The following is a 57,671-nucleotide window of genomic DNA, read 5'->3' as shown; positions in this document are numbered from 1 at the left end:
GGCCGTGTCGGGAGCGTGAGTTATCAGGGCCGGCAGGCCCCTGCGCGATTACTGATCTTCCGGCGTATAGCCGTCGATTTGCACGTCCTTGCCTTCAAAAAGAAACTTTTTCATCTCTTCTTCCAGCAGCTTGCGGTCTTCCACATTCATCATGCTGAGTTTTTTCTCGTTGATCAGCATCGTCTGCTTGGTTTGCCACTGGCCCCAGGCATCCTTGGATATTTCGTTATAAATGCGTTTTCCCAGCTCGCCCGGATACAGCTGAAAATCCTGGCCTTCGGCCTCACGTTGTAAAAATGTACAAAAAATCGTTCTGCTCATGCTTATTCCTCATTATTTGGCGCGCAGACATCGACGAAGACGGACTGCGACTGAGCCAGCTGTTGCAGCAGGCGTTCTACCGGGGCTGCAAGCCCCACAGATGGCGGCTGCGCTAAGTTATACCAGAGACCGGCGCCTTCATCCATGCAGGCGATCTGGCTGGAAACATCCAGCAACAGAGGGACGATGTCCAGATGAAAGTGGCTGAAGGTATGTCGGAACGCGATGCCCTGCTGTAGCCCGCTCAGCGGCATTCCCCGCTGCCGTAGCCAGTTATGCGCTTCCTCTTGGGTGGCAAATTGGGGAAAACAGAATAATCCGCCCCACAGTCCGACGGCTGGGCGCTGTTCCAGCCATACGCGCTGCTGTTGCCGGACCATGACAAACCAGGCGCTTTTCTCCGGTATCGTCTGCTTGGGCTTCTTGCCCGGATAATCCGCCCAGTTGTGGTTAGCGTAGGCGATACACTGCTTGTTGAGCGGACAAAGTTCACATTTGGGACGGCTGCGTGTGCAGATCATCGCACCCAAATCCATCATTGCCTGATTAAATGCGCCCACACCCTGCGCCGGCGTGACGGTTTCGCTGATATGCCACAATTGCTTCTCCACCTCTTTTTTCCCCGGCCAGCCCGCGACGGCGTAGCAGCGTGCGAGCACGCGCTTCACGTTGCCATCCAAAATCGGGTAGTGCTGTCCCTGGGCCAGAGAAAGAATAGCGCCGGCAGTGGAACGACCAATGCCCGGCAGCGCCACAATATCGTCGAACGTCGTGGGGAATTCGCCGCCGTGTTGCTCGGCAATCATCTGTGCCGCTTTGTGCAGGTTCCGTGCGCGAGCGTAGTAACCCAGCCCGGTCCACAGGTGCAGAACCTCATCCAACGGCGCGGCGGCCAGCGCGTTCACGTTGGGGAAGCGGGCGATAAATCGCTGAAAGTACGGAATGACGGTGGCGACCTGGGTTTGTTGCAGCATGACCTCGGAGAGCCAGACCTGATAGGCCGTTTTATTGAGTTGCCAAGGCAGCGTTTTACGTCCGAAACGGTCATACCATTCCAGCACCTGTTGCGCGAACTGTTGCGCTTGTATCATAAGAAGGGGTCGCTATCCGGCCGGTGAAAATTGAAAGCGATTCCAGCACAGTGTGAATGTGCTGTAAACCCGAAGTTTCCTGAACGCGTTCTTCATTCTATGTCGCCCCCGACGCGGCTTAAGTGGCGGTGCAATTTCAGGCAAGTAAAGCAAGGGCGATGATGCACCTTTCGTGGTGCATAAAGGCGCCGCGCCTGAGTATTTTAGTCACAAGTGAATCCGTATGCGGATGATAAACCGTGGCCATAGTTATCGACCACGGGCTTGATACATCAGCGCACGTTGCAGGCGAACGTAGGACGGAAAGCACTGATCAGATAAACTTTATTGGTCAGCATTTCAAACCTGACGACTTCATTTTTACTATAAGGCGTGGCATTATCGGGGGCGGTATCTGCCGAACTTTTGAACATGCAAATGTTTTTCATAATAAGGTAATTCCCATTCCAGTCGTAATCGAATGTGAGTGTACGTTCTAATACATCAGCAGATTTGTTAACATCGATATAGATACCGTGTAGAGCCATTGACCCCTTGTCTTTTTCCCCCAAATAAAAATTAATGATATAGCCTTTAACAATGGAGTCCTGCCCATTATTAATCGTTGCGCTTATTTCTCCTCGACACATCAACGGCTTTTTGTAAACACGATAATAATGATAGATAGATAACAAAGCCATCAATAGGGCCAATAAGGTTATTGTGATGATAATAAAGGGTTTATTGGTTGTTGATAAAGACATGCGTTGAGCACCTTTTCCCTTCTTTCTTACAGGAAATAACAATACTTTCTTCTCTGGTCGCGATTTTTGGGATGATTATTTTTCTGGAAAAATAGTACAGGTCAACATTGTTTTGACAAAGATAATGATACTTTTCCTGAAATCCATCATTGATGGCGTCATCGTCAATATAATAAAACTCGCAATTTGTGATATTGGTGTCTCTAAAAATTTCTCGGTAAGGGAAATCAATTGATAGGATGAAATTATAAAAAAGAATCAATACGACTAACGTCCCTATTGCTACAAAATAAAGAGAATTTTTGTATTTGATACCCTGCGTTTGAGGGGGAGGAGGAGGGAATTCCATAACGGAGTTTTGAACGGAGCTTTGCTGTGAGTCGTCACATATCACTTCAATATCCAGTGTATTAAACATGATACCGACCTTGGGTACCGTCATCAGGAACTCGGCCAGCTCATATTCACGCAGAGATTTCCTCAATAACGAAATATAGTTGTTCAAGTTGTTCATCGACGGTGCCAGAGCATTTTTCTCCAGAACTTCTGTCAGTAGGTACTCTTTACTTAATGTCATTCCCGGATGAATAATCAGCGTTTGTAGAAGCTTTGCCACGGGGAGGCTTAAAGACACTGCCTCGTCTGAGCGATTAATCCATGCTAAAGAGTTGTCTTTTTCTGTATAGACAACCGACTTATTAATCAAATAAACCATTTATAGATGCTCTATAGAGACATGAATTGTAAAAATGTTGATATGGAAGGTATTAAGTAAAATTAAGTCAAAAATTTAGATGTTTATTGTCAAGGCATATTTTCTTCTCGACGATATTTACAGTCACTGTTGTAGATAACTGTTCTTCCTTGAGAGGGTATTTATAGCACATAAAAAATATAAAAATAAATAACTAACTGCCCATGCGAGTGTGGAATTAATATATGTAAATGTAAATCTATGTTGATTTCCACTGGTTAATTTTCATTTAAGCTGGAAGGTATTTAGCGGCTAGCGGTTAATGAAAGTATTCGCGCCATAAAAAAAGCGCAAACAGTCTTCGCCTTTAGAATAAAAATCTATTTAATACTAAAAAACAAGAATAAAATCTAAATAAATATATACGATTCAATATAATTGTCCTGTTTTTGGGGTTGTGGTTAGATGACTGCACGTTCAACGCATGACGGTTTCACTGGGTCTTTACATGATGGATTGGCGTGGAATAAGGCGGAAAGATGGTAAATGCGCTGTCGCTAAGCTGGCCTATGAAGATCCTGACACCAATGCATTGGCCGGTCGGGGCGCTCTTTGTGGCGGTTGCCAGCAAGCGCGCTTTCATCTATTGAATCAACACGGGTATGAAAATGAAATTATCTAATATCGCTTTGGCTACGATGATGGCTGTTTTTTCTTTTTCTGTATTTGATGCGCAGGCGACAGATACCCACAATGGTACGGTCACCTTTAACGGGAAAATTATCGATACACCTTGCTCCGTGTCTCAGGATGATTTGGCTCAGACTATTGAGTTTGGCGAAATTAGCAAAACTGTACTGGAAGGTGGTGGAACTTCGGTTATCAAACCTTTCGATATCACTTTGAAAGACTGTTCTATCGAAACATCAACGAGTGCCAAAGTTGTCTTTTCAGGGGGAACGGCTGCCGGTACAAACAACAAATTGCTGGCGCTGCATGGTACTGCAGGCGGCGCAGGTATTGCTGTATTGTACTCTGGTGAAAAAGTTTCGTTCGACGGCGCCACTGCTGCCGTGAGTAATTATAAACTGGTGAATGGCGACAACACCTTATCCTTCACTTCTTACGTACAGAAATTGCCGACTGATACGGATGTAACTACCGGTAATTTTGAAAGTACGGCCAACTTCGTTATTTCCTACGAGTAAGCATATTTTATGGGAAAGGAGGCCCTTCAAGTTTTTGAAAATAGCGTTAGCCAGGTGATTTTAAACTGATAATGTCTTGTTTGATTTTAGCTAATTTTTTTGCTGTTTAAGCGGTAAATGACAGAAAGTAGCCAAATTAGTCTTGCTATTTGTAATAACTCAAGAAGCCGCCCCTGTTTCTATAAAGGAAGTGTTTTTAAAATCTGTTTTTATGGGTGGCTCTAGTTTGGTGGAAGATTTGATATACATTCATGGGTTTCTTTTCTCTAAAATTGCTTGCTTATCTTTAGATTTGTTTCCCATTGATAACTGTATAGAAGTTTAGACGTGGTCGTATTTTTGTGTAGGTGGTTATATACAATGACATCGTTTGTTTTTTTGTGTTTCTTTGTGTTTGTTTTGTATCAACTTATCACGTGATTGGGAAATGGAACCTAAAGCGAGTTGTTGCGCTGATAGTTTAATAATTTCTTATTTCTTCCTTTTTCTTTTATGTGTGATGTTAAAAACACACTGGTACATATTGATGGCTAATATGCTGGGAAAGGGAGTCAGAAATAGGCTGAATGGTAATTTTCTATACAGTCTTTTCATAATTTGCTTTTTTTCTAATAGTGTTAAGTCGACGGAATTTAATGCCAGCGTCTTGGATGTCGATGAACGCAATCAGATTGATCTAAGCCGTTTTTCCGATTCGGATTACGTCGTCCCGGACGACTATATGCTGATGATTAAGGTCAATAATAAAATGATTGATCAGCGGAAAGTGAGTTATTTGGCTACCCGCCCTGACGGGCGTAAATCACGCTTATGCCTGGATGCTGAAATCGTAGCAAAACTGGCGTTAAAGACAGAGGCCGAGGAACACATTCACTGGTGGAATGACGGGCGGTGCGCCGATGTGACAGCCATTGCAGGGGTCAAAGTCTCTAATCAGATTGGGATGGGCGAATTGAACATCACCATCCCACAGGCGTGGATGAAGTACAGCAATAAAAATTGGACGCCGCCGGAGCAATGGGATCAGGGAATCGATGGCGTGATGCTCGACTACAGCCTAACGGGCAGTGCGCGTCGAGGTAGCGGTGATGGTGGCTCAGCCCGTTATTTAAGTAGCTATGGTACAGCTGGATTCAATTTCGGGGCGTGGCGCTTTCGCGCAGATTACCTCTATTACATGAACGCCGCTCAAGGCATTCATAGTCAACACTTCTCCTGGGACCAGTTCTATGCCTATCGCCCATTGCCGTTTATGTCTGCCGATCTCAGGTTGGGCGAGATGTACCTCAACACCAACCTGTTCGACAGCTTCCGATTTATCGGCGCCAGTCTGGTCAGTAATGAAAATATGCTGCCTCCTTCGCTACGCGGCTATGCGCCTGAGATTCGTGGCGTGGCCAGGTCTAATGCGACGGTTACCGTTTTGCAGAACGGGCGCGTTATTCACGAAATCACGGTACCTGCGGGGCCTTTCTCTCTGCAGGATCTCAATAGTGGCGTGACCGGAACGTTGGATGTGCGCGTTACAGAAGAAGACGGTTCCGTCACAACATTCAAGACCGAAGCGGCCAGTCTTCCTTACCTGACTCGTCCGGGGCAAGTTCAGTACAAGATTTCTGCTGGACGCCCGTCGGAAAACCAACGTCGCCAAGAAAAACTGACGTTTTCCGCTGGTGAGTTTTCCTGGGGAATGAGTAATGCCTGGTCGTTGTATGGCGGCACAACGTTGTCTGATGGCTATCAGTCCGGTTCTGTGGGACTGGGGCGCAACCTATTCCAGCTGGGCGCGATTTCGGCTGATATCACCCAGTCACGCGCCAGCCTGCCGAACAAGCCGCTGCAAGATGGGCATTCTCTTTCTGTGAACTGGGCGAAGCGCTTCGAGGCCATAGATGGACAGGTGAACTTCACTGGTTCTCGTCTGTTTGAACAGACCTTCATGGGGATACCTCAATATCTCTACACATTAAATGACAGTGAAAACCAGTACCACAGCGAAAAAGAACGTTACGTCGTTACATTATCGAAAAGTTTCAACGTTGAAAGGCAATGGTTGAATGACCTGTCTACCTACCTGAGCTACACGCAACAGACATTCTGGAATGAGAAGCCGCAGCACCGTTACGGCATTTCCCTGAGCACGTATTTGGATCTGGGGCCGTTCAAGGGCGTCTCCCTTGGGGTGTCCGCTTGGCGCTCCCTCTACAATGCGAATACGGACGATAGCATTTATCTCAATCTCACCTTCCCTTTACGTGACCGCGAACGCGTTGGTTACGGCCTGAGCAGCTATGGCGGTACGGTGGCCCAGACGATGACTTACAGCAACCAACAAGATTTGAACCGAAGCTGGAATTTGAGCACGCGCTACGACGCCACCAGCAAGGGCTACATCAGTGGGACTTACAACTACACCGCTTCGGCGACCAACGCCAGTATGGGGCTGGCCTGGCAGCAAGGGGGGTACACCTACCTCAACGGCTCCCTCATGGGGGGCATTACTGCGACGCGTCATGGCGTCGCAGCCCATCAGAAAGGCATCAATGGTGGGACGAGAGTGATGGTGGATGCCAACGAGGTGGCGGGTGTGCCGTTCTCCAACGGCAGCGTGGTCACCAACGCGTATGGATTGGCAGTGATTACCGGAGCTAGCAGTTACTTAGATGTCCAGACCCTGGTGGATGTACAGCATCTGCCAGAAGACGCTGAAGCCTTGACCACTATTGTCCAAGGTACGCTGACCGAGGGCGCTATTGGCTACCGCAAATTTGAGATCGTGAGCGGCAGTAAAGTGCTTGGCATGCTCAGGCTACCAGACGGTCGTGTTCCCCCCTTCGGAGCGACAGTCTTTAACGCCAGCGGACGTGAGGTCGCGATGGTGACAGAAGAAGGCCAAGTTTACCTCACCGGCGTCTCCGCCAATGAAGAATTGACGGCTCGATGGGACGGCGAAGCGCAGTGTCGAATGACTTTACCTCACACATTGACCGGCCTGGAGTCCCTGCTATTGCCTTGCCTGCCGTCCCCCACAACGAACATTACGAATACAACAAACGGAGAAGAGTGAATGAAACAACATTGCCATCTCAAGCTGGCAGCCGCGCTGCTGGCGTGCACCGTGATGTTTCCTCCTGTCTTACAGGCGGCGATCAACCTTGACCGGACAAGGGTGGTTTTCGACGGAGCGGAACCATCCAGCACAGTCACACTGACTAATGAGAACGGGACCCATCCTTTCCTGGCGCAAAGCTGGCTGACAGATAGCGAACACCGAAAGATCTCGGCCCCTTTGATGGTGTTGCCACCGCTTCAGCGGATCGAAGCTGGGGGTCGTACTCTAATTCGTGTGACGAAAACGTCGGGGATCGATCAACTGCCGCAGGATAGGGAGTCACTGTTCTATCTAAATGTGCGGGAGATCCCGCCAAAACCGGATAAGGCCAACGTGCTGCAGATTGCCGTGCAGTCGGAAATTAAAGTGTTTTATCGGCCGCAAAACATTAAGCCGGTGAAAAACGAGGTTTGGCAGCGAAGACTTAACATCCGCAAGTCTGGTCAGCAGCTTGTGGTGGAGAACCCTACACCTTACTACATTACCGTAAGCAATATTCAGCGCCACTCTGGGGAGAAGGTGGCGCCCTCTCTTCTGAAGAACCGAGCTTTTATGATTGCGCCGAAGTCAACCCTCAGCGTCGACATCAAAGACCCGTCGGTGCGAGAGTTCTCGCTGTTCTACGTCAATGATTTCGGCGGCCATCCGGAGCTGCGCTTTTCCTGTCAGCAGGCGACCTGTTCTTTAGTCGAAACGCGCACGCACTGAAGCCGAAAGCGAAGATGACCAACGCCTCGATGGCGGGAGCACTGACACTGCCCGAATGAACTTAGCGGCGCAATGTCGGTGCTCACGCGGGGGATGCCGCGCGACGTCTCATTTCTCGCTAAACATGTAGAAGTGGATACGTCGGCGAATGTATCGAATAGGGGAGAGTATGTTCGGATTAGTGACTTCCGTCGCGCGATGCTGCCTGCCATGGTTCTGCTGCGGCATGCTGTTGATGCTGGCTATGCACGCCTCCGCGCTGGAATGTAGGAAAGATACGATCAATGGGCCCGTGTCCGACAGTGAAGATATCGGCTCGCTAAAGATCCCTTCCACGTTGCCAGTGGGAAGTCGCCTGTGGACGTCAAAAATCTACCGCCGCAACCTGGCCTGTTGGGCTTATAAAAGTGTGAGGCCGAACGGCGAATACGCCTACTTTTACCCCAATCCAGGCGGAGAGGTGGTGGGGGCAGGGATCGGCATTGGCATTATCTACAACGGTCAGGATCTTGGCGTGATCTCTCGTGGGGGAGGCAGCGGCTCGCGGGTGTCGACCGGGCGATTTATCGCGCCGGGGCCGTCCGGTAGCAACCCGCCGAGAAATCCCACCATGATGCCGACCACGGTGCAGTTGTATCTGGAAAAAATCGGCGATATCACCAATAGCAGCTTGGGGGCGGACTCTCTTAGCGTATTACAGGTAGATGGCGAACTGGGCATCAACAATAAACCGTACAGTAACTATGTTTTCCGTCTGTCCGGGCTGAGAAACATTGAGGTTATCAAGTGCTCTGCCAACGTGACCGTATCGCCCAACGGGTATATCGATTTCGGTACGGTGCAGGCATGGAGCAGCGCTTCCGCGGGCGTCGTGGCTCAGCAAAACTTCCAAATCAGCGCCTCGACCGACGGCGGCGAAGACTGCGGAAAAGGGTTCGATCTCACCGTGAACTTTGATACGGCTTCCAGGAACAATACGTTGGCAACGGCTGACGGTATGGATATGGGAAATGGCTCCATGCTGAAAATTGAAGACAACGAAACGGGCAATAATATCGTCTACAATCAGTTTATTAGCTTCATCAACGGATTGAAACCGGCCAGCGGCACGGTGGAAAAGCAATACACCGCCAAGCTGTATGCGTTCGATGAGGCGGTGCCCGGCGAGGTTGAGAAATTTATCGTCTTGCGTTTCAACTATGACTAGGGCTGGAACGAGGGCGATACAACGCCGAGCCATCATTCGTCGGACCGTTAGTGGAGTGCTATGGGCGCACGTGATGTCGTTAGCTGCCAGCGCTTCTGCCGTAGGTAGCGCGAAATCGCAGGACTACGTTTATGACGTAGGGTTCCATGTGCGGGTGGTGGACTCGCCGTGCGTGTTGCGGTCGGACTCTGAAAATATTGATGTGGACATGGGGGAGGCGTCGGCGCGCGCCTTGCAGACCAATCAAGCGAGTGAGTGGCGAGATTTCTCGATCATGCTGACGCAGTGCAGCACGGAAACGCTGCAGGATGTCGTGGTGAGTTTTTCCGGAAAGGAGAATACCGCGCTGGCGGGACGATTGGCGATTGATCCCGCGTCAGCAGCGAAGGGGGTTGCCATCGGCATCTATCGTGCCGACCAGTTGATGCCGCTCAATGGCAACACGGGAAAGATCCGCTTACTCGAAGGCGACAACCGGCTGGATTTTCGCGCTCGGTTAGAAAAGGTTGACAACGAACCGTTGGCCGCGGGCAGCTATAGCGCGACCGCGCATTTCACGCTGAGCTATCAATAAGCGCAGCCGTTATTTATCTGCATTCGTTCGGACTGCATCTGCATCCGACGATTCGCCTGCACATACTTGGGAAAAGGTTATGAGCCAGATGAACTTATTTTTGGTGACGTCATGTTATTTGTATTACCCCGCAGTAGAGCACGCGTTGAACGAATATGGACGACCACAGGAATATTTACTGGATTATCTGCTGGTAAAACCGGATGAAGACGTCATTACTGACATACCGGACTGGTCGAGCGTCGAACGTTTGATTTTCATTTTGCAGGATATCGGCGATCTGGTTCGTTTTTTGCGTTTTGCCTCCGATATTAGTAATAGCTTGTATATGAATAAGGAACGGCTGCTCATTATCGGGAAAGGCAATCTTCTGAAACTGTTGTCGATGTGCTACCACAATATCGACTCGGTGCTTTTCACGCTGGACGGCTGTTCAATGCATGAGCTTGGGGTTTTTCTCAATGAGCGGGTTTATTCGGGGGGCAGTGAAGCGCGAGAGCGAATCAAGTCTCGACTGGCGCGGGGAGAAATGTGGGGTTTTATCAGTTTGCTTTCCGGTCGTTGCGCCAGATATGAGGCAGAAGAAACGAATAAAAGTGTCAAAACCCTGTATGCCCAGCGGCATAAGTCACTGGTTAAACTCAATTGCCGCAAACATCGCGATATATACTCGTTACTTTAAACGAGATGGCCCGCCGATAGCCCGCCTCCTCGCGTCCCGACAGGGGAGAAACGACCGTCGGCAGATAGGAAAGAATTTTTCATAGGTATCCATTATACTGCGCGCTTGTTTCATAACCCCTGACAACGTGTAAGCACTATGAGTAATAACGTCATCTCCCCGGAATTTGATGAAAATGGTCGTCCTTTACGGCGTATTCGCAGTTTTGTTCGTCGCCAGGGGCGATTGACCAAAGGGCAACAACAGGCGCTGGATAGCCTGTGGCCGGTAATGGGCGTGGAGTATCAGGACAACGCACTGGACTTTGTCTCGCTGTTCGGACGCGATGCGCCGGTCGTGCTGGAAATCGGATTCGGCATGGGCGCCTCGCTGGTCACGATGGCTGAACAGCACCCGGAACAGAACTTCCTCGGCATCGAAGTGCATCTGCCTGGCGTGGGGGCTTGTCTGGCGTCCGCTCAGGAAGCCGGCATCGATAACCTGCGCGTCATGTGTCACGATGCGGTGGATGTGCTGGATAATATGATCCCCGCCGGATCGCTGGCGATGGTGCAGCTGTTTTTCCCGGATCCGTGGCACAAGGCGCGCCACAACAAGCGACGCATCGTTCAGCCGCCGTTTGCCGAGCTGGTGCGCAGCAAACTGACTATCGGCGGTGTATTCCATATGGCGACCGACTGGGAACCTTATGCTGAGCACATGCTCGAAGTGATGGGGGCGCTCGACGGTTATCGCAACCTGTCCGACAGCCAGGACTATGTACCGCGTCCGGCGTCACGCCCGTTAACGAAATTTGAAGCCCGTGGCCAGCGTTTAGGCCACGGTGTTTGGGATCTCATGTTTGAGAGGAAAGAGTAATGGCGATTAATCGCAGCCGACGTTTACGTAAAAAGTTACACATTGAAGAATTCAAGGAACTGGGTTTCTCAGTCAGCTTCCGTTTCGCGGAAGGCACGTCTGTTGAAACTATCGACGGGCTGCTGGATCGCTTTGTTGACGATGTTATCGAACCCCGCGGTCTGGCTTTTGAAGGCAGCGGCTACCTGCAATGGCAGGGGCTGGTTTGCCAGCAGAAACTGGGCAACTGCACGGACGAACACCGTCAGCTGGTCAAAGAGTGGCTGGAATCACAGCAGCTAAGCGACGTGACCGTCAGTGAGCTGTTCGATATCTGGTGGGATCTGCCGCCCAACCTAGGCTAAAGCGGAAACGCGTGGCGGTAGGTCGACGGATTTCATCATCGGTCTTGCGCCTTTACGGCTATTATTGAGGCGCCTGTTGGGCGCCCTTTTTTTCAGGAGTCACTATGTTGTTGCGTAATCTCGTCTTCGGTGCACTGATTCTATTCACCTGGCAGGCGCGGGCGGAGTATCAGTGCCCGGTTCAGCCGCAGGATGACATTTTCATCACGCCGCAAAGCGTGAAGGTTGTGGGCGCCAGCGGTAACCTAACGTTCTCGCCGGAAGGGGATGTGGTCAAAGATAGCCAGACGCTGACCCTGACGTCGGAACAGCGGCGTCAGGCCCGAGAATATCAGGCTGAACTGCGCGAGCAGCTGCCGTGGATAGACGCGGGCGCGCAACAGCATCTGGAAAAGGCCCGTCAGTCGCTGGATAAAGTCATCGTTCAGCAACTGGGGAGCGACAGCAATGTCCGTGGCCGTCTGACCACGCTGAATACCCAGCTTAAACAGCAGATGGACCGCATCATTGAGCACCGTCCCGACGGATTGGTTTTCCACCATCAGGCGATCAAACAGGTGGAGCAGGATGGTCGCCAGATTGTGCAGCAGACGCTGGGCGGCGTACTGCAAGACAGCCTGAACGAGATGGGCGTCAAACAGATGGCCAACGGCGGCGGCAATCCGTTGCAGGCCGTAATGGGTAATCTGGGCGGACTGCAACAGGCGATCCAAACGGAGTGGAACAATCAGGAAATGGATTTTCAACGCTTCGGACGCGATGTCTGCCAGCGTGTGACCGGTCTGGAAGAACAGCGTAAAACATTGCTTAAGACGCTGCCTTAACGGGTTAAAGACGACGGGGCTGCTGGCCCCGTTTCTATTTTTGCTTATCGTTATGGGACTTGCCGCCCTCCGGCTTTTCATCTCCCCACTTCATTAACTCCTCCCTTTTTTCCTTTGTATGGCTGTTTCGCTGCCTTATCTCATATTGTAAGGATTTCGTCAGTAAAGTGTCTTTTTCTCGTTATTGAATGGCTTGTTCTTCCCTATAATGGCCGCGGCAGCGACGGGATGGCAGGGAGACTGCGGCGTGTGAAAGGCAATTTCGTTGGTGGCGGACCATCGCCTCATCGCCTTCGCGTAACGCGACAGATTCCTCTGGCTGATATCGGGTGATGTACGCCTTCCTTCGCTGAGAGGGGGCCGTTCATGACCAGCATATCGCATCACGTCATTTCTATTTTTACGGCAACCGCCCGGCGGCGCGCCCCACTCAAGGTGAGAACGCCTGGGGCGGTCATGTAAACCGCCGCGTCCGGAGTCAATCCGCGCGTCACCATGAGTCAACATTTGACAGGGAATTGTTTATGAAGGGAATTCGCAACCCGCACCGTGCGGGCGACAAAGACAAACACAGTTGCAGACTGACGCCGCTGGCCTGTTTGGTCACGTTGTCATTACTGTTGCCCGCATTTTCCGCCGGGGCGGCGAGCGCCGATGCCTTTCGCACTCGGGAGTATCAGTACAATGGCCCCGCGCTGGACGCGATGTTTGCGGCTGAGGCTTACTCGCTGGGATACAGCGGCGCCGGAGCCACGGTGGGTATTATCGACAGCCAATCTGACTTGAGCGGACCCGAATTTCTGGGGCGCGTGGCTGAGGGCACCCAGTGGATATCCACGCCGGACGAATACGACAGACATGGATATGCGGTAGCCGGCGTCGTGGGTGCGGCAAAAAATAATGTCGGCATACACGGCTTGGCCTATAACGCCAATATTTTGTCTCTCGGCGTCGACTTAACGACCTCGAGCGTGGCAAACGCGCTGGCGACCATGGCGCAGTACCCCGAAGCGAAGATCGTTAACAACAGCTGGGGCTTTAATATTTATCCCGATCAGCTGTTTTCCTACGATGCGGACGTTCAAAGCGAGCTATTCGACACCTGGATACCGGGGTTCAAGGAGCTGACGACGCGCAATGCGGAGCAGGGGCAATTGCTGGTTTTCTCCGCCGGTAATGAGGGGCATTTGACGCCGACGCTGCTGTCAGCATTGCCTACCGTATTGGATATGACCGGCTTCGAGAACAAGATTGCCAACAACTGGATCAGCGTGATGTCTTTCGACTCGAGGCAGCCGACGACCAGCGCTGCGTTTATCGCTTCGTTCAGCAACCTTGCGCAAGGGGCCACTGAATACAGTTTGCTGGCGCCGGGCGTCGATATTTATACGACTTACGATCGGACCTATTATTCTTCGCTCAGCGGCACGTCATTCTCCGCCCCCTATGTGGCGGCCGTGGGCGCGCTGGTCAGCGAGGCTTTTCCCTACCTGACAGGCAAACAGTTGGCTGATGTATTGCTGTCTACCGCAACGCCTCTGAGCGGCGCGCGGCTGCCGCGGGCCGTGGTGCTGGCGCGTAACAACGTCGACAGCGCGCTCAACATGACGGGCGTAGAGCTTAAAGTGTATGCGGCGACGGGCGGCATTACGTTTAGCGACGAGGAAATGGCCGCACTGGTGAACTCCCTCAAGCTCAATAATCCGTTTTACAGCATGAGTGACGACGACGTGCAGGCCGCGATTCTGGCGGCCGCCGCCGATAGCACGATGACCCTGATGTCGCAGGAGGATTATCAGGCGCTGTTCGGTCAGGGGATCGTCAATGCCTATAAGGCGGTGCAGGGGCCGGCGAAACTCGACGGTAAACGGCTGACGGACAGCGATCTGAGTTCGGACGCCTATGGCGGACGGTATGCGCTGTATAGCGTTGATACTCAGGGGTTCGACAGCACCTGGAGCAATGATATCGCTCAGGTACGCAATGCTGATACGGGCAGCGCGTTGTACGATCTGGACGTCGGTTTACGCAAGCAAGGGGACGGCACGCTTTACCTGACGGGGGCTGACGTCTATCGCGGTCCGACCGTTGTTGAAGGCGGAAGACTGGTCGTGGCGAAAAACGCCGGAGGCAGCGGGAGTCTGGCGGGAGACGTCTGGGTTATGTCCAGCGCGGTGCTGGGAGGACACGGCAAAATCGGCGGCTCTGTCACTATCGACGCGGGCGGCATGTTGGCCCCCGGTACTTCCGTCGGTACGTTAACCGTCGGCAACGTTCGTTTCGCGCCGGGATCGATCTACGACTTCGAGATTGATGCGCAAGGGCACTCAGACAGGCTTATCGTCGAGCAAAATGCCAGTCTCGCGGGCACGGTGCGGGTGATTAATCTACGTCGCAGTTCCCTTGGCACGCGCTATACGCTGCTTGATGCCAGCGGCTCGGTATCCGGTCGATTTGACGAACTGGTGCTCGGCGGCGACGGGAGCGCATCTGCCGATGCCCCGTTTCTTACCGACGTCTTGGGGTATGGCGACCATGCCGCGTGGCTTGAAACGGTGCGCAACGCCCGACGTTTTAGCGATGTGGCGGCAACAAGCAATCAGCATTCGGTGGCCGACGCGCTCGACAGTCTCAACGGCGGCGCGGCGTACAGCGCCATCGCCAACGTGAAGTCGGCCGATGCGGCACGCGATGCTTTCGATAACCTCAGCGGCGAATTCCATGCGGCTGCGCGCTCGGCCATCGTTCAACGTAGTCAAAACGTACGTGATGCGCTCAACGGCGCGATGCGTTCCCGTCACGGCGAGCCGCTTTGGCTGACGACCTGGTCTAACGATGGGCGATTATCGGGTGAGGCTGGCGAGGCGGCGGTGGACCATCAGGGCTACGGCTTCCTCCTGGGCGGCGGCGCTCAGATGGGCGAGTCAAGCGCGTTGGGCATCGCGGTCGGCAGCGAAAAGAGCCGGATCAGCATGGGTGAAAGAGCGTCTCGCGCGAATGTGACCGCCTATCATGCGGCGCTCTATCTGGATGGCGAGCTGGCGGGAATGGATTGGCGCACCGGTATAAACTACAGCTATCTGGATCTGTCGAGTCAGCGCACGCTTCACATACCCGATCTGGAAGGCAAGGCTCGCGCGAACTATCACGCCCATCAGGCGCAAGGCTTTATCGAGAGCAGTCGGCGTTTTTCCATCACGCAGGATTCGGGGTTGGAACCCTATGCCAACGCGGCTTACGTGTGGCTACAGACGCCGGGCGGACGGGAGTTCGGCAGCGAAGCGGCACTGGGATGGAATACGCAAAATAGCGCTTCGGCTTTTTCGACGCTGGGACTGCGCGGCGATATGCGTTTCACCGCCGTTACACCCTTCTCGTTATACGGGGATATCGGCTACCAGCGTCGTCTGAGCGAACGAAATCGTTCGGCGCGGTTGCACTTCACCCACGGGGGAGATGACTTCAACGTTGATGGCGCGGCGACGCCGAAAAATGCCGTATTGATGCACGCCGGACTGGCGGCGGACCTCAGTGATCACGCCCGCCTGTCCTTGGGATATCAGGGAATGCACGGAAGCAAAGTCCGCGACGATGGCGTAGGTATGCGGTTCAGTGTGACGTTTTGAGCCAGTATCGGATATTAACAGGGCCGATACTGGCCCTGTTGTGACGCAAGCGCGTTACGGGGCAGGAAAGGTGAAGCGCTGGTGGATGGCTTCCAGCTCGTTCAACACGTCTTCACCCAGCGTGACCGTCAGGCTCTCCAGATTTGTGCGCAGCTGTTCAACGGAGGTCGCGCCCAGCAAGGTGCTGGCGACGAAGGGTTGTTGTCGGACAAACGCCAACGCCATCTGCGCCGGGTCTAGCCCGTGGCGCTGCGCCAGCGCGACATATTCTGCTATGGCCTGCTCGGTGTGCGGCCCATTGTATCGAGTAAAACGGCTGAACAGCGTGTTACGCGCGCCTGCCGGTTTGGCGCCGTTCAGGTATTTACCTGTCAGCGTACCGAACGCCAGCGCGGAGTAGGCCAGCAGCTCCACCCCCTCGTGCTGACTGATTTCGGCCAGACCGACTTCAAAACTGCGGTTGAGCAGGCTGTAAGGGTTCTGGATCGAGACGATACGCGGCAAGTCATGTTTTTCCGCCAGTTGCAGATAGCGCATTACGCCCCACGGCGTTTCGTTGGAGACGCCGATGTAACGAATTTTCCCGGCCCGAACCTGCTCGTTGAGCGCTTCCAGCGTTTCGAGCAGCGTCACAGCCGGTTTGTCGTCGTTATAGCTGTAGTTCAGCTTGCCGAAGAAATTGCTCTGGCGCTGCGGCCAGTGTAACTGGTAAAGGTCGATGTAGTCGGTGTTCAGACGCGTCAGGCTGTCGTTGAGGGCTTCACGGATATTCTTGCGATCCAGCGCCTGCTGAGGACGGATGTTATGATCGCTGCCGCGTACCGGGCCGCTGACTTTCGAGGCAATGATCAGTTTTTCGCGACCGCCGCGCTGCTTAAGCCACGAGCCGATGTAGCTTTCGGTCAGCCCCTGCGTTTCTGGCCGCGGAGGAACCGGATAAAGTTCGGCAGTATCAATTAGGTTTACCCCGGCTGCAATGGCGTGATCCAGTTGGGCGTGAGCGTCGGCTTCACTGTTTTGTTCACCAAAGGTCATGGTGCCCAGTCCCAGCTCGCTGACTTCTAGAGCAGTATGAGGGATACGATGGTATTGCATTGTGCCAGCTTCCTTTTTATTTGAAGAGGAGCAGGTGCGTTTGAAAACACCTTCAATTGACTATAAACCAAGCCTCGTCAAGGTGGAAAGCCTCTTGGCGCAACATCGTCATTTAGCCTTAGCGTTCGACGACCTGCGAAATATCATTGTTGTCGATCGCATGCTTGTGCCCGTCCTCATCCGTGAAAATCATCAGGCCCGTGCTTTCATCAACCTGAGGTTTGCCTTTGGTCAGTAGCACCTGACCTTCTTTGGTGGCGACGACATAATGGCTGGAACAGCCGGCAATTAGGGTGATGACGCTGAACGCCAAAAGCGTTTTCATGATTGATTGCATAGGGAGTTACCTACTGTTAACGGCAATAGTTCGAAAAATTAAGGCAAGTTTAGCAAAGGAAGTAACAGGTTTTATTGGGATTTATGGAAAGAAGAGCCAGACAAAATGTAAAAAAATTAGTCGGCGAAGAGTCTTCATTGATAAGGAGGGATCGCCAATGGTGCCGGCTTCTTTCTCGTGCACCGCAGCGCAGGTTATAGCGGCACCGGTTGCTTTGAAAAAGATGCCTCCACGATGAGTTGGAGGCATCTTTTATCAGAGGACTTTCGCATGGAAAACCCCTGACGAAGCGAGTATCACTGCTGCTAAGCGGCTTTCTTTCCACGCAGCAGGTTGAGGGTTTCCACCGTCATAGAGAAGAACATGGCGAAGTAGATGTAGCCTTTAGGCACATGCACATCCACGCTTTCAAGAATCAGGGTGAAGCCGACCAGAATCAGGAAGGACAACGCCAGCATTTTGACCGACGGATGGCGCTCGACGAACTCGCCGATGGGACGCGCGGACAGCATCATCACGCCGACGGCGATCACAACGGCGGCCATCATGATAAACAGGTGATCGGACAAACCGACGGCGGTGATGACCGAGTCAAGACTGAAAATGATGTCCAGCAGCATGATTTGCACGATGGCGCCAAAGAACGAATGCACCTTTGAGTCATGATCTGCCGAGCTGCCTTCAATGGATTCATGGATCTCATTGCTGGATTTCCAGATAAGGAACAGACCACCGAAGAACAGGATGAGATCGCGGACGGAAATGGCTTGATCCATAATGTAAAACAACGGGTTGGTCAGTTTTATCACCCAGGCGATAGAGGCGAGCAGCCCCAGACGCATCAACATCGCGCCTAGCAAACCGATCCGGCGCGCTTTATTTTGATGGTGTTTGGGGAGCTTGGCGACGATCAGAGACAGGAAGATGATGTTGTCTATGCCGAGAACGATTTCAAGAATGGTGAGCGTGCCAAGCGCCAGCCAGGCATTAGGATCCGCAATCCAGTCAAACATTTTATCAATTCACCTTAAATAAAACACAAGCGATAATTATAGTCTGCCCTCTGTCGTTGCAGGCTAGTAAAGAGTGGCCATTAAAGCAGAAAGTGGCGAGCAAGCAGAGGTCCGGTAAAGGTTTTTTTAAGATAAAAACCTCGCGGCAGCGTCATGATCGGCTGTCCGTGTTCGCCCACCGCTTCCGTGAGAGCACGGCTGTTCGCGGCTTTGGGGCGTAGCTGCAGCACTTCGCCGTGCCGTGCCGTGATGCTTTCCACCTTGCCCAGTACGATCAAATCCATCAGTTCTTCCCAATCCTGACGCAGCTGTTCCTCTTCCTCCGGGCTGGGGCTCCACAGCAGCGGTGCGCCGATGCGACGTTCGCCCAGCGGAATTTGCCTTCCTCCTTCCACCGGCATCCACAATACCCGGGTCAGTTTATGGCGAACATGGCAGTGCTCCCAGGTGACCCCGCTGTTGCCTGTTAATGGCGCGACGCAGACAAAAGTGGTCTCCAGCGGGCGTCCCCGTGCATCGATAGGGATCGTTTTCAGCTCCACGCCAAGCTCGGGAAAATCTTGTTCCGGTTTGCTGCCAGCGCTGGCGCCCAGAAAACGCTCAAGCAAAATGCCGGTCCACCCTTTGTCCCGCTTTAAGTTTGCCGGCAACGGCAGTTCAGCAATCGCCGCGAGTTCAGCCAGATTATATCCGGCGAGTGACTGGGCGCGCTGCAGTAAATCCAGCTCATCGAGAGGTGGATCGCGGTGGAGAGCAGGGGGCTTCATAAGTTTTCCAGACTGTTCAAAAAAGAAACAACCCCGTTAGGGGAAAGTTTATAGTGGTTCCATTTATAAAATGAAAATAATAATAGCATGATTACGCAGCGGTTTTTTCTATGTGGTCTCGAGGTAAAAAAGGGGCAAGGAGACTTGTTCACGATAAGCCACCGGGAATGAACAGGATTTTACACCCTGTTATCCACAGATTTTTGGGATAAACAGGATCATTCTGGAGCACTGTTTCCATTTACAGCCTTGACGAGGGCTTTATTTGCTGGTTTTGCTGGTTTTTTGGCATAAAACGGGAGGGGGATTGTGGATAAGCTCTAAGTAGTGTGATATTTCGCCACTTTGGAAAAGACTGAAATCTGTGCAGTGTTAGGGGTGGGGAATAAACGGTAGAAAAGTAATTTAACTCTATAAATTACAAGAACTATTTTGAGTGTTTTGGATGGGGTGGTGGAACGTTGAAAACCGGTTTGCGCACTTTCTTCAGGATGTTCTTCACAAAGATGTCCACAGAAAAAGTGAATAAACCGGTGATTTTAGCGGGGTGATGTTTATAACTTTGATTCAATCTGTGGGTTATCGGTCTCTTATTATTAAAGAAGACGATGATAAGCAGGAGTTTACCGTCTGCCGGGAGTGTGAAACAATCAGGTTATCTTAGCATTTCAGTTTATCGAGGTAGTCCGGTGATCGATGATGATGGCTACCGCCCGAATGTGGGTATTGTAATTTGTAATCGGCAGGGGCAGGTGCTGTGGGCCCGCCGCTACGGCCAGCACTCCTGGCAGTTTCCACAGGGGGGGATCAACCCTGGTGAAACGGCGGAACAGGCGATGTACCGTGAGCTGTATGAGGAAGTCGGACTGCGTAAAAGGGATGTGCGTATTCTGGCTTCGACTCGAAGCTGGTTACGCTATAAATTGCCAAAACGTTTGGTGCGTTGGGACACAAAACCCGTCTGTATCGGCCAGAAGCAAAAATGGTTTCTGTTGCAGTTAATGTGCAATGAATCTGAGATCAACATGCAAAGCAGCGGTACGCCGGAATTCGACGGCTGGCGCTGGGTTAGCTTTTGGTATCCGGTGCGACAGGTCGTCTCCTTTAAACGCGACGTCTACCGACGGGTCATGAAGGAGTTTATCTCCTCAGTGATTCAATTACAGGAGCATTCGGCCCGGTCGCCATCCAGTCCCCGACGTAAGAGAGGATAATTCAGCTCACCATGCTTACGCGCCTGCGAGAAGTCATTGAAAAAGTCGCCGCGACGGCGCAGTTACCGGATGCGCTGGATATTTTGGTCAGCGAAATTTGCCTGGCGATGGACACTGAAGTTTGTTCTATTTACCTGGCTGACCACGATCGTCATTGCTACTACCTGATGGCGACTCGGGGGTTGAAAAAACCTCGCGGTCGTCCTGTCACCCTCGCCTTCAGCCAAGGAATTGTCGGATTGGTCGGCGAACGCGCCGAACTCATCAATCTGGCCGATGCCCAAAGCCACCCCAGCTTCCAATTCATTCCTGCCGTTCGGGAACAGCAATTCCGTTCTTTCCTCGGCGTACCAATTATTCATCGGCGTCAGCTGCTGGGCGTTTTGGTCGTGCAGCAAAGGGAACTGAGACAGTTCGATAAAAACGACGAATCTTTCATGGTGACGCTGGCGACGCAGATGGCGAGCATTCTGTCCCAGTCTCAAATCAAAGCGTTGTTTGGGCAATACCGGCAAACGCGGATCAACGCGCTGGCCGCCGCACCGGGCGTGGCGATCGCCTCCGGCTGGCAGGACCGTAGTCAGCCCTCGCTGGAGCAAGTTTTCCCTGCGTCCAGTCTGGATAGCGATCGTGAGCGTTCGCGCCTGCTCTTGGCGATGGAAAACGCTGCCGCGGAGTTCCGTCGTTACAGCAAACGCTTCAGCGCCAGCGCGCAGAAAGAAAGTGCCGCGATTTTCGATCTCTACTCCCATTTGCTTAATGACGCCCGGCTAAAGCGAGAGCTGAGCCAGGAAGTGGATACCGGAAGTTCGGCAGAGTGGGCGGTCAAGGTGGTCATCGAGCGATTTTCCGCGCAATTCGCCTCGCTGCAAGATACTTATCTGCGTGAACGTGCCAGCGACCTACGCGCGCTGGGGCAGCGGCTTCTGTTTCATCTGGACGATAGCATTCAGGGTACGGCACAGTGGCCGGAGCGCTTTATTCTGGTGGCGGATGAACTGACGGCGACGCTGCTGGCCGAACTGCCGCAAGACAGGCTCGCCGGGATCGTCGTTCACGAAGGCGCCGCCAACTCGCATGCCGCAATCTTGGTCAGGGCTATGGGGATCCCTACCCTGATGGACGCGGATATTCAGCCGGCTTTGTTACATCAGCGGCTGCTGATCCTTGACGGCTACCGCGGTGAATTACTGGTCGATCCCGAGCCGGTGCTGGTACAGGAATATCAGCGCGTACTGGATGAGGAGTTGGAGCTCAACCGGCTGACGGAAGATGACGGCAATCGCCCGGCCATGCTGAAAAGCGGCGAGCGGGTGCGGGTTATGCTTAATGCCGGCCTCAGCGCCGAGCATGAAAAACGCTTCATCAATCAGGTGGACGGCGTCGGCCTGTACCGCACGGAAATTCCCTTCATGGTACAAAGCGGATTTCCCTCAGAGGATGAGCAGGTGGCGCAGTATGAAAGCATGCTGCGCCTTTATCCTGAAAATCCGGTCATGCTGCGAACGCTGGATATCGGCGCCGACAAGCCCTTGCCCTATATGCCAATTAGCGAGGAGAACCCGTCTTTGGGATGGCGAGGCATTCGCGTGACGCTCGACCAGCCGGAAATTTTCCTGATTCAGGTGCGCGCTATGCTGCGCGCCAATGCGGAGCTGGGCAATCTGCATATTTTGCTGCCGATGATCAACAGTCTGGATGAGATCGATGAAGCGCGTCGGCTGATCGAGCGCGCGGCGAGGGAAGTCGCGGAGATGTCGAATTGCACGCAGCCCCGACCGCGTATCGGGATTATGATAGAAGTCCCCTCGATGCTGTTCCTGCTGCCTCATCTCAGTTCGCGCATTGATTTCGTTTCGGTGGGAACGAACGACCTCACGCAATATCTGCTGGCGGTGGATCGCAACAATCCCCACGTTGGCTCTCTGTACGACAGCCTTCATCCCTCGATGTTGCAGGCCTTGAATCTGATCGTCACGCAGTGCCGCCAGCAGCGTTTGCCGGTGTCGGTCTGCGGGGAGATGGCAGGGGAGCCGATGGGCGCATTGTTGCTGATTGGCATGGGTTATCGTTCGCTGAGTATGAACGGACGCAGCGTGGCGCGTATCAAGTATCTGCTGCGTCACATTGAGCAGGACGAGGCGGGGCGGCTAGCGGAAAAAGTGCTGACGGCGCAGACCGCCACCGAGGCGCGACAGTGGGCGTCGCTGTTTATTGAAGAGCGAGGCCTGGGCGGCCTGATCCGCGGCGGCCGATGACGTTGCGTCACCGCAAATCATGAAGCGATGTTTTACAGATCTTTTGCTGCAACACCGCCATGAGCCCCGATACGTTATGCTATTATGCGCAACCGCGAAATGCGGCAGGCGTTCCTCCGGTTTTCCTGCCTTTGGCCGAGCCCGTAATCAGGGACAAAACAACGAGAATGTGGTGATTGATGACGACGAACTATCTGGAATTTCCTCAATTTGATCCGGTAATTTTTTCCATCGGTCCTGTATCGCTGCACTGGTATGGTCTGATGTACCTGGTTGGTTTTGTCTTCGCCATGTGGCTGGCGGTTCGTCGAGCGAACAAACCGGGCAGCGGCTGGAAGAAAGACGAAGTTGAAAACCTGCTTTATCAGGGGTTTCTCGGCGTGTTTATCGGCGGTCGCGTGGGATACGTGCTGTTCTATGCTTTTTCCAGCTTCCTGGAAAATCCGCTGTACCTATTCAAGGTCTGGGATGGCGGCATGTCGTTCCACGGCGGTCTGATCGGCGTGATTGTCGTCATGCTGTGCTTCGCCTACCGCACCCAACGTCATTTTTTCCAGGTCTCCGACTTCATTGCGCCGCTGATCCCGTTCGGCCTTGGCGCGGGGCGTCTGGGCAACTTTATCAACGGTGAACTCTGGGGGCGCGTGACGACCGACACGCCGTGGGCGATGCTGTTTCCCGGTTCGCGCGGCGAAGACGTCGTGCTGGCGGCGACGCATCCGGAGTGGCAGGCTATTCTGAATCAGTATGGCGTGTTGCCGCGTCACCCATCGCAGCTGTATGAACTGCTGCTGGAAGGGATTGTCCTGTTTATCATTCTCAATCTCTTTATCCGCAAACCGCGCCCTATGGGCAGTGTGTCCGGCCTGTTCCTGATCGGCTACGGCATGTTTCGTATCATCGTCGAGTTTTTCCGTCAGCCGGACGCGCAGTTAGGGCTTTTCAGCGGCATCATGAGCATGGGACAAATCCTGTCGATTCCGATGGTGCTGGCAGGCCTTCTGATGATGATTTGGGCTTATCGCCGTCAGCCAGCCCGGCAGTGATGGCAACGATTCAATTTTTAAATGAGGTAGTATGAAACAGTATCTGGAACTGATGAAAAAAGTGCTTGATGAGGGGACGCCAAAAGACGACCGCACGGGCACGGGTACGCTGTCGATTTTCGGTCATCAGATGCGTTTCAATTTACAGCAGGGATTCCCGCTGGTCACGACTAAACGCTGTCATTTGCGCTCTATTATTCACGAGCTGCTGTGGTTCCTGAACGGCGATACCAACGTCGGTTATCTACATGAAAATAAAGTCTCCATTTGGGACGAATGGGCCGATGACAATGGCGACCTGGGGCCGGTGTACGGCAAGCAGTGGCGCGCGTGGGGCGCGGCGGATGGCCGTCAGATCGATCAGTTGGAAAGAGTGATGACCCAATTGAAGCAGGATCCGGACTCCCGCCGTATCATCGTTTCCGCCTGGAACGTGGGCGAGCTCGATCAGATGGCGCTGGCGCCTTGCCATGCGTTCTTCCAGTTTTATGTTGCTGACGGTAAGCTCTCTTGTCAGCTTTATCAGCGCTCGTGCGATGTCTTTTTGGGGCTACCGTTCAACATCGCCAGTTATGCGCTGCTGGTACATATGGTGGCGCAACAGTGCGATCTGGAAGTTGGCGATTTCGTTTGGACGGGGGGGGATACGCACCTGTATAGCAACCATCTGGAACAGGCGAATTTACAACTGACCCGCGAGCCGCGTCCGTTGCCGAAATTGATCATCAAACGTCGTCCCGCCTCCCTGTTTGACTATCGTTTCGAAGATTTTGAAATCGAAGGTTACGATCCGCATCCGCCAATTAAAGCGCCTGTCGCGATCTAGTCGTTCGTTTGGGGCGTGAGCGCCTCTTTCCCTGCCGCCGGCGGCATCGCTCGTTATCGCCGGCGTTGATATCAGCGTCCTTGGTTACTCATAAAATATCCTGTGGGCGCTTCGCCGACAGGTTTTTTTATGTCCGCGACGGTTTTTGCGAACCGCTTCGCATTTAAAAAGTAATAAACTGTTTTCGCTTCAAAAAATCTACGCGGCGCTGCGCAAAGCCGATACCATTTTGCTGTCGGAAATAGGTATTGTCGCTACACTGAGCGACATGAAAAAGTGCAATGGATGGCAACAGGGGTTCACCCTGCTGGAGTTAGTGATGGTAATTGCGGTGATATCACTCCTGGTCGGCGCAGGGCTACACAGCTGGTTGGGATATCGACAGGCGATGTTGCTGGAGCAGAATGCCCGGCAGTTGCTGAGCGTAGTGGGGCGGATACAAACGCAGGCCAATTGGCGTAACGAAACGCTGATAGCACGGATACAGCGTGTCGGTGAGCGTTGGTGCGTAGGGCCGGGAACATCAAGCAGCGACTGTCCGGCGGGCAGCGCGCTTTTTTTTATCCCGACATCCCGCGACGTTGAGCTGGTTGACGCTACGGCGCAGCAGTTTGCCTTCTTTGGTCTGCGTCACACGGCTCAATCGGGCCATTTGACCTTGGGTAATGCGGCGGGTCGTATCCGATTGGTGCTCTCCGTGCGCGGAAGATTAAGGTTGTGCAGTGAAGGACGGTCGCTGTTGGGTACCCCTTTATGCTGACGCCGGATAAAAAATGTCGCTTCTGCGGTTTTTCTTTGCCGGAAGTCATGCTGGCGCTCGGTATTGTCAGCATCATCATTCTCGCAGTCGTACAGCTATTTGCTGTACTGAACAAGCAGAGCCAGCAGGGACTTAACGCGTTCCGTCTTGAGCAGACGCTCAGTCAGGCTTTATCTGTTATCGAGAAGGATATCCTTCGCGCGGGGTTTTGCGCCGGGAACTGCCGGAGCGAGGCGATTACGTTGAGCTCCGACAGCGTGAATCCGGCCCAGAGTTGCCTGACGATATCGTACGACGTGAACCGTAGCGGTCACTGGGATCCCGGTGAACGGTCTGAGGGCGAATTTTTCAGCTACCGCCTGCGCAACGGCGCTTTGGAGGTCCAGACCGGCTACGCCCGGTGCCGGGGAAAGCGCTGGGATAAATTCTTCGACCCAAATGAGGTGACCATTACCGGCTTTCATGTCTCTTCACAACAAGGCAGTCGAGGGACCTTATATCTGCTGGGGCTTTCGGGCTACTGGACCGACAGACCGCACATTAAACAGCAGGTGCAGCGATGGGTCGGGAGACGCAATCATGATGCCGTCTAAACGTCACCAGTCAGGCAATGCCCTGATGATCGTTATGGTGCTGATCTCCCTTGGCGTGTTACTGCTGGTCGGTATGCAAAAACAGCTGGAAACATGGATAGAACAGGGCAAGGACGAGCAGCATTATTGGAAAGCCTACAACCAGGGGCTGTCGTCTCTTGAATGGGGCATCAGCCAACGTTGGCGGGATAACGGGGATGTATGGCAGTGCCGTACGCTCTCGATGGACCATCTGCGGGTGTGTCTGCATTTATCTCCCTCAGGCAATCAGGGCATACTGCGCGGTGAGGGGCAGTTGGAGGTGGATACTCCGCCGCTCAGGTTGTATCAACGCGTCGCGGCGCAGACGATCGACGGAGCCGTGCTGCTGCAGGCGATGTCGCAAGGATGGCTCGACTTCTGCCCGGAACCGGAGGCGCGTTATTGTGTCGTTCATTAAGAAGTTATCGTTCGACGGAAATCAAAGCGGGTTCAGCCTGCTCGAAACGCTGATTGCCGCAGTGCTATTCTCAGTTTCTCTGACCGGATTATTGCAATATCATTTAATACTTCAACGGTCATTACAGTACCAATGGCAGCAGCGTCAGGCCTGGCGGTGGGTCAATGAGCAGCTAGAGGCGCAGGACGCAGGCGTGCCCGTTCAAACCGTCACCGCGTCATTGCCTGAAGGCTGGACCAGTTCATTGAACGTGCAGCCTTATGGCCCGCAATGCCAGCGGGTCACGGCCGCCGTGGTGACGCCGCGGCACTATTCCGCCTCGCTCACCCGTTGGCTTTGTTATCCGCTGACGGAAACTGAAGAGCCAATCTCGAATACATCATAATCGGCATCGAACGGTCAGGAGTCACCATGTTCACGGTTTACCACTCCAATCAGCTGGATATATTGAAGGAGCTGACGGCGGCGCTGATGCAGCAGCAACCACTTACCGACCCTTTCCAGCCGGAAATGGTGTTAGTGCAAAGCCCGGGTATGGCGCAGTGGCTCCAAATCGAACTGGCCGAAAAATTTCACATCGCCGCTAATATCCAATTTCCTCTGCCGGGCGTCTTTTTGTGGGACATGTGTCGGCGTCTGATCCCCGAAATCCCCAAGGAGAGTGCCTTTAGCAAGGAAGCCATGAGCTGGAAGCTGATGCATTTGCTGCCCCAGCAGTTGGATGACCCTGCTTTTGCTCTGCTGGCCCACTATTTGGAAGAGGATGGCGACGATCGCAAGTTGCACCAACTGGCCGGGCGCACGGCTGATCTGTTCGATCAATATCTGATTTACCGCCCTGACTGGATTATGCGTTGGCAGCAGGGGCTAGATGTGGATGAGGCCGGAGATGCCCAGCAATGGCAGGCGCCGCTCTGGCGGCGGCTGGTGGAGTACACGCAATCTCTGGGACAGCTTGAATGGCACCACACTATCCTCTATCAGCGATTTATCCAGGTACTGGAACAGGCGGAAAACCGTCCTGCCGGACTGCCGGATCGCGTATTTATCTGCGGTATTTCCGCATTGCCGCCGGTCTATTTGCAGGCGTTGAATGCGCTGGGCAAACATATCGACGTACACCTGTTGTTTACCAATCCTTGTCGCTATTATTGGGGCGATATTCAGGACGAGACGTCTCTGGCTCGTCTGAAAGGACGCCAGTGGCGCTTGTATCAGAATCGGCGGATAACGTCTGAAAGCCGGCCGTTATTCCGCGATCCGGCGCGTGCCGAATCCCTGTTTAAAGATGATGGCGAGCAGAATGTAGGTAACCCGCTGCTGGCCTCATGGGGCAAGCTTGGGCGTGACAATTTGCATCTGCTGGAGCAGTTGGATGAGACGAACGGCGTCTCTGCGTATGTGGATATTGACGCGCAACATCTGCTTAGCGCGCTACAGCGGGATATTCTGGAGCTGGAAGATAGCCGTCTCGTCGCGACCGGTGAGAAGAGCGAAATTACACAGCCGCCAAACAGTAGCGTAGAAACGAAACGCCGCAAACGGCCGCTGATGCCGGGTGATCGCTCGGTATCCGTTCATGCCTGTCACAGTCCGCAGCGTGAAGTGGAAGTGTTGCATGACCAACTGCTGGCGATGATGGCGGACGACCCTGAGCTGATGCCGCGCGACATCATCGTGATGGTGGCGGACATCGATAGCTATTCGCCGTTTATTCAGGCGGTATTCGGCAACGCGCCGGAAGATCGCTATCTGCCGTTTTCCATTTCAGATCAGCGCGCGCGTCATGCGCATCCCGCCTTGCAGGCGGTGCTGACACTGCTGGAGCTGCCGACCAGCCGATTTATGGCGGAACAGGTTTTGGCGCTGTTGGAAGTTCCGGCGCTGGCGAACCGATTCGGCATTCACGAAGAGGGGCTGAGACGCCTACGGCTTTGGGTGACGGAGTCCGGCATTCGCTGGGGGCTGGATGACGACAACGTTCGGGAGCTGATGCTGCCGCCGACCGGCCAGCACACCTGGCGCTTCGGCATCACGCGTATGCTGCTGGGGTATGCGATGGACAGCCATGCGGGAGACTGGCGGGGTGTGCTTCCCTATGACGAGTCCAGCGGGCTGATCGCCGAACTTGCCGGGCAATTGGCGGACTTGCTGATGCAGCTGAGTCAATGGCGGCAGCGTTTGCAGCAGCCGCGTACGCTGGAAGAGTGGCAACCGCTGTGCCGCCAATTAGTCGATGATTTCTTTTTGCCGGACGGCGACGCTGAAGCGGCGTTGACGCTGATCGAGGAGCACTGGCAGCAGATCATCAATACCGGCATGCAGGCGCGCTATCCGCAGCCCGTGCCCGTCGCGCTGTTACGCAGCGAGCTGGCGGGCAGGCTCGACCGGGAGCGGCTCAGCCAGCGTTTCCTGGCTGGCGCAGTGAATTTCTGTACGCTAATGCCTATGCGCTCAATCCCTTTCAAGGCGGTCTGCCTGCTGGGGATGAACGACGGCGTTTATCCGCGTACGTTGCCGCCGCTGGGGTTCGACCTGATGTCGCGGCACCGCCGCCGCGGCGATCGCAGCCGGCGGGAAGATGACCGTTATCTGTTTCTGGAGGCGTTGCTGTCGGCGCAAAACCGGCTCTATATCAGCTATATCGGGCACTCCATCCAGGACAATAGCCGGCGCTTTCCCTCCGTACTGGTCAGCGAACTGCTCGACTACATCACCCAAAGTTACTGCGTGCCGGGCGATGAATATCTGGACGGTGATGTCAGCGCAGAGCGTCTTTTGGCAACGCTCTGCTGTGAGCATCCGCGGATGCCGTTCGATGCGGATAACTTTATCGCTGAGGGCAGGCCGCAGAGTTTTGCCGCTGAGTGGCTGGCGGCGGCAGGGCGTGAAGGCAAAAGCCAACCGCCGTTCGACCTGCCGTTGCCGGAGCAGCACTACAGCGAAGTGACACTGGATGAACTGAAACGTTTCTATCGTCATCCTGTCCGCGCGTTTTTCCAACTGCGTCTCGGCGTGAATTTTGTGCTCGACGATCAGGAGCTACGTGAAGAGGAGCCGTTTTGGGTCGATCACCTCGATCGTTATCAAATGAATACTTTGCTACTGAACGAACTGATCAACGATGGCGACGCGGATCAGCTGTATCGGCGTATGCGTGCGGCCGGGACGCTGCCTTATGGCGCCTTCGGCGAGCTGTATTGGCAGACGCAGATGGATGAAATGCGCAATCTGGCGGCTCGCGTGCGCGAAGAACGGCAGTTGGCGCTGTTGGACAGTCAGGAGCTGGATATCACGCTGGACGGCGTGCGCGTCACCGGCTGGCTGACGCAAATTCAGCACGACGGCCTACTGCGCTGGCGTCCCGGTAAAATTTCGCTGGTGGACGGCATGATGCTGTGGCTGGAGCATCTGGCCTACTGTCTGAATGGCGGACAAGGCGAAAGTCGGATCTATGGACGCGACGACAGCGGCTGGCGTTTTCCCTCACTGAGCGAGGCGCAGGCGCGGGAATGTCTGGCATTGATGATTCGCGGCTATCAGCAGGGAATGAATCAACCGTTGCTGCTGCTTCATCGCTCCGGCGGCGCCTGGCTGAACGTCATTTACGATCGTAAAAGCGACAGCCTGCAGACCGATGAAGCCGCCCTTAATAAGGCGCAGCAAAAGCTTCTGGAGGCGTGGCAGGGAACCTTCAACCTGTCAGGCGAAGGGGAGGATTATTACCTGCAGCGCATCGTGCGGGAGATGGACAGTGAAAGGATTGATCAGGTGACGGCTGCGGCGAAGACATGGTTACTCCCCGCCGTTCGGTTTAATCAGTTTTGAACAGTAGCGGGGGGGATGACGCGAAGGAATGGAGGGCGTCGAAAAGAACGCCGCGCGGTGGCTTCGTCACACGACGGCAAGGCATCACGGCGGGACAGCGTCAACGGCAGGTCATACCCATGCCGGATGTCTACCTATATCGGCATCGGGCGCTCTTAGCAGTAACATCGTGTCGACCAGGATTCGACGAAATGAGGCGCGCGTTAACCGAAGTGGCGCGGCTGCGTCATGCCGTCACCGCACGTAGCCCATCGTTGTTGTCTATGGCATTAATGCTTATACCGAATGATTTCAACCTGAAGCTCGATATCTCAATCTTGCGGCGGATTAACCGCGTCAACAGGCTGATGGATAAGACGGCGGCGGCTGGAGAGGCGCGTCATTTAACCATCAGCGCCTTAAAACACATCTTGTCACCTCTGCAGGCGGAACAATCATGACGACAGTGACTGCGCATAGTCTTAATGTATTCACGCTGCCGCTGTCCGGCGAGCGGCTGATTGAAGCGTCGGCGGGAACGGGCAAAACCTATACGCTTTCCGCGCTTTATCTACGTTTGCTGCTGGGGCTGGGCGGTGAACATGCTTATCCTCGTCCTTTACTCGTCGAAGAGATTCTGGTGGTCACCTTCACGGAGGCGGCGACGGAAGAGCTGCGTGAGCGTATCCGTAGAAATATTCATGAGCTTTATCTCGCCTGTGTGGGGGGGAAGGACGTCGATGCGCTCATGCTGCAACTGCTGGCCGAGATCCCGCAGGAGTGGCATAGCGAGGCGGCCGAGGTGCTGCTGCGCGCGGAGCGGCAGATGGATGAAGCGGCCATCTACACCATTCATGGTTTCTGCCAGCGTATGCTGACGACCCACGCCTTCGAATCCGGCATTCTGTTCGAACAGCGGCTGCTGGAAGATGAACAGCCGTTGCGCCGTCAGGCCTGCGCCGACTTCTGGCGTCGCCACTGCTATCCGCTGCCCCTGGACGTGGTCAGGGCAGTGAGCGAACAGTGGGCAGGGCCGGAGGCCTTGTTGCAGACGTTGGTCCCCTATCTGCATGGAGAAATGCCGACGCTGCGTCAGCCGCCGCAGCAGGAAGAAACTTTGCTGGAGCGGCATCAACGGATCGTTGCCATCATTGACGCCTTCAAACAGACGTGGCGCGAGGCGTCCGACTTGGAGGCGCTGATTCGCGGATCCGGTGTAGATAAACGACGCTACAGCAGTCGTAACCTGCCCAACTGGCTGCGCAAGGTGGGCGAGTGGGCCGAGCAGCCGACGCAAGGTTATCAGCTACCGAAAGAGTTGGAACGTTTTAGTCAGCAGGAGCTGATTGAGCGGACGACGAAAGGCGAGCCGCCGATTCACCCCGTATTCAGCGCGGTAGAACGGCTGTTGCAGGAATCCCTGACGCTAAAAGATCTGGTCATCTGGCTGGCGCTTAAAGAGATCAAGCGCACGGTGCGGGAGGAGAAGCAGCGGCGGGCGGAGCTGGGCTTCGACGATTTGCTGGGGCGTTTGGATGAAGCGCTGCAGCAGCAGGAAGGCGGCCAATTAGCAGAGGCGATCCGCACGCGTTATCCGGTGGCGATGATCGATGAGTTTCAGGATACGGATACCCAGCAATATCGCATCTTCCATACGATCTATGCTGACCAGCCGCAGTGCGGCTGGCTGATGATCGGTGACCCGAAACAGGCGATTTACGCGTTTCGCGGCGCGGATATCTTCACCTACATGCGCGCGCGCGCAGAGGTGCCGTCGCACTATACGCTCGACACCAACTGGCGCTCGGCGCCCGGTATGGTGGATGCGGTGAATCAACTGTTTCAGCGCGTCGAATCTCCGTTCATCTTCGAACAAATTCCGTTTCTGTCTGTTAATTCGGCCTCGAAAAACCACGCTTATGCTTTTGTAATGGAAGGCGCAAGAATGCCGGCGCTGCAGTTCTGGCTGAGTAGTCGGGAAGGCTCTGGAGTCGGCGAATATCAGCAGGTGATGGCCCGTCAGTGCGCGGGACAGATCCGCGACTGGCTGAGCGCCGGACAGTCGGGGCAGGCGTGGCTGGTGGATGGACACGGTGAGACCAGGCCAGTACGGGCGGCGGATATCACCGTATTGGTGCGCAGCAGACGAGAGGCGATGTTGATCCGTCAGGCGTTAAACCGTCTGCACATTCCATCCGTCTACCTGTCCAACCGCGATAGCGTATTCGCCACCGTGGAAGCGAGAGAGATGCTGTGGATTCTGCAGGCGGTGCTGGCGCCGGAACAGGAGCGCGCGCTGCGTGCGGCAATGGCGACCACGATTATGGGGATGGATGCGCCGTCCCTGGATGCGCTGAGCCGTAGCGAAGCGAACTGGGACGCGCTGGTGGATGAGTTCGCCCGCTACCGCCAACTCTGGCTGCAACGCGGCGTTCTGCCGATGTTACGCGCGCTGATGACGCATCGTCGACTGGCGGAGGATGTGCTGGCGAGCGCCGATGGCGAGCGCCGCCTGACGGATATCCTGCATATCGGTGAATTGTTGCAGGAGGCCTCGGCGTCGTTAGACAGCGAACATGCGTTGGTGCGCTGGCTGGCCCAGCAAATCGCCCAGCCTAACCCACAGGCGGAGAACCAGCAGCTGCGGCTGGAAAGCGACCGCCATCTGGTGCAGATAGTGACCATTCATAAGTCCAAGGGGCTGGAATATCCGCTGGTCTGGCTGCCCTTCATCGGCAACTTTCGCCCTCAGCAGGAGGGGATTTACCACGACAGGCAGAATTTTCGGGCCATGTTGGATCTGCAAAACGGCGAAGAGAGTCAGCAACTGGCGGAAGAGGAACGGCTGGCGGAAGATTTACGGCTGCTGTACGTGGCGATGACCCGAGCTATTTATCACTGCGCGGTCGGGGTAGCGCCGCTGTTTCAGGGTACAAAGAAGAAAGAGGGCGAAAGCGATATGCACCACAGCGCGCTGGGCTACCTGTTGCAGCGCGGTCAGGCGGCTACCGCGGAGGCGCTCATCGCCGAACTGGAAGGCATGGTCGGTGAGGATATCGCGTTAAACATGGCGGCTGCGCAAGATGAGCAGCCGTGGCAGCCGGAGTCGGCGCTGCCGCCGTCGCTAGAGGCAAGGCGCAATACCCGACGGCTGCGCGACGGCTGGCGGGTGACCAGTTATTCAGGGTTGCAGCAGCACGGTTCCGATACGATCCAGGCGCTGTTGCCCCGTTTTGATATTGACTCGATGGGCGAAGCGGCGGAAGAGGAGATGGCAGAGCGTTCGCCGCACTCGTTTCCGCGCGGCGCGGCGCCGGGGACGTTTCTGCACAGCCTATTTGAAACGTTGGACTTCACCCAACCGATCGACGACGCGTGGCTGTTGGAACAGCTGCGGCAATATGGCATCGAGGATGAGTGGCTGTCGGTGCTGAAGCCCTGGATGGAGAATGTTCTGACGCTCCCGCTTAACGATGACGCCATTCGGCTCGCCGAGCTGGATAACGGACATAAACAGGCCGAGCTGCAATTCTATCTGCCGATCCAGCGGATGCTCACCGCCGATGCGTTGGACCGCCTGATCAGACATCACGATCCGCTCTCGGCGCTCTGCCCGGCGTTATCGTTCCAGCAGGTCAAAGGCATGCTGAAGGGATTTATCGACCTGGTGTTTGTCTGGCAGGGACGCTACTACCTGCTGGACTATAAATCCAACTGGCTGGGGCATGACGCCAGCGCCTATACGCAGGACGCCATGATGCGGGCGATGGCGGAGCATCGGTACGACCTGCAGTACCAACTCTATACGCTGGCGCTGCATCGTTATCTGCGACATCGACTGCCGAATTACGACTATGAACAGCACTTCGGGGGCGTGTTTTATCTGTTTCTGCGCGGCGTCAGCGCCGAGCATCCCGGTAACGGGATCTATTTCACGCGTCCTTCTCGGGCGTTTGTCGACGATATGGATGATTTGTTTTGCGGCGAAGAGTTAACGGAGGGCGCGCATGTCGGGCATGATTGAGCTGTTGGAAGAAGCCCGTCAGCGGCGATGGTTACGTCCGCTGGACGTGCAGTTTGCCCGGATGCTGGCGGAAGACGATCAGCCGCATCTCCTGCTGGCGGCGGCGTGCCTCAGCGCCTACGTCGGCGCGGGGCACGTTTGCCTGCCGCTGTCTAAGCTTCATCCCAACGCGCTGTTTGACGGGCGCGATCGGGCGCTGGCTCAGGAGATTTGGCAACGGTTAGGAAAGCCGGACGAGGCCGAATGGCGACAGCGTCTGTTGAGCGATCCTGCCGTTGGCGAGGGAGAAGCGGTGGCCCCGCTGGTTTTTCAGCAGGACAACCTCTACTTGCAGCGCAGCTGGCAGGGTGAGAGCCGTGTCGCCCAGTTTATCGCCGGTAATCGCGCTGAAACAGTCTACGACGAAGCCCGTATCCGGGCGGTGCTGGATGAGCTGTTTCCTGCGGCTGAGGGCGAAGCTGACTGGCAGAAGATCGCCGCCGCGGTCGCCTTGACCCGACGGATTGCGGTGATCTCCGGCGGGCCTGGCACCGGTAAAACGACGACGGTCGCCAGACTGCTGGCGGCTTTGATTGCGTTGCAGAAGGGACCATCGCCGCGCATCCAACTGGCGGCGCCGACCGGAAAGGCGGCGGCGCGTCTCACCGAATCCTTAGGCAGCGTGTTAAGTCAGCTGCCGCTCAGCGACGCCGAGCGGTTGGCTTTTCCGCAAGAAGCCACCACACTGCACCGCCTGCTGGGCGCGGTGCCCGACAGCCAGCGCCTGCGCTATCATCAGGACAATCCGCTGCACTTGGATGTCCTGGTGGTGGACGAAGCCTCGATGGTCGATCTCCCGATGATGGCGAATCTGATAGCCGCGCTGCCGCCGCAGGCTCGCATCATACTGTTAGGCGATCGCGACCAGCTGGCTTCGGTTGAGGCCGGGGCGGTGCTCGGCGATATCTGTCGTTTCGCCGAACAGGGTTACAGTCAGCAGCGGAGTCAGCAGTTGAATCGCCTTACCGGCTGCACGCTGGAGTCGGGATCGGCGGCGAACGCCTCGGTGGCCGACAGCATTTGTCTGCTGCGCAAGAGTTACCGTTTCACGGCGGACTCGGGCATAGGACAGCTGGCGAAGGCAGTAAATCGGGGCGACGAGGCCCATCTGCTGGCCGTTTTGCAGCAGGGGTATGGCGATATCGCCTGTCTGCCGCTGGCGGATAACTCAGACTATCAGCGCCTGCTGGATCAGGCGGTGGAGGGATATACGGATTATCTTCAGCGTATTGCCAGCGGCGACGCCCCGGAGCAGGTATTGCAGGCCTTTCAACGTTACCGACAGCTGTGTGCGCTCAGAGAAGGACCGTTTGGTGTCGCCGGGCTGAATCAGCGTATTGAACGCGCGCTGCAGATGGCGGGATTGATTCAACGGCCGACGCTCAACGGTGGACGCTGGTATGTGGGCCGCCCGGTGATGATTGAGCGCAACGACGCGGTGCTCGGGCTTTTCAACGGCGACATCGGCATCAGTATGACAAACGAACAGGGCGAGCTGCGGGTCTATTTCCAACTGCCCGATGGGCGAACCAAATCGGTTGCGCCCAGCCGACTGCCGCCGCATGAAACGGCCTATGCGATGACCGTGCATAAGTCCCAAGGCTCCGAGTTCGAACACACGGCGCTGGCGCTGCCTAACCACTTTCTCCCTGTTCTGACGCGGGAGTTGGTGTATACCGCCATTACTCGCGCCCGCAAGCGGCTGTCGTTATTTAGCGATGGGGCGATACTGTGCCGGGCGGTCAGCACGCCGACGCAGCGCTACAGCGGACTCGAGACACGCATTCGCTCTTTGATGGCGGAGTAGAGGGTCGAAAGAAGAAAGGGTTGGGGAAATGGGCGGCGCGAAAGGACAGTGCTTTCGCGCCGGTCTGGCCTGGCGATAACGCTTTAGAGATCCATGACCAGTATTTTCGAACGGCGCTGATAGTTGTACAGCTCCTGCTTGCGCCGTGGCAGCATGGCGACCTCGGCGGGCTGGAAACCGCGCTCCTGGAACCAGTGAATACTGTGCGTCGTGAGCACGAACAGGCGCTTAAGCCCCTGATGACGAGCCTGGCTTTCAATGTGATGCAGCAGTTGGTCGCCGCGGGAAGAGTTACGGTATTCCGGGTGGACCGCCACGCAGGCCATCTCGGCAATGCTTTCTTCAGGAAACGGATAGAGCGCCGCACAGGCGATGGTGAGGTTGTCCCTGACGACCACGGTGAATTTGTCGATTTCCATTTCCAGCTGTTCGCGGGAGCGGCGCACCAGAATGCCCTGCTGTTCCAGCGGATGGATCAGTTCCAGAATTCCCCCGATATCGTTGATGGTTGCACGGCGAACCTGTTCGGCGCTTTCCATAACGACCTGCGTCCCGATACCGTCGCGGGAAAACAGTTCCTGCAGCAGCGCGCCATCTTCCTGATAGCTGATGAGATGGCTGCGTCGCACGCCGCTGCGGCAGGCTTTCACCGCGCCGCGCAGGAAACGCACGACTTCGGAATTGAAGTCTTCCACTTCTTCCTGGCTCTGGATCAGGTGCTGCGCTTCTTCCGGCAGTATTTCGGAAATCACGTTGCCGTTTGGGTCAGTGACGCCTTGTCCGGCGCAGAACCCGATCATCTTTTCTGCCTGCAGTTTTATCGCTAGCTGTGTCGCGACTTCTTCTGAGGTCAGGTTGAAGCTTTCGCCTGTTACGGACACCGCGACGGGGCCAAGCAACACGATGGCGCCGCTTTCCAACTGGCGGTGAAGCGCCTCTTCATCGATACGGCGAATGCGTCCGCTGTGACAGTAGTCCACGCCGTCATCCACGCCGAGCGGCTGGGCAATAACGAAATTGCCGCTGACGACGTTGATATGTGCGCCTTGCAACGGCGTATTGGTCAGGCTCATCGACAGACGCGCGGTGATGTCCAGTTGCAACATGCCGGCGGCTTGCTTCACCAGTTCGAGCGTGGTGCTGTCGGTAATGCGAGTGTGTTTGTGGTAGGTCGGTTCGCAATGGTGGGCGACCAGGTTGGCGTCGATCTGCGGTCGGGCGCCGTAGACCACAACCAGCTTGATGCCCAGGCTGTGAAGCAGGCCGATGTCGCTGACGATATTGCTGAAGTTTTCATGCTCGATCGCTTCACCGCCTAGCATGATGACGAACGTTTTGCCGCGATGCGCGTTGATATAAGGAACTGTATGGCGGAAGCCTTGAACCAGTTCTGTACTACGTTCCTTCACTGCGAGCCCCCTGAATTTTTATTCGGTATTTTTGTATTTTTATGCTTAATAGCATAAAAGGCAAGCATTTCATCGCCCGCATTTGTTCACGTTGCAACTCCAATATGCAGGCTTAACCGGGAAACTTTTTTCATGACAGTATGGGGCAGATTCGATAAAGTTTCGGGCATTTCTGAAAAACATAACCTTTTCCATCGTCATTAATTGTTACCCCGTACGTAAACCGGAGCCGCATGTCTGATTCGAATCACCCTCTGACCCGCCGACGACTATTGCAGGGTGCGGCCGCGACCTGGCTATTGAGCGTTACCGGCGTTGGTCTCGCCGCCACTTCTCAGGTCATCGCCGTGCGTATTTGGCCGGCATCGGCCTATACTCGCGTCACGTTGGAATCCAGCCATCCTCTGAAGTATCGGCAATTTATGCTGGATAATCCCCGGCGGTTGGTGGTGGACATCGACAACGTCTCGCTGAATAGCGTGCTGAAAAATGTAGGCCAACGCTTCAATCAGGGCGACCCCTACATTAAGACCGCGCGGGCAGGGCAGTTCGATAAGCAGACGGTGCGACTGGTGTTGGAGCTGAAACAGCAGGTCAGTCCCAAAATGTTTGCGCTATCGCCGGTCGCCGGGTTTAAAAATCGTCTGGTGCTCGATCTTTATCCCGTCGAAGGGCGTTACGACAATGCGGAAGACCCGCTTCTGGCGCTGCTTGAGGACTACAACAAAGGCGATCTTGGACGCACTCTGCCGCAAGAAGCGCCGCTCGCAGGGAAGCCGGGCCGGGAGAGGCCGTTGGTGGTGATGTTGGATCCGGGGCATGGTGGGGAAGACCCCGGCGCGATCGGAAAAAATCGGACGCGAGAAAAGGACGTGGTGCTACAGATTGCGCGCCGCCTGAAAGCCTTGATCGATCGCGAGCCGAACATGAAAGCGTATATGACGCGTAATGAAGACGTGTTTATCCCGTTGCAGGTGCGTGTGGCGAAAGCCCGCAAACAGCGGTCCGATTTGTTTGTCTCCATTCACGCGGATGCGTTCACCAACCGTGCGGCTAAAGGATCTTCAGTTTTCGCGTTGTCGAAAAAGGGGGCGACCAGTTCCGCCGCGCGTTTTCTGGCGCAGACTCAGAACGAATCGGATCTCATCGGCGGCGTTAGCATGAGCGGCGATCGCTATCTCGATCACACGATGCTGGACATGGTGCAGACACTGACTATCAGCGACAGCCTCAAGTTCGGCGGAGAAATTCTGCGCCGGATGGGGAAAATCAACCATCTACATAAAAATAGCGTCGATCAGGCGGGATTTGCGGTACTAAAAGCGCCGGATATTCCCTCGGTTCTGGTGGAAACCGCCTTTATCAGCAATCCGGAAGAAGAGCGTAAGCTGCGTACCGCACGATTCCAACAGCAGGTGGCGCAATCAATCCTCGAAGGGATCAAAGCGTATTTCGCTCAGCGAGCCAGATAGGTTAGGGAGTCGATAGTGCAGGGAGGACGGGCTGAGGCGCGTTCATCCCTGTTTGGAGCCTTCGGGAATCAGCTGGCCTTAAAACGCAAAAAACACCCGTTAAGGTTTTTATTTATTGGTTGCGGGGGCCGGATTTGAACCGACGACCTTCGGGTTATGAGCCCGACGAGCTACCAGGCTGCTCCACCCCGCGTCCGTATTCTGGCTTTTCTTTCTTACTGCTTTCACTTTTTAGGCGTGAATTGGTTGCGGGGGCCGGATTTGAACCGACGACCTTCGGGTTATGAGCCCGACGAGCTACCAGGCTGCTCCACCCCGCGTCCGTGGAAGCGCACTATACTCTCCAAGCGTTTCTATGCAACCCCTTTTTAGCAAAAATCAATGATTTCACTTGTCTTTGTTTGTTTCTTCATCTATTGACGTAAACCTGGTAGGGGGATTGATAACGCTGAGGGGATTGGCATGAGGTGTCGGCCGCATTTCATTTTATCCACCCGTTTGTTATCGTTCCGTGTTGCACACCACTTGAGAAGAGAGCGGGGAAAGATGAAAGGATGGCGAAGCGGTTATGTGTTGGTCGGCTTAATGATCGCCGTTTTGGCGGGATGCCAGAGTCGGCCTACCGATCAGGGGCAGCAGTATAAAGACGGACATCTCACTCAGCCTCTGAAAATGGTGAACGAGCCGAACACGCGCGGCAAGCCGATTAACGCCGGCGACTTCGCCAGTCAGGTCACGCACATTCAGACGGATTCTCCCACTCTTTACAGCAACAATAACGCTACGTTCCAGGCGATCCAGAACTGGATGCTGTCGGGCGGCGATACGCGTGAGCTGAGCAAGTTTGGTCTGGGGTCGTGGCAAATGGAAGGCGTAGACGGCTTCGGCAACGTTCAGTTCACCGGCTACTACACCCCGGTAGTGCAGGCGCGCTACACCCGGCAAGGGGAGTTCCAGTACCCCATCTACGGCATGCCGTCGCGCGGCAAGAAAAACCGCCGTCTTCCCGATCGCGCGGGCATTTATGCGGGCGCGCTCAGCAATGCTCCAATTTTGGGCTGGAGCAACTCTTTGATGGACAACTTCATGATGGAGGTTCAGGGGAGCGGGTATGTCGACTTTGGCGATGGTCGCCCTCTGACGTTCTTTGCCTACGCGGGCAAAAATGGTCATGCCTATCGCAGTATCGGCAAAGTCCTCATCGATGAAGGTGAAGTCGCAAAAGAAAACATGTCGATGCAGGCGATTCGTCACTGGGCGGACACTCACTCTGAACAGGAAGTTCGCCAACTGCTGGAACAGAACCCTTCCTTTGTGTTCTTCAAGCCGATGGATGCGGCGTTAGTGCGCGGCGCGAGCGCGGTGCCTTTGATCGCCAAGGCTTCCGTCGCCTCCGACCGCTCGCTAATCCCCGAAGGCAGCGTGTTGCTGGCGGAAGTCCCGCTGCTGGATGATCAGGGCAAATTCAACGGCAACTATGAAATGCGTCTGATGATTGCGCTGGATGTCGGCGGTGCAATCAAGGGGCAGCACTTTGACATCTATCAGGGGATCGGCCCTGACGCGGGTCATTCCGCCGGTTTTTATAACCATTACGGACGAGTCTGGGTATTGCGTAATACGCAGCCGCAAAGTTCCGGGCTGCTGCTGAGCTCTTCGCCGGCGCAAAACACGAACGGCGGGTTACTCGGAAAGCCGCCGGTAGTGTCCTTCTCTCAGTAATGACATAATGACAATCATGACGTCGGGCGCGGTTGCCGCGCCCGCTTCGTCATGGTTGCGCTCGGATAACGAATTTGCCGCCGAGCAAAAATTTCATTTCATCTCTCTCTCCGCAAATGCCTCGCTCTGCGTTATTATCCTCGCCGTTTGTTTTCTACAGGTCGTATCCCGTAAAGGTGGTGAGTCATGAGTTCACGGTTATCTGAAAGCTATCTGCAGCGCTTCGGCGGCACAGCTCGACTGTATGGACAGCAGGCGCTGTCGCTGTTCGCCGAGGCTCACGTTTGCGTAATCGGCATCGGCGGGGTGGGCTCTTGGGCGGCGGAAGCGCTGGCGCGGACGGGCATCGGCGCGATCACTCTGATTGATATGGACGATGTTTGCGTCAGTAATACCAACCGACAGATTCATGCGTTGCGTCAGCATACCGGACAGCCGAAAACGGCAGTGATGGCGGAGCGCATTCTGGCGATCAATCCAGAGTGTCAGGTGACCTGCGTGGACGACTTTATCAGCCCTGACAATATGGCGGAGCTGTTGAATAACGAATTCAGCTATGTGATCGACGCCATCGACAGCGTGCGGGCGAAGGCTGCGCTATTAGCGTACTGCCGGCGCAACAAGATCCCGCTCGTCACCACCGGCGGTGCTGGCGGGCAGATCGATCCTACCCGTATCGCCGTGGCGGATCTGGCTAAAACCATTCAGGATCCGTTGGCCGCCAAGCTGCGTGAGCGTCTGAAGCATGATTTCAATATCGTGAAAAACAGCAAGGGCAAGCTGGGCATCGACTGTGTATTTTCCTGTGAACCGCTGGTTTACCCTCAGCCGGACGGCAGTGTGTGTGCATCTAAACAGAGCGCCGATGGCGTTAAACGGATGGACTGCGCGTCTGGGTTCGGCGCGGCGACGATGGTGACCGCCACCTTCGGATTTGTGGCGGTTTCTCATGCATTGAAAAAAATGATGGCGAAAGCTCAGCGTCAAAACAGCCTGTAATCAGCACTCCAGGTTCGCAATTTCCTGGATTCTGGCGGCTAGCGCCGCCAGTCCGGCTGAGCGGGACGCGCTCAGCTGAGCTTTCAGACCCAGAGTTTCCAGCAACGCCAGCGGATCCTGCTGCTGCAATTGCGCTGCGGTTTTTCCTTCAACGGCCGTGAGCAGTATCGCCAACAATCCGCGGACGATGCGACCATCGCTGTCGCCATAGAAATGCAGAGCTCCGGACGCTTCTCGTTCGTATCCCAACCAAACCTGATTTTCACACCCAGATAGCGCGATGGCGGACTGCTTTTTCTCTTCGGGTAAGGAGGGAAGCTGTTTGGCCAGCAAGATGATCTGGCGATAGCGATCTTCCCAACTGCGGCAGGCGCAGAAACGTTGGCGCAGATCGTCTTCTGTAATGTCGGAGCCGAAAGGATGGTGAGTCGGATTTGAAGTCATGTCGTTTAGTCCAGCAGCAGAGCGAGCGCTTTGCGCAACCCATTGATGAGTTGCGTCACGTCTTGCTCATTGTTGTAAGGCGAAAAAGAGGCCCGCAGCGTGCCTTTGACGCCGAGGGCGGCCATCAGCGGTTGTGCGCAGTGATGGCCGGCGCGCAGCGCAATGCCGTCTTCCGCCAGCAGGGCGACGAGATCGCTGTGGTGTACGCCGTCAAAAGTAAAGGAGAGCAGGCTGCTACCGGCGCTTCGCCAACTGCGAAAGCCGGGCAGTGTCATCAATGCTTTCTCCGCCTGATCGGCCAACGCAGCGCTGTGCTGTTCGGCCGCGTAGCGGTCGTAGTTTTTCAGCCATTCAAGGGTGCCCGATAGGCCGATGACGCCGGCGATATGCGGCGTGCCTGCTTCGAATTTCTGCGGACCGTCTTGAGGAACGAAGCCGTCGAAAGAGACGTCCTGCATCATCTTCCCCCCGCCTTGCCAGGGCGGCATCTCGGCTAGCAGCTCGGGTTTACCATACAGGACGCCGACGCCGGTGGGGCCATACAGCTTGTGGGCCGAAAACGCATAAAAATCGATATCTAATGCAGAGACATCCACGGGCGTATGCACTATTCCCTGTGCGCCATCGACCACGACGACGGCGCCAGCCTGATGCGCCAGCGTAACGGCGCGTTGCAGGTTCGGTTGCCCGCCGGTGACGTTGGACATCTGGGTAATCGCCAGGATTCGTGTTCGAGACGACAGCAAAGCGGGCAGACGTTCGACGTCTGGCAGCAGATCGTCGCCCAGAGGCAGTTTGACGACGCTCGCGCCGGTTTGCCGGGCCACCATCAGCCAAGGCAAGAGGTTGGCGTGATGTTCGGCCTCGCTGACCACAATTTCGTCACCAGGCGAGAGCAGAGGACGGGCAAAACTTTGTGCCACCAGATTGATGGACTCAGTCGCCCCTCGCGTCCAGATGACACTGTGCGGATCGGAGGCGCCGATCAACTCCGCCACTTGCTGTCGCGTGTCCTCAAAGCATTGGGTCAGTCGTTGCGCCCAGCGATGCTGGCTGCGATGCACGTTGCCGCTCTGCAAGCGGTAGTAGCGGCCGACGGCGTCAATCATTGCCTGAGGTTTAAGCGCGGTAGCGGCGCTGTCCAGATAGACGCCGGGCTGCTGTAGCGCAGGGAACTGCTGGCGAAAGTGGGGGGCGTTAAACGGTATCATGACTGTCCTCTGTTAAGGGGCAGATCCTGTCCCATTTTTCAGGGTTAGACAAGTTTCGGACAATACTTACCCCTTATCGGTGGAAAAAATCGGGCGGGTTGCTACGCTTAGTAGTGTCAAGTTGTGGAATTTAATGGCGTTCAATAGAAGATATTAAACTTATAAAACTACTCGGAGTGTAATATGAAGAATAAAATATCAATCATTGCGGCCATTGTCATGGCCTTTTCGTTGGTGGCCTGCTCCAGCAACTATGTTTTGCATACCAACGACGGACGGACGATCATCTCGGATGGCAAACCGAAAGTGGATAATGATACCGGCCTGATCAGCTATACCGACGCTTTTGGTCACGAACAGCAGATCAACCGTTCCGATGTGAAACAGATGACAGAAGTGAAATAACCCCGTCTGACACTATTCGTATCAACAAAAAAAAGCACCGCAATCTTGCGGTGCCCTACACAATCTTGTGAATAGACAGGGAAAACAGGAAATGAAAAGGTAGCAGAGCTACCTTGTCTGAAATCCAGACGGTAAATAGCAAACACAACATCACATCCACAAGTCAAAAGTACTTCGGTCATCCCTCCGCACTTTTCGTTCCGACTCAGGAAGTGGCGCTAATATAGGTATTTGCTGGTGCATCCTCAACGGACAATTTATAATGTCTCGGATTAAAAAAACTAATGACTTACCATACGTCAGACCCGCGCTGACAGGCTTGAGCCAAGAATCCGATCTATGTCAAAACGACTACCCCCTCTTAATGCGTTGCGCGTGTTTGATGCGGCCGCCCGCCACCTGAGTTTTACCAAAGCAGCTGAAGAGTTGTTTGTGACTCAGGCAGCGGTGAGCCATCAAATCAAATCCCTGGAAGATTTTCTCGGCCTGAAATTATTTCGTCGTCGCAATCGTTCACTGCTGTTGACGGAGGAAGGGCAGAGCTATTTTCTAGATATCAAAGAAATCTTCCTGGCCTTGAACGACGCCACTCGCAAGCTGCAGGCGCGCAGCGCCAAAGGGGCGTTGACGGTGAGCATGCTGCCGAGTTTCGCCATCCATTGGCTTGTGCCTCGGCTGTCCAGTTTTAACGCGGAATATCCGGGCATCGATGTCCGAATTCAGGCGGTCTCGCGTGAAGAAGATCATCGTCTGGCGGATGATGTGGACGTAGCGATTTTTTATGGCCGCGGCAACTGGCCGGGACTGAGGGTGGAGAAACTCTACGCCGAGTATTTACTGCCCGTTTGCGCCCCTCAACTGCTGACCGGAGAGCATGCGCTAAATGTGCCGGCGGATTTGGTTCGCCATACTTTATTGCATGATGCTTCCCGTCGTGACTGGCTGACTTATACGCGGCAATTGGGCGTTCAGCAGATCAACGTTCAACAAGGGCCGATCTTCAGCCATAGCGCAATGGTGTTACAGGCGGCAATACACGGTCAGGGGATCGCGCTAGCTAATAATGTAATGGCGCAGACGGAAATTGAAGCGGGCAGATTGGTCTGTCCGTTCAACGATGTGCTGGTCAGTAAAAACGCTTTTTATCTGGTATGTCATGACAGTCAGGCAGAACTGGGTAAAATAGCCGCCTTTCGCCAGTGGATACTGGCGCGCGCGGCGAGCGAACAGGAGAAATTCCGCTTCCGCTACGACAGCGGCTCGCGCTGAATCTTCGGGATTCAAGCACTTTGTTTACCTCAAAAGAAAATGGATAACGATGATGAATAGCCGTTTCATGCTGATCTTTGCGGCCATCAGTGGATTTATATATGTCGCATTAGGCGCGTTCGGCGCTCATGTCTTAAGCCGTACGCTCGGCGGGGCCGAACTGGATTGGCTCCACACCGGGCTGCAGTATCAGGCTGTCCACACGCTGGCGCTCCTGGCGTTGAGTGTGGCTATGAACCAACGAGCCAACGTGTGGTTTTACTGGAGCGCGGCGCTCCTGGGGCTGGGAACCGTGCTGTTTAGCGGCAGCTTGTACTGTCTGGCGCTGTCCCAGCTGCGGATGTGGGCTTATGTTACGCCGGTGGGCGGCTTTTGCTTCCTGGGCGGCTGGTTATTGTTGTTGATAGGCGCTCTGCGCCAGAAAAGAAAGGCTGACTCGCATGAATAAAGTCATTTTGTACTGCCGTCCCGGCTTTGAAAAAGAGTGTGCGGCGGAAATTACCGATAAAGCCGCGCAGTATAACGTTTACGGCTTCGTGCGGGTCAAGGATAACAGCGGCTACGTCATTTTCGAGTGCTATCAATATGAAGATGCCGATCGCCTGATCAAGGAATTACCGTTCAAGAGCCTGATCTTCGCCCGACAGATGATGGTGTGCGGCGAGCTTTTGCGCGATCTGCCGCAGGAAGATCGCATCTCGCCGATCGTCGGCATGCTGACCGGCGTGCTGGAACGAGCGGGAGAGCTGCGCGTCGAGGTGCCGGATACCAATGAAAGCAAGGAACTGATGAAGTTCTGCCGCAAGTTCACCGTGCCGCTGCGCGCGGCGTTGCGTGAAAGTAAGATCTTGTCACCGCAGGAAAAGCCCGGTCGCCCGGTGATTCACGTGCTGTTTATCGCGCCCGGCTGCTGCTATGTCGGTTACTCCTACAGCAACAACAACTCTCCGTTCTACATGGGGATCCCGCGGCTTAAGTTTCCCGCGGATGCGCCGAGCCGCTCCACCCTCAAACTGGAAGAAGCTTTTCACGTATTTATCCCGGCGGACGAATGGGAAGAGCGGTTGGGCAGCGGTATGTATGCGGTGGATTTAGGCGCCTGTCCCGGCGGCTGGACCTATCAGCTGGTCAAGCGCAGCATGATGGTTCACGCGGTGGATAACGGGCTGATGGCGCAGAGCCTGATGGATACCGGCCAGGTGATTCACCATCAGGCGGACGGTTTCCGGTTCGAACCGCCGCGCAACAACGTTTACTGGCTGGTGTGCGACATGGTAGAGAAACCTGCCAAGGTCACGAACCTGATGGCAGACTGGCTGGTGAAAGGCTGGTGCCGTGAAGTGATTTTCAACCTCAAGCTGCCGATGAAAAAGCGCTACGAGGAAGTGAATCAAAATCTGGAGCTGTTGATGGAACGTTTGCATGAAAACGGTATTAACGCGGAAGCTCATGCCAAACAGCTCTATCACGATCGTGAGGAAATCACGATCCACGCCCGACGTATATGGGCCGCGATACCCGGCCGTCGCGACGAGCGTTAAGAGAGGGCGGCGGGCGTACTAGCCCGCCGTCGATGTCAGCCGCAGCTGCTGCAAATTGCCGTTCAGCGTGAGATCGGTTTTCAGCGTGGCGACCTGGCGGCAAATCCAGGCCGCTTCCCGCTGCGGTTCCAGCTTTTTACGCCACTTCTCCGGCAGTTGCTCCAACTGCTGATAAAGTTGTTCCAACGATCCCGCTTGTTGCAGAAGCTGTGCTGCGGTTTTTGCGCCGATGCCGCTGACGCCGGGGATTTTGCTGCTGCTGATTCCCGCCAATCCCCAATAGTCAGGGAGTTGTTGCGGGGCGACGCCGAATTCCTGGCGGATAAAGGGCACATCCAGCCAGCGTTTTTGAAAGTAATCCCGAATCTGAATCGTCGGCGCCAGCAGCTGACAATATCCCTTGTCCGTTGACACTATCGTAGCCTGGTGGCCCAGCGCGGCAACCTTGCAGGCCAGGGTCGCGGCTAAGTCATCCGCTTCGTCTCCGGGGGAGTGCCAGCTTTCGACGCCCAGCTCCCGGAAAGCCGCTTTGATTTGCGGTAACTCCTGATGAAGCGAGTCCGGCATCGGAGGACGCCCGGCTTTATAATCGGGTAAAAGCTGGTGCCGCCAACTGGATGCTCTCTGCTCGTCGTCGAAGACGGCGACGGCATGGGTCGGTCGGCTGTGTTGCAACAGCAGATTCAGGGCATGCTGACAGGCAGGTAAACAGGGAGAGCCCTGTACGGCATGGATGCGCCTGATGAGGTTCAGCGCATCCACAATCAAAAGATGTAAGGGCATGATTCGTCTCCGCGAATAAAGCGCTCTGCCGCCATCCGAAGGAGTCCTGGAAAGCGGCAGAGCGGACGTCTTGTCAGGTCAAAATTTCATAACAGGGGATGTAGGCGCTGCCCGGGAGCTTCATACGCTGTTGCGCGACAAAGCCCTGAAGCAGACGGTCCATGTTTTTCATGATTTCCGCATTGCCGTCGAGCTTATAGGGTCCAAATTGTTCGATGGCCAGAATACCGCCTTCTTTGACGTTGCCCGCCACGATGCCGGAGAACGCCTTGCGCAGCGCGGCGGCAAGTTGCTCGGTCGGCTGGTCGGGGTGCAGATGCAGATTCGCCATATTTTCATGTGTGGGTACGAAAGGTATCTGCAAGTCGGGAGCGATGCGCAGCGACCAGTTGAAGCTATAGGCGTCGCCGGTATGACGGCGATGCTCTTTTACCAGCGGCATCGACTTCTTCATCTCGCGTGCGACTTCAGCGGCATCATTGATGATGATGCTGTAGTAGCGGCGGGCCTGACGTCCCAGCGTACTGACGATGAATTCGTCAAGCACCCGGAAATAGTCCGCACTCTCTTCCGGACCCGTGAGGATGATCGGCAGCACCTGTTCGCTGTTGGCAGGATCCATCATGATCCCCAGCAGGTACAGGAACTCTTCTGCCGTGCCGACGCCGCCCGGGAAAATAATGATCCCATGGCCGATGCGGACAAAGGCTTCCAGCCGTTTTTCAATATCCGGCATGATGATCAGTTCGTTGACCAGCGGATTGGGTGGCTCGGCAGCGATGATTGAAGGCTCCGTCATGCCGATGAAACGGCCGTCTTTGTAGCGCTGTTGCGCATGGCCGACGGCTGCGCCCTTCATGGGCGCTTCCATCGCGCCGGGTCCGCAGCCGGTGCAGATATTTAGCTCGCGCAGCCCCAGCTGGCTGCCCACCCGGCGGGCGTACAGATACTCTTTTTCGTTGATGGAGTGACCGCCCCAGCAAACGACCATGTTCGGCTCTTCGCCCACGTGCAGCGCGCGCGCATTGCGCAGAATGGAAAAGACGATGTTGGTGATATGCGTCGAATTCTCCAGGTCAAGGTTTTGAAATTGACCTGTTTGCGTGATTTGACCGTTGACGAACAGAATGTCGCGCAGGACGGCGAACAGGTTAGCCTGCAACGAACGGATCAGCTGGCCATCCACAAATGCATCTTCAGGCGGGTTAACCAATTCAAGCTTCACGCCGCGTTCACGCCGCAGCACGTTGATGTCGAAACTCTCGAAACGGGAGAGTAATTCTTTACTGTTGTCCGTCTGGCTGCCGGAGTTCAATACGGCCAGCGAACAGTTACGAAATAAGCGGTAAAGGTCGCTGCTGGCGCTACTTTTGAGCCTGTCTACTTCCAACTGCGACAGCAAATCCATAGACCCGAGCGGGCTGATATGTGTAATCAATTTTGCTCCTTGATACGTAGGGTATGACGTCGGTTCTTTGATCGGACTTTTTGACTCGCTTCTTCACCTTAACGTGCGCTAATCATTTTGCCAATCTTCGACAGCGCCGTGACGTCCACACTGCGGGGCGTTGCGCATTTTGGCCGTGATGTTATCGACGATCGGCCGCACTCTCAGGTTACAATGCGAGGTAGTGTAACCCGACCGGTAGAGTAAAGAAGAATGATGGATCAACAGGTGCTGCAAGCGTTAACCGATTTTACCCAGCGCTATGTGAGTCGTTGGCAGGAGCATGCGGGGCATCCGCCCGCCTCTGAAGCGCTGTATGGCATTCCCTCGCCCTGTATCGTCGCTACGCACGACGGACAGGTGCAGTGGTTGCCACAGTCAGGCGGGGCTCACCAACGTCTGGATGGCGTCGAACGCGCGCTGGATATCCAACTACATCCCGATGCGCATGCGTTCTATACCAGTCAGTATGCCGGAGATATGGAAGCCCACTTCGACGAAATTCATTGCACAGTGTTACAGGCATGGAGCGATGAGGATCTTATCCGTATGCAGGAAAACCTGATCGGTCATCTGGTGACGCAGAAGCGGCGAAAGCTGCCACCGACGCTGTTTTTGGCGACGACGGCGTCGGAAATGACGTTGATTTCGCTGTGCAACGTGAGCGGGGAAGTCATCCTGGAAGAGTTTGGAACGCAGAAAAGGCGTGTACTTGCCGCGACATTATCGGAGTTTTTATATAAGCTTCAGCCATTGATTCAATATTACTGAAGCGTGTTTCGCTTTTCAGTGTGTGAGAAATATCTCACAATGGCTGTAGGTTATCGCTTATATTTTATATTAATATAGTGTGAAAATAACGATTAACCATTATTTTTCAATAAGTTAAATTTCATGGCATTGAAAATGGCCGGGTGGAAGGTATGTTGCCCTGAATTAGGGGCTTGCCGATTCGCTTTAATTAATACATCTTATTATTCGCCAGGCAACATGGTAACAGGACGATGTAATATCGTTGTTTAATGATTACGCGTCCGCTCCAGCCGAAATGCTTCAGGATGAAATGTTTTCAGGATGAAAGCACGGACACCTCCATGATGGAGAATGGGAGCCGGCTTGGACATGCTGGTGGGGCAGGAGCCTAAAGGGAACGAGATCAGGAAGATCGTGAGGGAACGGCAGTCAAGGAAGAAAGAGGGATCGCCAGCGAGGGAATTGCGGGTCGGGATGACCACCAAGGAAAAGTTTTCAAGGATGAGCAGGGAAGCAACCGTGTAGCGGGATTGCTATAAAACGAATCGGGGGTACTGAGCAATCAGTACCCCCATTTTTTGTTCCGGCGACATCTCGACGTGAAGGTATTTCGCAGGATGCCACCGCGCGGCATCGATGTTATCCTTTGCCGCCCTACTGTTAGCCTGTTTGAGATTCTGTATGAGTGAAGAAATTCAGCTTCGGCAAGCCCTGTTGGCTGTTGAGCATGCCCTGAGAGAAAGTGAATTGTGGCAGAGCAAGCCGCCGGAGGCAGAGGCCTTCTCAAGCGCCGAGCCTTTCTGCGTGGATACGATGGAAGCCCAACAGTGGCTGCAGTGGGTTCTGTTGCCGCGTATGCATGCGCTACTGGATAGTGGTGCGCCATTGCCTGAGCGTTTTGCAATTCATCCCTACTTCGAAATGGCTTTTGAAGGACGCGAAGAGGAACTACGGCTTCTGCTTAACGCGCTGCGCGAGCTGGATGGTTTCTTTGGAAAATAAACCGATGTTAGACATTCTCTATCAGGATGAGTATCTGGTGGCGGTCAATAAGCCGCCCGGCTGGTTGGTACACCGCAGTTGGCTCGACCGCAAAGAGAAAGTGGTGGTCATGCAGACGGTGCGCGACCAGATTGGCCAGCATGTCTACACCGTGCATCGTCTTGACCGGCCGACTTCCGGCGTTCTGCTGCTGGCGTTATCCAGCGAGGTCGCTCGTCAACTGTCCACGTTGTTTGAACAGCATGACCTGAAGAAAACCTATCATGCCGTGGTACGCGGACACGTTTTTGATTCTGATACCATTGACTATGCTTTAACGGAAGAGCTGGACAAGATTGCGGACAAATTCGCCAATCCCGATAAGGGGCCACAGCCTGCGGTCAGCCATTATCGCGCGTTAGCGCAGGCGGAGATGCCGGTCGCCATCGGCCGTTATCCCACGTCTCGCTACACATTGATGGAACTGCAGCCGGAAAATGGGCGTAAGCATCAGCTACGACGGCACATGAGTCACATTCATCACCCCATCATTGGCGACAGCACGCATGGCGATCTCAAGCAGAATCGCGGTATGGCTTCTCATTTTGGCTGTCAGCGGATGATGCTGCATGCCAGCTGTTTGTCGCTCGCTCACCCTGTAACAGGTGAGACGCTGGAGATTAAAGCGCGCTGGGATGAAACCTGGCAGAGCGTGATGTCGCAGTTCGGTTGGGAGGGTATTCTCCCTGATTTTGAAAGGGTTGAGTTTCCCGCGACCTGAGGTCAGGATAGCGGGGTTAATCTGTCTGATTGAGGGAATTGCGTCATGGCGCAGATCGGTATTTTTGTTGGCACTGTTTACGGTAACGCGTTGTTGGTCGCTGAAGAAGCGGAAAATATTCTCAGAGAGCGCGGGCATGAAGTGAAGATTTTCGAGGGCGGCTCGTTGGAAGACTGGCTGACCTATCGTGAGCAGCAAGTGCTGGTGGTGACTTCCACGACAGGGCAGGGTGAACTGCCTGAGTCTATCGTCTCTTTGTACACCGCGCTAAGCGACACCTGTGGGCCTTTACCCCTGATGGGCTACGGCCTGATTGCGCTGGGCGACAGCAGCTATGACGTCTACTGCGGCGGCGGTCGTCAATTCGATGCCTTGCTGCAAGAGCTGGGGGCGGAGCGAATCGGCGAAAGGCTGGAGATCGATGCGACAGAGCAGCCGGAACCGGAAGTGGTGTCCTGTGCATGGGTTGAAACGTGGGCCGACCTGGTGGAAAGCCGCGCCTAATCTTGACCTTTAGAGAAGTGGCGCAACATCAGCGCAAAAAAACGGGGCTTCGGCCCCGTTTTGCTGCATAGCGCAAGGAAATGAGTGGATAGACGCTTTACCGGTTTTTGGTCAGCTTTTCCAAATCGGACTCAATCTCGCTAATTTTGTTGGTGACGACGCTTTCCAGATGGCGTAAGTCGGCCAGAATTTTGCGTTTCAGGTCGACTTCGATCTGTTCGCGCTGACAGATCTGATCTAGCTCATCGACGACATAGCGGAGATTGGGACTGATTTCGTTAATTTCCCGGAAGCCCTGACCCGCATTATCCGCCGCAATGGTTTTGCGTTGACGGGGATATTTGAATTTCACGCTTTTGGCGAAAAACTCGCCTTTATCCTTGCGGAAATAGATTTTCAGAATGTCATTGCTGGCTTCTTGTCGCAGGCTATAACGGTCGATATCTTCCGGGTTGCTGATCCCGAGGCTCTTCAGATTGTCATACATAGCATCACCTCTTCCAGTTCTAAGCCATGCTACATTTTGTGCAATGCAGCGGGTCCATATTTGCTGTGCTCCGACTGGTCATAAAAATGGCGGGTCATTTCACCCGCCAAATGTAGATAGATCAGTCGATGGTGCGCAGCAGCTCGTTGATGCCCACTTTACCGCGGGTTTTCGCATCAACTTTCTTGACGATGACGGCACAGTACAGGCTGTGGCTGCCATCTTTGGAAGGCATGTTGCCGGAAACGACGACGGAGCCTGCCGGTACGCGACCGAAGTGGACTTCGCCGGTTTCGCGGTCATAAATGCGGGTGCTTTGGCTGATGAACACGCCCATTGAAATGACGGAACCTTCTTCAACGATCACGCCTTCAACCACTTCGGAACGTGCGCCGATGAAGCAGTTGTCTTCAATGATGGTCGGGTTGGCCTGCAGCGGTTCCAGAACGCCGCCGATGCCGACGCCGCCGGACAGGTGGACGTTTTTACCGATCTGCGCGCAGGAACCCACGGTGACCCAGGTATCGACCATCGTGCCTTCATCGACATAAGCGCCGATGTTGACGTAGGAAGGCATCAGGACGGTATTCCGCGCGATAAAGGCGCCCTGACGTACGCTGGCAGGCGGCGCGACACGGAAGCCCTCACGCTGGAAGCGTGCTTCGTCGTAGTCGGCGAATTTCATCGGCACTTTATCGTAGTAACGCGTTTCGTTGCCATCGATGATGCGGTTTTCATTGATACGGAAGGAAAGCAGTACGGCTTTCTTCAGCCACTGATGAGTGACCCACTGACCGTCGATTTTCTCTGCGACGCGCAGCGCACCGCTGTCCAGCAGGTTGATGGCCTGATTGACCGCTTCACGCGTGACGGTGTCTGCATTTGCCGGCGTAATTTCTGCGCGGCGTTCGAAGGCTGTTTCGATGACGTTTTGTAATTGCTGCATCCTGACTCTCTATCTCGTGATTACCAAGGTAATAATTAATTAACACAAGCCTACTTTATCGTTTGGGTTAAGGGCCTCTGTCAACCGTTGTTGCAATTTAAGCTGCAATTCAGGGCTTAACGCCCGCCGATCGTTGTCCGCCAGAATAAATAAATCCTCTACGCGTTCGCCGATGGTGGAAATACGAGCGCCGTGCAGCGATATGCGAAGTTCGGCGAAGACCTCGCCGACCTGAGCCAACAGGCCGGGTTGATCAAGGGCGACCAACTCCATGTAACTGCGGCGATCGGTATGCGTCGTCGGCAGAAAGCTGACTTCGGTCTCGACGCTGAAATGGCGAAGCTTGGACGATGTGCGGCGAATGCGGGGAGTGTGGTAATCCTTCAGCGTTAGCGCCTGCTCAATCGCAAGACGAATCATGCCGTGACGATCCTGCGCTACCGGGGAGCCATCCGGCTCCAGCACGATAAAGGTATCCATCGCCATGCCGTCACGGCTGGTAAAAATCTGAGCGTCATGAACGTTCAGATTACGGCGATCCAGCTCGCCTGCGACGGTGGCGAACAGATAGGGGCGATCGGGACTCCAGATAAAGATTTCCGTGCCGCCGCGTGTGGTGTCATCGCCGATGAGCACCAGCGGTTTGCTGGGATCGTGACTCACCAGGTGGAGGGCATGCCAGGCCAGCTGATTGGGCGTGTGACGCAGGAAATAGTCGGCGCGGCAGCGGCTCCAAATATCATTCAGCGCAGTTTCGTCGATGTTGTCCATACGCAACAGCGCCAGCGCCTGCTGTCGATGATGCCGTACCCGTTTCCGAAGATCGGGCGAGTGTTGCATGCCGCGTCGCAGCTGTTTCTCGGTAGCGAAGTACAACTCGTGCAACAGACTTTGTTTCCAGCTATTCCACAGCGTTTCGTTAGTGGCGCAGATATCGGCGACGGTCAAATTAATCAGGTAGCGCAACCGAGTTTCGCTCTGCACCTCCTCGGCGAACTGCTGAATGACCGCCGGATCCTGAATATCGCGGCGCTGGGCGGTGACCGACATCATCAGATGACACCGTACTAGCCAGGAAACCAGCTGTGCTTCGCGCAGGTTCAAGCCGTGCAAGGCGGCGAACTCCAGCGCATCTTTCGCGCCCAGCTCCGAGTGGTCGCCGCCGCGGCCCTTGGCGATGTCGTGGAACAGCGCGGCCAGCAACAGCAGCTCGGGCTGCGGCAGACGGGGGTAAAGTTTGACGCACAACGGATGTTCTTCCAGCGTGGATTCATCGGCAAAGCTTTCCAGCTTGAGCAAGACGCGAATCGTATGTTCGTCCACCGTATAAGCGTGGAACAGATCGAACTGCATCTGGCCGACGATATTGCTCCACTGCGGCATGTATGCCCATAGCACGCTATGCCGGTGCATTGGCAACAGCGCCTGACTGACCGCGCGCGGATGGCGCAGAATGTTCATGAACAGGCTGCGGGCTTCCGGGATGGTGCATAACGGGCTGGCGAGGTGACGACGGGCGTAGCGCAGTCGACGCAGGGTGGTGGAGTAGATACCGCTGATCTCCGGGTGGCGCACCATGGCATAGAACATGCGCATGATGGCTTCAGGCTTGCGGTCGAACAGAGTTTCGTCCTGCAGATCGATCAGTGTGCCGCGTAGCTGGAATTCTTCATCCAGCATGCGTGGTTTTTCATGCGGATCGAGCGCCAGAATGGCCTCATCGAACAGCTGGAGCAGCATCTGATTAAGCTCGTAAACCCGTCGCGTGACGCGAAAGAAGTCTTTCATCATACGTTCGACGGGCGCGTTTCCCTCCCCCTGATATTGCAGCAGTTGCGCCACGTTAAGCTGGCGGTCAAACAGCAATCGGTTATCGTAGCGGCTCAGCAGCGAATGCAGGGCGAAACGGATGCGCCACAGCATGCTTTGGCATTCGTTAAGTTCGTTCCGCTCGGCCTCCGTCAGGAACCCGAAGCCGACCATTTCATTCAGGGACGTTGCGCCGAAGTGGCGCCGCGCCACCCAAAGTAGTGTGTGAATATCGCGTAGGCCGCCGGGGCTGCTTTTGATATCCGGTTCGAGATTGTAGCTGGTGCCGTGATAGCGCTGATGACGTTCGCGCTGTTCAGCGACCTTGGCGGCGAAGAATGCAGCCGATGGCCAGAAGTCGTCGCTGAATATGTGCTTCTGCAACGAAAGAAACAGGGCGACGTCGCCGCAGATCATGCGGGATTCGATTAGGTTGGTCGCGACGGAAATATCTGCCCGACCCTCCTCCAGGCATTCATCCAGCGTTCGTACGCTGTGCCCCACCTCCAGACGGAGATCCCAAAGCAGGGTGATCAACTGGCTGACGGCCTGTGACTGTGCATCGTCAAATCCGTCACGGCTCAGAACGAGCAGGTCGATATCGGAAAGCGGATGCAGTTCTCCGCGTCCGTAGCCGCCGACGGCGACCAAGGCCGTCTGCTCTGCGCTGTCCAATTGGTAGAAATGCCACAGCCGTTGCAGCAGGCGGTCGATGAACTGTGTACGGGCGTCGATCAAGGTTTCCGCGCTGACGCCCGACTTAAACTCATCCGTCAGCCATATCTGGAACTGTTCAAGATGCTGCTTTAGCGTCTGGCGTTCCAGTATGTCGTCGCTGAAGGTCAACGGAGATTGGGGGGCGGGGCGGACCGTCGTCGGCGTCCCGGGGGAGATATGCGGCAGGTCCTGATCGATTTCGTTCATGTACGGCGCCCATAAAAAAGCCGGCGATTGCCGGCAGCGGTTTATTCCTGATGCGTGATGATTTTTGGGATGGTGTCATCCTTACGCAACGTCATTATTTCGCATCCGTCCTCGGTCACCACAATAGTATGCTCGTATTGCGCCGACAAGCTGCGATCTTTGGTTTTCACCGTCCAACCGTCTTTCATGGTGCGAATGCGGAAATCGCCGGCATTAACCATGGGTTCAATGGTGAACGCCATGCCGGGCTTCAGTACGACGCCGCCATCGTCTGCATCATAATGCAGAACCTGCGGTTCCTCGTGGAAGCCAGTGCCGATACCGTGTCCACAATACTCGCGCACCACGGAGAAATCCTGTGCCTCAACAAACTGCTGAATAGCTTTGCCGATCGAACGCAGACGAATACCGGGTTTTACCATTTTGATTCCCAGATACAGGCTGTCTTGCGTGACGCGGCACAGACGCTCGCCCAGAATCGTGGGTTTGCCAACGATGAACATTTTGGAGGTATCGCCGTGGAAACCATCCTTGATAACAGTCACATCGATATTGACGATGTCGCCGTCTTTGAGATGTTTCTCATCGGAAGGAATGCCGTGGCAGATGACTTCATTGATGGAAATGCACACTGACTTGGGGAAGCCGTGGTAACCCAGACAGGCTGAAATCGCATGCTGCTTGTTGGTGATGTGATCGTGACAAATGCGATCTAGTTCACCCGTAGTGACTCCCGGTACGACGTGAGGCTCGATGATTTCAAGCACTTCAGCCGCCAGTCGTCCAGCTACGCGCATTTTTTCAATATCTTCCGGAGTTTTAATAGAAATAGCCATTGAGTGTGTCCGCAGGTGTAAATGTTCCTAACGAAAATAGGGTCAGCAAAGAGTGACTTATGGTATCAGCCCTGCAAAGGACTGCCAAATCATCATTGGCGCGGGGGCGCGAAAGCGCAAGTAAAGTTGGTGTCGATGGGGAGTTTATGGTATAAAGCGCGCCGGTGATCCGGCTGGGTTGCGATCGAGCTTTGAACGCTAAACTTTGATCTCGCCATCGGGTGACTAAATACTCACTATGTGTAAATAACACACACGTGTCGGCACATTTGCCGGGGTGCTCTGCAGCATGCTGCGGGGTCGGCATAATGGGACACGTGGAGGCATAACCCCATACTTAATTTATAGAGGTAATCATGGCAACTGTTTCCATGCGCGACATGCTCAAGGCTGGCGTACACTTTGGTCACCAGACCCGTTACTGGAACCCGAAAATGAAGCCGTTCATCTTCGGTGCTCGTAACAAAGTTCACATCATCAACCTTGAAAAAACCGTACCGATGTTCAACGACGCACTGGCTGAGCTGAGCAAAATCTCTTCTCGCAAAGGTAAAATCCTGTTCGTTGGTACCAAACGCGCAGCAAGCGAAGCGATAAAAGAAGCTGCTACCAACTGCGATCAGTTCTTCGTGAACCATCGCTGGCTGGGCGGCATGCTGACCAACTGGAAAACCGTTCGTCAGTCCATCAAACGTTTGAAAGATCTGGAAACGCAGTCTCAGGACGGCACTTTCGATAAGCTGACCAAGAAAGAAGCCCTGGTTCGTACTCGTGAACTGGACAAGCTGGAAAACAGCCTGGGCGGTATCAAAGACATGGGCGGTCTGCCTGACGCGCTGTTCGTGATCGACGCCGATCATGAACACATTGCGATCAAAGAAGCTAACAACCTGGGGATCCCGGTATTCTCTATCGTTGATACCAACTCCGA

At 54.8% G+C, this 57,671-nt stretch carries 51 protein-coding genes and 2 tRNA genes (1 of these 53 running past the window's edge); 34 read left to right on the top strand and 19 right to left on the bottom strand.

Translation table 11 applies throughout. The features are described from left to right. Nucleotides 1-48: 48 nt before the first annotated feature. From BLU64_RS02575 to BLU64_RS02560, 4 genes are all read right to left on the bottom strand, one after another. The gene (locus tag BLU64_RS02575; protein WP_026742974.1) at nt 49-321 is read right to left on the bottom strand and encodes an oxidative damage protection protein; all 273 of its coding nucleotides are present in this window, start codon (nt 319-321) and stop codon (nt 49-51) included. A gap of 2 nt (nt 322-323) precedes the next feature. Continuing rightward, nucleotides 324-1,412: an A/G-specific adenine glycosylase gene (mutY, locus tag BLU64_RS02570; protein ID WP_026742973.1), complete on the bottom strand. Its 1,089-nt coding sequence runs from the start codon at nt 1,410-1,412 to the stop codon at nt 324-326. Between the two features lie 272 nt (nt 1,413-1,684). Beyond that, complete coding sequence (locus tag BLU64_RS02565) at nt 1,685-2,155, bottom strand: hypothetical protein (protein WP_026742972.1); 471 nt, start codon at nt 2,153-2,155, stop codon at nt 1,685-1,687. Next, nucleotides 2,133-2,870 (bottom strand): winged helix-turn-helix domain-containing protein, encoded by a 738-nt coding sequence (locus BLU64_RS02560; RefSeq protein ID WP_026742971.1) that lies wholly within the window; start codon nt 2,868-2,870, stop codon nt 2,133-2,135. The genes BLU64_RS02565 and BLU64_RS02560 overlap by 23 nt, the downstream gene beginning before the upstream one ends. Before the next feature lie 647 nt (nt 2,871-3,517). Here BLU64_RS02560 and BLU64_RS02555 point away from each other — a divergent pair. From BLU64_RS02555 to BLU64_RS02510, 10 genes are all read left to right on the top strand, one after another. Further along, nucleotides 3,518-4,057 (top strand): fimbrial protein, encoded by a 540-nt coding sequence (locus BLU64_RS02555; protein WP_074727885.1) that lies wholly within the window; start codon nt 3,518-3,520, stop codon nt 4,055-4,057. 526 nt (nt 4,058-4,583) lie between these two features. Further along, nucleotides 4,584-7,124, top strand: coding sequence for a fimbria/pilus outer membrane usher protein (locus BLU64_RS02550; protein ID WP_139171466.1), 2,541 nt, complete (start codon nt 4,584-4,586; stop codon nt 7,122-7,124). Further along, a complete protein-coding gene (locus tag BLU64_RS02545) occupies nt 7,125-7,877 on the top strand; it encodes a fimbrial biogenesis chaperone (RefSeq protein ID WP_026742969.1) in 753 nt (250 codons plus the stop codon). It abuts the gene before it with no gap. 169 nt (nt 7,878-8,046) lie between these two features. After that, nucleotides 8,047-9,084 (top strand): fimbrial protein, encoded by a 1,038-nt coding sequence (locus BLU64_RS02540; RefSeq protein WP_083351056.1) that lies wholly within the window; start codon nt 8,047-8,049, stop codon nt 9,082-9,084. Between the two features lie 73 nt (nt 9,085-9,157). Beyond that, nucleotides 9,158-9,658, top strand: coding sequence for a fimbrial protein (locus tag BLU64_RS02535; RefSeq protein ID WP_051625519.1), 501 nt, complete (start codon nt 9,158-9,160; stop codon nt 9,656-9,658). A gap of 79 nt (nt 9,659-9,737) precedes the next feature. Then, nucleotides 9,738-10,340 carry a hypothetical protein gene (locus BLU64_RS02530; RefSeq protein WP_026742966.1) on the top strand — a complete coding sequence of 201 codons (603 nt, stop codon included), beginning with the start codon at nt 9,738-9,740 and terminating at the stop codon, nt 10,338-10,340. A gap of 138 nt (nt 10,341-10,478) precedes the next feature. Next, nucleotides 10,479-11,198, top strand: a complete 720-nt coding sequence (gene trmB / locus BLU64_RS02525) for a tRNA (guanosine(46)-N7)-methyltransferase TrmB (RefSeq protein WP_026742965.1) — start codon at nt 10,479-10,481, stop codon at nt 11,196-11,198. Beyond that, on the top strand, nt 11,198-11,542 hold the full coding sequence (locus BLU64_RS02520; protein ID WP_026742964.1) for a YggL family protein: 345 nt from the start codon (nt 11,198-11,200) through the stop codon (nt 11,540-11,542). The genes trmB and BLU64_RS02520 overlap by 1 nt, the downstream gene beginning before the upstream one ends. 104 nt (nt 11,543-11,646) lie before the next feature. Next, nucleotides 11,647-12,366, top strand: a complete 720-nt coding sequence (locus tag BLU64_RS02515) for a YggN family protein (protein ID WP_099049256.1) — start codon at nt 11,647-11,649, stop codon at nt 12,364-12,366. A 524-nt stretch (nt 12,367-12,890) separates the two neighbouring features. Further along, entirely contained in the window at nt 12,891-15,992 is a 3,102-nt protein-coding gene (locus BLU64_RS02510; protein WP_074727833.1) for an autotransporter serine protease, read from the top strand. Nucleotides 15,993-16,046: 54 nt separating this feature from the next. Here BLU64_RS02510 and BLU64_RS02505 read toward each other — a convergent pair whose 3' ends face one another. From BLU64_RS02505 to mutH, 4 genes are all read right to left on the bottom strand, one after another. Beyond that, nucleotides 16,047-17,087 carry an NADP(H)-dependent aldo-keto reductase gene (locus tag BLU64_RS02505; protein WP_026742962.1) on the bottom strand — a complete coding sequence of 347 codons (1,041 nt, stop codon included), beginning with the start codon at nt 17,085-17,087 and terminating at the stop codon, nt 16,047-16,049. 118 nt (nt 17,088-17,205) lie between these two features. Next, on the bottom strand, nt 17,206-17,424 hold the full coding sequence (locus BLU64_RS02500) for a YgdI/YgdR family lipoprotein (protein ID WP_026742961.1): 219 nt from the start codon (nt 17,422-17,424) through the stop codon (nt 17,206-17,208). Between the two features lie 305 nt (nt 17,425-17,729). Further along, nucleotides 17,730-18,437: a TerC family protein gene (locus tag BLU64_RS02495; RefSeq protein ID WP_026742960.1), complete on the bottom strand. Its 708-nt coding sequence runs from the start codon at nt 18,435-18,437 to the stop codon at nt 17,730-17,732. An 80-nt stretch (nt 18,438-18,517) separates the two neighbouring features. After that, complete coding sequence (gene mutH, locus BLU64_RS02490; protein WP_026742959.1) at nt 18,518-19,204, bottom strand: DNA mismatch repair endonuclease MutH; 687 nt, start codon at nt 19,202-19,204, stop codon at nt 18,518-18,520. Nucleotides 19,205-19,893: 689 nt separating this feature from the next. Between mutH and rppH the strand changes: the two genes are divergently transcribed. From rppH to recD, 12 genes are all read left to right on the top strand, one after another. Then, nucleotides 19,894-20,418 carry an RNA pyrophosphohydrolase gene (rppH, locus tag BLU64_RS02485; protein ID WP_026742958.1) on the top strand — a complete coding sequence of 175 codons (525 nt, stop codon included), beginning with the start codon at nt 19,894-19,896 and terminating at the stop codon, nt 20,416-20,418. Nucleotides 20,419-20,429: 11 nt separating this feature from the next. Further along, nucleotides 20,430-22,676 carry a phosphoenolpyruvate--protein phosphotransferase gene (ptsP, locus tag BLU64_RS02480; protein WP_074727831.1) on the top strand — a complete coding sequence of 749 codons (2,247 nt, stop codon included), beginning with the start codon at nt 20,430-20,432 and terminating at the stop codon, nt 22,674-22,676. Nucleotides 22,677-22,855: 179 nt separating this feature from the next. Then, entirely contained in the window at nt 22,856-23,722 is an 867-nt protein-coding gene (gene lgt / locus BLU64_RS02475) for a prolipoprotein diacylglyceryl transferase (protein WP_074727829.1), read from the top strand. Nucleotides 23,723-23,753: 31 nt separating this feature from the next. Then, on the top strand, nt 23,754-24,548 hold the full coding sequence (thyA, locus tag BLU64_RS02470) for a thymidylate synthase (RefSeq protein ID WP_026742955.1): 795 nt from the start codon (nt 23,754-23,756) through the stop codon (nt 24,546-24,548). A gap of 268 nt (nt 24,549-24,816) precedes the next feature. Continuing rightward, nucleotides 24,817-25,308, top strand: coding sequence for a prepilin peptidase-dependent protein (locus BLU64_RS02465; protein ID WP_026742954.1), 492 nt, complete (start codon nt 24,817-24,819; stop codon nt 25,306-25,308). Further along, nucleotides 25,302-25,901 (top strand): prepilin peptidase-dependent protein, encoded by a 600-nt coding sequence (locus tag BLU64_RS02460; RefSeq protein ID WP_026742953.1) that lies wholly within the window; start codon nt 25,302-25,304, stop codon nt 25,899-25,901. The genes BLU64_RS02465 and BLU64_RS02460 overlap by 7 nt, the downstream gene beginning before the upstream one ends. Continuing rightward, the gene (locus tag BLU64_RS17115; RefSeq protein ID WP_235195097.1) at nt 25,888-26,340 is read left to right on the top strand and encodes a YgdB family protein; all 453 of its coding nucleotides are present in this window, start codon (nt 25,888-25,890) and stop codon (nt 26,338-26,340) included. The genes BLU64_RS02460 and BLU64_RS17115 overlap by 14 nt, the downstream gene beginning before the upstream one ends. Beyond that, complete coding sequence (locus tag BLU64_RS17110) at nt 26,327-26,725, top strand: prepilin-type N-terminal cleavage/methylation domain-containing protein (RefSeq protein ID WP_074727828.1); 399 nt, start codon at nt 26,327-26,329, stop codon at nt 26,723-26,725. The genes BLU64_RS17115 and BLU64_RS17110 overlap by 14 nt, the downstream gene beginning before the upstream one ends. Nucleotides 26,726-26,751: 26 nt before the next feature. Beyond that, nucleotides 26,752-30,168: an exodeoxyribonuclease V subunit gamma gene (gene recC / locus BLU64_RS02445; protein WP_026742950.1), complete on the top strand. Its 3,417-nt coding sequence runs from the start codon at nt 26,752-26,754 to the stop codon at nt 30,166-30,168. 191 nt (nt 30,169-30,359) lie between these two features. Further along, nucleotides 30,360-30,608, top strand: a complete 249-nt coding sequence (locus BLU64_RS02440) for a hypothetical protein (RefSeq protein ID WP_026742949.1) — start codon at nt 30,360-30,362, stop codon at nt 30,606-30,608. Then, on the top strand, nt 30,605-34,171 hold the full coding sequence (recB, locus tag BLU64_RS02435) for an exodeoxyribonuclease V subunit beta (RefSeq protein WP_074727826.1): 3,567 nt from the start codon (nt 30,605-30,607) through the stop codon (nt 34,169-34,171). Before BLU64_RS02440 ends, recB begins: the two co-directional genes overlap by 4 nt. Further along, on the top strand, nt 34,164-36,017 hold the full coding sequence (gene recD / locus BLU64_RS02430) for an exodeoxyribonuclease V subunit alpha (RefSeq protein ID WP_026742947.1): 1,854 nt from the start codon (nt 34,164-34,166) through the stop codon (nt 36,015-36,017). The genes recB and recD overlap by 8 nt, the downstream gene beginning before the upstream one ends. An 83-nt stretch (nt 36,018-36,100) precedes the next feature. On the opposite strand, the gene argA is transcribed toward recD, so the two are convergent. Continuing rightward, on the bottom strand, nt 36,101-37,426 hold the full coding sequence (gene argA, locus BLU64_RS02425) for an amino-acid N-acetyltransferase (protein WP_074727824.1): 1,326 nt from the start codon (nt 37,424-37,426) through the stop codon (nt 36,101-36,103). A 233-nt stretch (nt 37,427-37,659) separates the two neighbouring features. On the opposite strand from argA, the gene amiC reads away from it, so the two are divergent. Further along, nucleotides 37,660-38,898, top strand: a complete 1,239-nt coding sequence (amiC, locus tag BLU64_RS02420) for an N-acetylmuramoyl-L-alanine amidase AmiC (protein ID WP_074727822.1) — start codon at nt 37,660-37,662, stop codon at nt 38,896-38,898. Nucleotides 38,899-39,014: 116 nt separating this feature from the next. Here amiC and BLU64_RS02415 read toward each other — a convergent pair. Beyond that, nucleotides 39,015-39,091: transfer RNA gene (locus tag BLU64_RS02415), tRNA-Met, on the bottom strand. A gap of 50 nt (nt 39,092-39,141) precedes the next feature. After that, nucleotides 39,142-39,218 (bottom strand) — tRNA-Met (locus BLU64_RS02410). A gap of 226 nt (nt 39,219-39,444) precedes the next feature. Between BLU64_RS02410 and mltA the strand changes: the two genes are divergently transcribed. Both mltA and tcdA read left to right on the top strand, forming a co-directional pair. Further along, nucleotides 39,445-40,620, top strand: coding sequence for a murein transglycosylase A (gene mltA, locus BLU64_RS02405; protein ID WP_074727820.1), 1,176 nt, complete (start codon nt 39,445-39,447; stop codon nt 40,618-40,620). A 186-nt stretch (nt 40,621-40,806) separates the two neighbouring features. Next, on the top strand, nt 40,807-41,619 hold the full coding sequence (gene tcdA / locus BLU64_RS02400; protein WP_074727818.1) for a tRNA cyclic N6-threonylcarbamoyladenosine(37) synthase TcdA: 813 nt from the start codon (nt 40,807-40,809) through the stop codon (nt 41,617-41,619). On the opposite strand, the gene csdE is transcribed toward tcdA, so the two are convergent. Further along, nucleotides 41,620-42,063 (bottom strand): cysteine desulfurase sulfur acceptor subunit CsdE, encoded by a 444-nt coding sequence (gene csdE / locus BLU64_RS02395; RefSeq protein ID WP_026742942.1) that lies wholly within the window; start codon nt 42,061-42,063, stop codon nt 41,620-41,622. Nucleotides 42,064-42,068: 5 nt separating this feature from the next. Beyond that, the gene (gene csdA, locus BLU64_RS02390) at nt 42,069-43,274 is read right to left on the bottom strand and encodes a cysteine desulfurase CsdA (RefSeq protein ID WP_074727816.1); all 1,206 of its coding nucleotides are present in this window, start codon (nt 43,272-43,274) and stop codon (nt 42,069-42,071) included. Between the two features lie 183 nt (nt 43,275-43,457). On the opposite strand from csdA, the gene BLU64_RS02385 reads away from it, so the two are divergent. From BLU64_RS02385 to rlmM, 4 genes are all read left to right on the top strand, one after another. After that, nucleotides 43,458-43,679, top strand: coding sequence for a YgdI/YgdR family lipoprotein (locus BLU64_RS02385; RefSeq protein WP_026742940.1), 222 nt, complete (start codon nt 43,458-43,460; stop codon nt 43,677-43,679). Between the two features lie 339 nt (nt 43,680-44,018). Beyond that, nucleotides 44,019-44,948, top strand: coding sequence for a transcriptional regulator GcvA (locus BLU64_RS02380; RefSeq protein ID WP_026742939.1), 930 nt, complete (start codon nt 44,019-44,021; stop codon nt 44,946-44,948). 52 nt (nt 44,949-45,000) lie between these two features. Further along, a complete protein-coding gene (locus BLU64_RS02375; protein WP_026742938.1) occupies nt 45,001-45,396 on the top strand; it encodes a DUF423 domain-containing protein in 396 nt (131 codons plus the stop codon). Then, a complete protein-coding gene (gene rlmM / locus BLU64_RS02370; RefSeq protein WP_026742937.1) occupies nt 45,389-46,489 on the top strand; it encodes a 23S rRNA (cytidine(2498)-2'-O)-methyltransferase RlmM in 1,101 nt (366 codons plus the stop codon). Before BLU64_RS02375 ends, rlmM begins: the two co-directional genes overlap by 8 nt. An 18-nt stretch (nt 46,490-46,507) precedes the next feature. On the opposite strand, the gene xni is transcribed toward rlmM, so the two are convergent. Next, nucleotides 46,508-47,272, bottom strand: a complete 765-nt coding sequence (xni, locus tag BLU64_RS02365) for a flap endonuclease Xni (RefSeq protein ID WP_026742936.1) — start codon at nt 47,270-47,272, stop codon at nt 46,508-46,510. 73 nt (nt 47,273-47,345) lie between these two features. Then, a complete protein-coding gene (gene ppnN, locus BLU64_RS02360; RefSeq protein ID WP_026742935.1) occupies nt 47,346-48,710 on the bottom strand; it encodes a nucleotide 5'-monophosphate nucleosidase PpnN in 1,365 nt (454 codons plus the stop codon). 225 nt (nt 48,711-48,935) lie between these two features. Between ppnN and syd the strand changes: the two genes are divergently transcribed. The 4 genes from syd to BLU64_RS02340 all read left to right on the top strand — a co-directional run bounded on the left by syd (nt 48,936) and on the right by BLU64_RS02340 (nt 51,738). Beyond that, nucleotides 48,936-49,490: a SecY-interacting protein gene (gene syd, locus BLU64_RS02355; RefSeq protein WP_074727814.1), complete on the top strand. Its 555-nt coding sequence runs from the start codon at nt 48,936-48,938 to the stop codon at nt 49,488-49,490. A 663-nt stretch (nt 49,491-50,153) separates the two neighbouring features. Next, nucleotides 50,154-50,474 carry a YqcC family protein gene (locus BLU64_RS02350; RefSeq protein WP_026742933.1) on the top strand — a complete coding sequence of 107 codons (321 nt, stop codon included), beginning with the start codon at nt 50,154-50,156 and terminating at the stop codon, nt 50,472-50,474. Between the two features lie 4 nt (nt 50,475-50,478). Beyond that, a complete protein-coding gene (gene truC / locus BLU64_RS02345) occupies nt 50,479-51,234 on the top strand; it encodes a tRNA pseudouridine(65) synthase TruC (protein ID WP_026742932.1) in 756 nt (251 codons plus the stop codon). A 45-nt stretch (nt 51,235-51,279) separates the two neighbouring features. After that, nucleotides 51,280-51,738 carry a flavodoxin gene (locus tag BLU64_RS02340; RefSeq protein ID WP_026742931.1) on the top strand — a complete coding sequence of 153 codons (459 nt, stop codon included), beginning with the start codon at nt 51,280-51,282 and terminating at the stop codon, nt 51,736-51,738. 97 nt (nt 51,739-51,835) lie between these two features. Here the strand turns inward: BLU64_RS02340 and BLU64_RS02335 are convergent, their stop codons facing one another. From BLU64_RS02335 to map, 4 genes are all read right to left on the bottom strand, one after another. Continuing rightward, on the bottom strand, nt 51,836-52,225 hold the full coding sequence (locus tag BLU64_RS02335) for a DUF3461 family protein (RefSeq protein ID WP_026742930.1): 390 nt from the start codon (nt 52,223-52,225) through the stop codon (nt 51,836-51,838). A gap of 121 nt (nt 52,226-52,346) precedes the next feature. Then, entirely contained in the window at nt 52,347-53,171 is an 825-nt protein-coding gene (dapD, locus tag BLU64_RS02330; RefSeq protein ID WP_026742929.1) for a 2,3,4,5-tetrahydropyridine-2,6-dicarboxylate N-succinyltransferase, read from the bottom strand. A 39-nt stretch (nt 53,172-53,210) separates the two neighbouring features. Further along, nucleotides 53,211-55,904: a bifunctional uridylyltransferase/uridylyl-removing protein GlnD gene (gene glnD / locus BLU64_RS02325; protein WP_026742928.1), complete on the bottom strand. Its 2,694-nt coding sequence runs from the start codon at nt 55,902-55,904 to the stop codon at nt 53,211-53,213. A 41-nt stretch (nt 55,905-55,945) separates the two neighbouring features. Next, nucleotides 55,946-56,740, bottom strand: a complete 795-nt coding sequence (gene map / locus BLU64_RS02320) for a type I methionyl aminopeptidase (RefSeq protein WP_026738758.1) — start codon at nt 56,738-56,740, stop codon at nt 55,946-55,948. Nucleotides 56,741-57,096: 356 nt separating this feature from the next. Between map and rpsB the strand changes: the two genes are divergently transcribed. After that, nucleotides 57,097-57,671, top strand: the 5' portion of a protein-coding gene (gene rpsB, locus BLU64_RS02315; protein WP_026742927.1) for a 30S ribosomal protein S2. The gene runs 151 nt beyond the window's last position; 575 of the gene's 726 nt are visible here — the first part of the coding sequence; its start codon is at nt 57,097-57,099; the stop codon falls past the right edge of the window.

This window comes from Lonsdalea quercina, from assembly GCF_900107885.1.
GTDB lineage: Bacteria > Pseudomonadota > Gammaproteobacteria > Enterobacterales > Enterobacteriaceae > Lonsdalea > Lonsdalea quercina.
The sequence above is the reverse complement of the archived record's forward strand: the minus strand, read 5'-3'. Positions and strand labels throughout refer to the sequence as shown.

What these genes read in the sequence shown, in the direction of transcription:
- BLU64_RS02510 (WP_074727833.1), top strand. Translation starts at nt 12,891, where the DNA reads ATGAAGGGAATTCGCAACCCGCACCGTGCGGGCGACAAAGACAAACAC.
- BLU64_RS02575 (WP_026742974.1), bottom strand. Translation starts at nt 321, where the DNA reads ATGAGCAGAACGATTTTTTGTACATTTTTACAACGTGAGGCCGAAGGC.
- ptsP (WP_074727831.1), top strand. Translation starts at nt 20,430, where the DNA reads ATGCTTACGCGCCTGCGAGAAGTCATTGAAAAAGTCGCCGCGACGGCG.
- BLU64_RS02555 (WP_074727885.1), top strand. Translation starts at nt 3,518, where the DNA reads ATGAAATTATCTAATATCGCTTTGGCTACGATGATGGCTGTTTTTTCT.
- BLU64_RS02535 (WP_051625519.1), top strand. Translation starts at nt 9,158, where the DNA reads ATGTCGTTAGCTGCCAGCGCTTCTGCCGTAGGTAGCGCGAAATCGCAG.
- BLU64_RS02375 (WP_026742938.1), top strand. Translation starts at nt 45,001, where the DNA reads ATGAATAGCCGTTTCATGCTGATCTTTGCGGCCATCAGTGGATTTATA.
- BLU64_RS02335 (WP_026742930.1), bottom strand. Translation starts at nt 52,225, where the DNA reads ATGTATGACAATCTGAAGAGCCTCGGGATCAGCAACCCGGAAGATATC.
- recD (WP_026742947.1), top strand. Translation starts at nt 34,164, where the DNA reads ATGATTGAGCTGTTGGAAGAAGCCCGTCAGCGGCGATGGTTACGTCCG.
- BLU64_RS02460 (WP_026742953.1), top strand. Translation starts at nt 25,302, where the DNA reads ATGCTGACGCCGGATAAAAAATGTCGCTTCTGCGGTTTTTCTTTGCCG.
- thyA (WP_026742955.1), top strand. Translation starts at nt 23,754, where the DNA reads ATGAAACAGTATCTGGAACTGATGAAAAAAGTGCTTGATGAGGGGACG.
- BLU64_RS02550 (WP_139171466.1), top strand. Translation starts at nt 4,584, where the DNA reads ATGGCTAATATGCTGGGAAAGGGAGTCAGAAATAGGCTGAATGGTAAT.
- BLU64_RS02340 (WP_026742931.1), top strand. Translation starts at nt 51,280, where the DNA reads ATGGCGCAGATCGGTATTTTTGTTGGCACTGTTTACGGTAACGCGTTG.
- BLU64_RS02515 (WP_099049256.1), top strand. Translation starts at nt 11,647, where the DNA reads ATGTTGTTGCGTAATCTCGTCTTCGGTGCACTGATTCTATTCACCTGG.
- recB (WP_074727826.1), top strand. Translation starts at nt 30,605, where the DNA reads ATGACGACAGTGACTGCGCATAGTCTTAATGTATTCACGCTGCCGCTG.
- map (WP_026738758.1), bottom strand. Translation starts at nt 56,740, where the DNA reads ATGGCTATTTCTATTAAAACTCCGGAAGATATTGAAAAAATGCGCGTA.
- amiC (WP_074727822.1), top strand. Translation starts at nt 37,660, where the DNA reads ATGTCTGATTCGAATCACCCTCTGACCCGCCGACGACTATTGCAGGGT.
- tcdA (WP_074727818.1), top strand. Translation starts at nt 40,807, where the DNA reads ATGAGTTCACGGTTATCTGAAAGCTATCTGCAGCGCTTCGGCGGCACA.
- glnD (WP_026742928.1), bottom strand. Translation starts at nt 55,904, where the DNA reads ATGAACGAAATCGATCAGGACCTGCCGCATATCTCCCCCGGGACGCCG.
- BLU64_RS17115 (WP_235195097.1), top strand. Translation starts at nt 25,888, where the DNA reads ATGATGCCGTCTAAACGTCACCAGTCAGGCAATGCCCTGATGATCGTT.
- BLU64_RS02500 (WP_026742961.1), bottom strand. Translation starts at nt 17,424, where the DNA reads ATGCAATCAATCATGAAAACGCTTTTGGCGTTCAGCGTCATCACCCTA.
- mutY (WP_026742973.1), bottom strand. Translation starts at nt 1,412, where the DNA reads ATGATACAAGCGCAACAGTTCGCGCAACAGGTGCTGGAATGGTATGAC.
- BLU64_RS02380 (WP_026742939.1), top strand. Translation starts at nt 44,019, where the DNA reads ATGTCAAAACGACTACCCCCTCTTAATGCGTTGCGCGTGTTTGATGCG.
- BLU64_RS02565 (WP_026742972.1), bottom strand. Translation starts at nt 2,155, where the DNA reads ATGTCTTTATCAACAACCAATAAACCCTTTATTATCATCACAATAACC.
- lgt (WP_074727829.1), top strand. Translation starts at nt 22,856, where the DNA reads ATGACGACGAACTATCTGGAATTTCCTCAATTTGATCCGGTAATTTTT.
- dapD (WP_026742929.1), bottom strand. Translation starts at nt 53,171, where the DNA reads ATGCAGCAATTACAAAACGTCATCGAAACAGCCTTCGAACGCCGCGCA.
- BLU64_RS02505 (WP_026742962.1), bottom strand. Translation starts at nt 17,087, where the DNA reads ATGCAATACCATCGTATCCCTCATACTGCTCTAGAAGTCAGCGAGCTG.
- BLU64_RS02520 (WP_026742964.1), top strand. Translation starts at nt 11,198, where the DNA reads ATGGCGATTAATCGCAGCCGACGTTTACGTAAAAAGTTACACATTGAA.
- mutH (WP_026742959.1), bottom strand. Translation starts at nt 19,204, where the DNA reads ATGAAGCCCCCTGCTCTCCACCGCGATCCACCTCTCGATGAGCTGGAT.
- syd (WP_074727814.1), top strand. Translation starts at nt 48,936, where the DNA reads ATGGATCAACAGGTGCTGCAAGCGTTAACCGATTTTACCCAGCGCTAT.
- BLU64_RS02560 (WP_026742971.1), bottom strand. Translation starts at nt 2,870, where the DNA reads ATGGTTTATTTGATTAATAAGTCGGTTGTCTATACAGAAAAAGACAAC.
- recC (WP_026742950.1), top strand. Translation starts at nt 26,752, where the DNA reads ATGTTCACGGTTTACCACTCCAATCAGCTGGATATATTGAAGGAGCTG.
- BLU64_RS02545 (WP_026742969.1), top strand. Translation starts at nt 7,125, where the DNA reads ATGAAACAACATTGCCATCTCAAGCTGGCAGCCGCGCTGCTGGCGTGC.
- BLU64_RS02350 (WP_026742933.1), top strand. Translation starts at nt 50,154, where the DNA reads ATGAGTGAAGAAATTCAGCTTCGGCAAGCCCTGTTGGCTGTTGAGCAT.
- truC (WP_026742932.1), top strand. Translation starts at nt 50,479, where the DNA reads ATGTTAGACATTCTCTATCAGGATGAGTATCTGGTGGCGGTCAATAAG.
- trmB (WP_026742965.1), top strand. Translation starts at nt 10,479, where the DNA reads ATGAGTAATAACGTCATCTCCCCGGAATTTGATGAAAATGGTCGTCCT.
- BLU64_RS02530 (WP_026742966.1), top strand. Translation starts at nt 9,738, where the DNA reads ATGAGCCAGATGAACTTATTTTTGGTGACGTCATGTTATTTGTATTAC.
- BLU64_RS02385 (WP_026742940.1), top strand. Translation starts at nt 43,458, where the DNA reads ATGAAGAATAAAATATCAATCATTGCGGCCATTGTCATGGCCTTTTCG.
- csdE (WP_026742942.1), bottom strand. Translation starts at nt 42,063, where the DNA reads ATGACTTCAAATCCGACTCACCATCCTTTCGGCTCCGACATTACAGAA.
- mltA (WP_074727820.1), top strand. Translation starts at nt 39,445, where the DNA reads ATGAAAGGATGGCGAAGCGGTTATGTGTTGGTCGGCTTAATGATCGCC.
- rlmM (WP_026742937.1), top strand. Translation starts at nt 45,389, where the DNA reads ATGAATAAAGTCATTTTGTACTGCCGTCCCGGCTTTGAAAAAGAGTGT.
- csdA (WP_074727816.1), bottom strand. Translation starts at nt 43,274, where the DNA reads ATGATACCGTTTAACGCCCCCCACTTTCGCCAGCAGTTCCCTGCGCTA.
- BLU64_RS02495 (WP_026742960.1), bottom strand. Translation starts at nt 18,437, where the DNA reads ATGTTTGACTGGATTGCGGATCCTAATGCCTGGCTGGCGCTTGGCACG.
- xni (WP_026742936.1), bottom strand. Translation starts at nt 47,272, where the DNA reads ATGCCCTTACATCTTTTGATTGTGGATGCGCTGAACCTCATCAGGCGC.
- BLU64_RS02465 (WP_026742954.1), top strand. Translation starts at nt 24,817, where the DNA reads ATGAAAAAGTGCAATGGATGGCAACAGGGGTTCACCCTGCTGGAGTTA.
- BLU64_RS02540 (WP_083351056.1), top strand. Translation starts at nt 8,047, where the DNA reads ATGTTCGGATTAGTGACTTCCGTCGCGCGATGCTGCCTGCCATGGTTC.
- BLU64_RS02440 (WP_026742949.1), top strand. Translation starts at nt 30,360, where the DNA reads ATGAGGCGCGCGTTAACCGAAGTGGCGCGGCTGCGTCATGCCGTCACC.